Source organism: Bacillus cereus group sp. MYBK15-3, assembly GCF_051916765.1.
GTDB classification, from domain to species: domain Bacteria; phylum Bacillota; class Bacilli; order Bacillales; family Bacillaceae_G; genus Bacillus_A; species Bacillus_A cereus.
On record NZ_JBQAHG010000014.1, the window covers coordinates 1 to 48,414 of the forward strand.

Consider the following 48,414-nt stretch of genomic DNA (forward strand, 5'->3'; position numbering starts at 1 on the left):
GTTCATCCTGAGCCAGGATCAAACTCTCCAATAAAGTTAGTTTGTCTAGCATCTAAAATAAAAATTGACGTTTCACGTTGTTTGTTTCGTTCAGTTTTCAAAGAACTACTTTGTCGCTCAGAAGCGACTTTATCAATATAACATTTCGTTATATTTTCGTCAACAACTTTTTTAAATAAGTTGTTTTTCGTTTGTTTTGTTTGTTACCTTTCGTGGCAACGAATATAAATATACCAGTTTGATTATTAAAATGCAATAGTTTTTCTAATAAAATTTTTAACTTAGTAAAAAAGTATAAAAACAGCACATTTCTTCTATATAAATATAATTTCTCGCACTATCAAGATTTACTATACCCACGCAACTCATGCTCAAATAAAAAAAGCTTTGGAGAAATCTCCAAAGCTTAGTCTTGTTTATGGCGCATAGCAGGGAATAATAATACATCACGAATAGATGGTGCATTTGTTAATAACATAACTAGACGATCAATACCGATTCCTAATCCACCCGTAGGAGGCATACCGTACTCAAGAGCTTCAATATAATCGTCATCCATCATGTGAGCTTCGTCATTACCTTGTTCGCGCTCTTTTAATTGCGCTTCAAAACGTTCTTTTTGATCGATTGGATCATTTAACTCAGTGAATGCATTTGCATGTTCACGCGCAACGATAAATAATTCGAAACGATCTGTAAATCTTGGATCTTCATCATTCTTTTTCGCAAGCGGCGAGATTTCTACCGGATGACCGTAAATAAATGTTGGTTGGATTAATTTATCTTCTACCTTTTGTTCGAAGAATTCATTTATAATATGACCAACTTCCATTGTATCTTTAATTTCTACATTATGTTCTTTTGCAAGTTCACGCGCTTCTTCTATACTCATCGGATTCCAGAAATCAGCTCCAGAGTATTGCTTAATCGCATCTACCATATGAAGACGTGTCCATTCTGGTTCTAGATTAATTTCATAATCACCATACTGGATTGTTGTTGTACCCAGTACTTTTTTCGCGATATGAGCAACCATATCTTCTGTTAACTTCATAATATCTTTATAATCAGCGTATGCTTCATATAATTCAATCATCGTAAACTCAGGGTTATGACGAGTTGATACACCCTCATTACGGAATACACGGCCGATCTCATATACTTTTTCTAAACCACCCACAATAAGACGCTTTAAATGTAGCTCAATTGCGATACGCATATATAATTCCATATCTAACGCATTATGGTGTGTAGTGAAAGGACGCGCAGAAGCTCCACCTGCAATTGCATGCATCATAGGTGTTTCCACTTCAAGATAACCGTTGTCATCTAGGTATCTTCTCATCTCACGAATAATTTTACTACGAGTAACGAACGTTTCACGACTTTCCATACTTGTAATTAAGTCTAAGTAACGTTGACGGTAGCGTTGTTCAACATCTTTTAATCCATGGTATTTATCTGGTAATGGACGAAGAGATTTCGTTAATAGCGTAAAGCCTGTTGCTTTTACTGAAAGTTCTCCAACGTTTGTTTTGAACACTTTACCTTCAATACCTACTAAATCACCTAAATCTGCTGTTTTAAATAATTCGTACTCGTCATCTCCAACAGCATCTTTACGAACATAAATTTGAACTTGTCCATGTAAATCTTGAACATGTGCAAATCCAGCTTTCCCTTTTCCGCGTTTTGTCATAATACGACCAGCGATAGAAACAGCGATTTCCTTCTCCTCTAATTCCTCTTTAGAGAACTCTCCATATAGACTCACTAAGTCAGTTGTTGAATTTGTACGTTCAAATCTTTTACCGAACGGGTCAATTCCTTGTTCACGTAAATTATGTAGCTTTTCACGACGAACAATCAATTGGTCGTTTAATTCTTCGTGGTTCATGTTATCCATGATATTGATATCACTCCAGCTCTATTTAATTTTACAATATATACAGTATAGCATTTTCTACTCAACTAGAAAAACTGCCAGCAACTAACTGGCAGCTCTTCTTTCTTTCACGTAATTATAGGAAGTGTATAGAAGAATGTCAATCTCCTATGTCCATTATTAACCAACGTAAATTGTTTGTTGTTTCGCTTCCACTTCTTCTACAAATGTACCTAACACATTCGCAAGGTCTTCCCGTGTGTTACAAGCATTAATACCATTACGTACACTCGCATTACCACGAACACCTTTTAAATACCAAGCTGCATGTTTTCTCATCTCTCTTACAGCGACACTTTCATTCTTTAAGTCGATAAGACGATCTAGATGCAACATACATACATCAATTTTCTCGCGCACTGTTGGTTCCGGCATTAATTCACCTGTCTCCAAATACTTTACCGTACGATAAATCATCCACGGATCTCCAAGAGCAGCACGCCCAATCATAACACCATCTACACCGATTTCATCAAGCATACGCTTTGCATCTTGCGGCGTTGCGACATCACCATTTCCGATAACCGGGATATTTACAGATTGTTTTACTTGTTTAATAATATCCCAATCCGCTTTTCCTTCATACATTTGCACTCGTGTACGTCCGTGAACCGCCACAGCTTGGCCACCAGCACGCTCAACAGCCCTAGCATTTTCTATTGCGAAAATATGTTCTTCATCCCAACCGATACGCATTTTAACTGTAACCGGCTTTTCAACAGCATCTACAACCGCTGCTACTATTTCATATATTTTATTCGGGTCTAAAAGCCACCTTGCTCCAGCATCACATTTAACGATTTTCGGCACTGGACAACCCATATTAATATCAATTATGTCTGCTGTCGTATATTTATCTACATATTTCGCAGCATCTACAAGAGTTTCTTTCTCTCCACCAAAAATTTGTAAACTTAATGGCTTTTCTCTCTCGTCGATATATAACATATCTAATGTTCTTTTATTATTAAGTAATATTGCCTTATCACTTACCATTTCAGCACAAACCAATCCGGCACCAAATTCTTTTACTGTTAAACGGAATGCAGAGTTACACACTCCCGCCATCGGTGCTAGTACAACCGGATTTTTCATCTCGATATTTGCAATCTTTAACAATCAATCTACTCCTTCCTGTACAATCACTTTGGCATTAATTCCTCTATCGAAACATTTAATGCCTTAGCAACTTCTACTACAAAATCTTGAGAAGGCGATCTATTCCCTCTCTCAACCTCACCTAAAACAGATACAGATACCCCTAGTGCTTTAGCAAAACCTTCTTGTGTGTAACCTTTTAGCTTTCGAAAAGCACGAATGCGTCTTCCCCATTTTTCTGCTTCCATACCGTTACTCCCTCTCGCCTTTTCATTTCTTCTACTTGTGAACATGAAATGTTTTGTTTTATGTCTTGATTAATTTCTAACAACGGAACGATAACAAAAGCTCTTTCAAACATCCGCGGATGCGGAACAATAAGATTCTCTGCTTCAATATTCTCTTGATTATAAAGTAAAATGTCAAGGTCGATAGTCCTCGGCCCCCACCTAATTTCCCTTTTTCTTCCTAGGTCATTTTCTACTTTTTGTGTTACTTTCAATAATTCTTGTGGTGATAAATTGGTAGAAATTTTTATAACTAAATTTAAAAAGCAACTTTGGTCAGTATAGCCAACTGGCTCAGTTTCATATACAGATGAAATATCATCAACCTGAATATAAGGATTTTTATTTAAAAACTGAATCGCTTCGGTTAGATACGTATAACGCTCTCCAATATTTGACCCTAATGCAATGTAAGCTATATTGTTCATGGACGTTCTCTCGTAATTTCTACTGCTACAGCACGATAATGACCCGGTATCGGTGGATCCGGCTTAATTACCTTAATTGTACAGCGCGAAATACTTTCATATTGTTTTAATATATCTGCAGCAATATTTTCAGCGATACTCTCCACAAGCTTATACTTTCTATCCTCAACAACTTTTCTACATAATTCGAAAAGCTCGCCATAATTGACCGAATGCTCTAAGTCATCACTTTCCCCTGCACGCTTTAAATCCAACTCCACCGTTAAGTCAACTTTAAATCTCTGACCTAATTTATTCTCCTCTGGGAACACGCCATGATAACCATAAAACTCCATATCATGGATATAAATTTTATCCAATTACCTTACCCCCTTACCAATCATCGCATCCATCATTTTAGCCATACGCGCCATTTCTTTCACATCATGGACACGAACAAACTCACAGCCCTTTTCAATACCAAGACAAACAGTAGCTCCCGTTCCCTCAAGGCGTTCCTCTACTGGCAAATCTAATACGTGCCCAATAAAGGACTTTCTCGAAGTACCTAAGAGAACCGGATAACCTAGCACATTTAACTGTTCTAAATTACGCATCGCCTCTAAGTTCTGCTCAGGTGTTTTAGCAAAACCGATACCTGGATCTAAAATAATATTCTCATCTCGCACACCAGCATTTTTAGCAATTTTAATACTGTCATACAAATCAGCAATCATATCCGCCATTAAATTACGATAATTCATGTTATCGCGGTTATGCATTAAAATGATGGGTACATCGTAATGAGCTCCGACTTCAGCAATTTTCGGCTCCGCCTTCGCTCCCCAAATATCATTAATAATATGAGCACCAGCCTCAATTGCTTGCTTTGCAACTTCAGCTTTATATGTATCGATAGATATAGGCAATTTTACTTCTTTTGAAACTGCTTGAATCATCGGGACAACTCGCTTTATTTCTTCTTCTACTGATACTTTAGCAAAACCCGGGCGAGTAGATTCGCCACCAATATCAATAATATGAGCACCTTCACCTTGCATTTCTTTTGCGTGACGTACCGCAGCATCTACCTCGTTGTAACTCCCACCATCAGAAAACGAATCTGGTGTTACATTTAAAATCCCCATAATTAATGTCTTTTCATTTAAATTCAATGTATATTCGCCGCAGCGTAAATCATAATCCCACTTCAAACTACACATCTCCTCTTCGTAATTCATTTCTGCTCCATAATTTCTCTCTTTGCATTCCATAAAGGTACATTAAACTTTTTGTAACCACTCCTACTTTACCCGGGAAATCCTGCGCTTCTATACGATAAAGCGGAACAATTTCTTGAATGGAGTTTGTTACGAAGACTTCATCCGCTGAAAGTAGCTCATCTTTTGTAAAGAAACCTTCCTTTACTTCTATATTTAATTCTTCAGCACTCTTTATAATAAACGCACGAGTGATACCATTTAAAATCCCTGTCTCTAACGAAGGTGTATATAAAACATCACCTTTCACAAAAAATAGATTGGAAACAATACCCTCTGCAACATAACCTGCTTCAGTAAGAAAAATACCTTCCTTACTCACAACATTTCCAATTTCACGCTTCCCTAAAATATTATTTAAATAATGATGAGACTTCAGACGAAATGTTCCTTCCGGTGTATTTCGCACTTGTTTTAGAATAACACCTTCTTTTTCCACTACATCTCCTGGAGCTGTTAAAGGTTTTATAAAAACAATAACCGAAGGCTCTTCATACATTTCCGTTTGTAATCCTATTTCATCTATACCCGCTGATACATTAAAACGTACATATGCATGCTTCAATTCATTCTTAACGAGTAAATCTTTCAAAATAAGCATCACGTCATTTTTTGTCATTGTCCATTTAATTTGCAATGTATCCAGCGCTTCTATTAAACGGTCATAATGATCATCCAATAAGAAAGGATGACCATTATAAATACGAAACGTTTCAAAAACTCCAAGACCATATAAATAACCATGATCATAAGGAGAAATTTTCGCTTCACTTGCTTCTACATACTGACCATTTACGTAAATTAACATAACGTTGCACTTGGACTGTATTTACAAATGAAATTCTGTAACAACTCTTTCCCATGAGAAGTCATAATAGATTCCGGATGGAATTGCACACCCTCTATCGGCAATGTCTTATGACGAAGTGCCATAATTTCTCCTTCCTCTGTCCAAGATGTTACCTCTAAGCAATCGGGTAACGTCTCTTTCTTAACAATAAGGGAATGATAGCGCGTCGCAGTAAACGGATTAGGAATATCCGAAAAAATCGTCTTTCCATCATGATGCATAAGCGACGTTTTCCCATGCATTAATCGTTCTGCACGGACAACCTCTCCACCAAACACTTGTGCAATGGATTGATGCCCTAGACAAACTCCAAAAATCGGAATCTTTCCAGCAAAGTATTTAATAACTTCCATACTAATCCCCGCTTCATTAGGACTACATGGACCTGGAGAAATCATTAGAAAATCTGGTTTCATATTCTCAATATCTGAAATGGTCACTTCATCGTTACGTTTAACAACGAGCTCTTGTCCAAGTTCTCCAAGAAACTGCACTAAATTAAATGTAAAAGAATCATAATTATCAATCATTAATATCATTTCTCTCACCTAACCGTTTCTTCGCTACGTTCTTTTGCACGCCATAAAGCAATCGCCTTTTTTAACGACTCTTTATATTCATTTTCTGGATTTGAATCAATTACAATTCCCGCCCCTGCTTGTACATGAGCTTTTCCATCTTTAGCAAGAAGCGTTCTAATTACAATATTCAATTCTGTATCTCCAGAATAACCAATCCAACCGATTGAACCTGTATAAATCCCTCTTCGAACAGGTTCTAATTCCTCAATAATTTCCATCGTACGTATTTTCGGGGCACCAGTAATTGTTCCCCCAGGGAATACAGCCTTCACTAAATCAAAAGCATCTTTATCTTCTTCCACCTCACCACGCACATTAGAAACAATATGCATAACATGTGAGTATTTCTCAATTACCATAAATTCATCTACTTCTACAGTGCCATATTTACAAACACGTCCTAAATCATTTCTTTCTAAATCCACAAGCATTACATGCTCTGCTCTTTCTTTTTCGTTCTCAATTAATTCTCTTGCTAATTCTTCATCCTCTTGCTCATCCGCGCCTCTAGATCTCGTTCCAGCAATTGGTCTTGTACTTACTTCAGTTCCTTGTTTCTTAATTAACAACTCTGGCGATCCACTAACAATTTGAAAATCCCCAAGCTCCAGGTAACCCATATATGGAGATGGATTAATTTCACGAAGACTTGTATAAATTTCTAGTGGGTGTGTCTGTAACGTTCTTTCTTGTCTCGTCGACAAGTTTACTTGGAACACATCACCCGCCCCAATATATTCTTGAATACATTCAACTGCCTTCATAAAGCCGGCTTCAGTAAAAGCAACTGCTTCACTTTTCTTTTCAGGACTTTCAAAGGGCACAGTCACTTCAGGCGCTTCTGTCATCCAAAGACTCTTCCACTCATTTAGCCGTTCTTTTGCCTCTTCATATTTATCTACATAATGCGTAATAACCCATAACACTTGTTCTTTTTGATCATAGACAAATACGTCATCAAATAATAAAAAGAAGATGTCAGGTATATTAATATCATCTTCCGCAAGAGAAGGCAGCTTTTCAATATAACGGATACAGTCATAACTGAAATAGCCAATTGCACCACCTTGAAAAGGCGGATACTCTGGGTTATAGTCCGTCTTCCATTGTTCCATATATTCTTGCATTAAATCTAACGGATTCCCTCGTTTTATTGTTTCCTTACCACTTTCACTTATATGTAACGTTTCATCCTTCCCTCGGATTACCGCTACTGGGTTCAGCCCTACAATGTTATAACGACCGCCACGGCCGCTTTCTAACAAAATATGTTGCGATTTACCCTGAGAAAGAAATTTATATTGCTTAAAGAAATCTAACTGATATGGAATAGAAAGCGCTAAAGATTTTCTTCGTTGCATATCAACACCCCGTCTTCTTTTATCCCACCCTCTTAGATTAACCAGCTCAAACTACATAAGTTATTTATATAGAGATTGATTATACTCGAAGGCTAGTGAAAATAATTTAATTATACTACCTCTTATTTTACATGAAGTTTTCTAGTCATTCACTCTTTTCCTATTTCCAATCCCAAAAGAAAAAGCACCCTTTTTCAAGGATGCTTTTTCAATCGCGTTTAATTATGATTCAAATTGATAAAGTGGTGTACTTAAATAACGTTCACCGTTACTCGGGATAATAACAAGTACCTTTTTCCCTTTACCTAACTTTTTCGCAACTTCTGTTGCTGCATAAATAACTGCGCCTGAAGAGATACCAACTAAAATACCTTCCTCTTTAGCCACTCTTCTCGCATATTCAAATGCTTGCTCTGTTTTCACTTGAATAATTTCATCATATACTTCTACATCCAACGTCTCCGGAACAAATCCCGCCCCAATTCCTTGGATTTTATGTGGACCTGGTTTCCCACCAGATAATACTGGTGAATCTGCAGGTTCTACTGCATAAATTTTAATATCTTTATACGCTTCCTTCAGTACTTCACCAGCACCAGTAATCGTTCCACCTGTACCAATACCTGCAATAAACGCATCTAATTGGTCACCCATTTGTTCAATAATTTCTGGACCTGTTGTTAAACGGTGAATTTCTGGATTCGATTGGTTTTTGAACTGTTGTGGTATAAAGTAGCCATGCTCTTTTGCTAATTCAGTCGCTTTACGAATTGCTCCACCCATTCCTTCAGGCCCTGGAGTCAATACTAATTCCGCACCGTAAGCACGTAATAAATTACGACGCTCAATACTCATTGTTTCTGGCATTACTAAGATTGCATTATATCCTTTAGCAGCCGCTACCATCGCTAAACCAATTCCTGTGTTACCACTTGTCGGCTCAATGATTGTATCGCCCTCTTTTAATAATCCATTTTTTTCAGCATCTTCAATCATAGCTAATGCGATACGATCTTTAACGCTACTCCCCGGATTCATAAATTCTAATTTTAAGTATATATCTGCGCTGTCTGATTCTACGATGCGGTTCAACTTAACGATCGGCGTTTTCCCGATTAATTCTGAAACTGATTGTGCCACTCGCATTCCTGTCACTCCTAACACCGAGTATTTTTATTGGTTTTATCTATATTTAGATTTTGTCAGAAAATTCCCTGTTTGTCAATTCATTTGGAGGATTGCTCCTCTTAATTCCCTTATTACAAATTCTCGATTAAATTTGTAATATCTTCTTTAGAGAACTTGTATCGTTCATTACAGAAATGACAGTGAACTTCTGTCTCTTCCTCTTCTTCACGAACTTGCTCTAACTCTGTTTTACCTAAACTAATTAATACACTCTCAATACGCTCGCGTGAGCATGTGCAATTAAATTGAACATCCATTGTTTCTAATACTTTTACTTTATCTTCTCCAAGAACTGCATATAGTAGCTCTTCCGGAGAAAGTCCTTGTTCAATCAACGTTGATACAGGTGGAATCTTTTGTAAACGGTCTTCAATAAATGAAATCGTTTCATCTTGCGCACCCGGCATAATTTGAAGGATGAATCCACCTGCCGCTAATATGCTATCATCTCCATTTACAAGAACACCAACACCTACAGAAGAAGGCGTTTGTTCAGAAACTGCAAAATAATACGTAAAGTCTTCTCCTAATTCTCCTGAAACGATTGGAGATTGACCAATAAACGGCTCACGCATTCCAATATCTTTAATTACAGTTACAAACCCCTCTGTACCTACCGCTTGATATACACGTAACTTCCCTTGTTCTGTTCCTTCAAAATCAACATGCGGATTCGTTACATAACCACGTACATCTCCATTTGCATGAGCATCTACTAAGATAGGACCAATCGGACCGTTACCTTCTACCTTAATCGTTAACTTTTGCTCACCTTTTAACATTGCGCCCATCATTGTACCCGCAGTTAAAGAACGCCCTAGTGCCGCTGAAGCTGTTCTCCATGTATCATGACGTCTTTGCGCCTCACTTACTGTATTTGTTGTACGTACACTATACGCACGCACTTCTCCATCAAACGCTAACGCTTTTACTAAATAATCTTTCATACGTATTTATTCACCTTTCTCATGCTGTAAATTTGCATTACGTTCATATAACATGTATAAACCTTTTAACGTTAAAAATGGATCTACAATATCAATTACATTCGATTCTTCGGAAATTAATTTTGCTAATCCACCTGTTGCAATAACTTTAGGTTCTTGTCTAGCTTCTTCTTTCATACGCTTAACAATACCTTCCACTTGTCCAACATAACCATAAAGAATACCCGATTGCATCGCACTTACTGTATTTTTCCCAACTACACTGCTTGGTTTTGTAATTTCGATACGAGGAAGTTTTGCTGCTCTGCTATATAAAGCCTCTGCTGAAATCATAATTCCTGGCGTAATAACTCCACCCATATAATGCTTTTCTTCGTTAATATAACAATATGTAGTAGCCGTACCAAAATCAACAATAATAAGCGGACTTCCATATAAGTGGATTCCTGCTACTGCATTTACAATTCGGTCTGCGCCTACTTCACGCGGATTTTCATATTTAATATTTAGCCCTGTTTTTATCCCAGGCCCTACTACAAGCGGTTTAATTTTAAAATATTTTTCACACATGCGCTCTAAAGCAAACATAATTGGTGGTACGACTGAAGACACAATAATACCTTTCACATCTTCAAACGAAAGACCTTCATGCTCAAGCAATTGCTTTACAAGCATTCCATATTCATCTTCTGTCTTATGACGATCTGTTTCCATGCGCCAATGCTGACGAAGTTCCCCCTCTTCAAACACACCTAGTACAGCATTTGTGTTCCCTACATCCAATACAAAAATCATATTCTCACCACTTATCTTATTTAATCTATATTTGTGCAGTATGTATAAAACTTATAAAAACATCATATCACACATACTTATATAATCAGCTTTCCTATCCTCATCATTTTACAAAAAGATTGCTCTCTATTTCAATTTTTAATACTAGTTTTACTTAAATTACTTTATCCACTAAGTTCTCAATAGTAATTAACAAAGGTTTTAACAAACAAAAAAGGAGTGACGATAGTCACTCCTTCGTTTCTTACTTATCTTCTTTATCTTCATCGTCTTTCTTCATGTTGATGTTTACTTTCACATCATCTGAAGATGTTGGACGTTCTGGCAATCTGCCGTAATCACATAAATGATTGATTTGCTCAGCATCTAACGTTTCTACTTCAAGTAACGTTTTTGCAATAAGATCTAGCTTATCACGATTTTCAGTAAGAATGTCTTTTGCACGAGCATAACATTCTTTCATAATCGTTTGCATTTCTACATCGATATCGTGTGCAATTGCATCACTGTAGTTTTGCTCTGAATGGAAGTCTCTTCCTAAGAACACTTGACCACCTTGCGAACTACCAAATTGCATTGGTCCAAGCTTATCACTCATACCGAATTCTGTAACCATACGTCTTGCAATGCCCGTCGCACGTTGGAAGTCGTTGTGAGCACCTGTACTCACTTCACCAAATACAATCTCCTCAGCTACTCGACCACCAAGTAAACCAGTGATTTTATCAAGTAACTCTGGCTTTGTCATGAAGTAACGATCTTCTTTCGGAAGCATTACTGCATATCCACCAGCTTGACCACGAGGGACAATTGTTACTTTATGAACGACATCAGCTTCATCAAGAACAACACCAATTACAGTATGACCCGCTTCATGGAAAGCAACGATATTACGTTCTTTTTCAGAGATAACACGACTTTTCTTAGCCGGACCTGCAATAACGCGATCCGTTGCTTCATCAATGTCACTCATATCAATTTTCTTCTTATCTTGACGCGCAGCTACTAAAGCAGCTTCGTTTAATAAGTTTTCAAGATCAGCACCAGAGAATCCTGGCGTACGAGTTGCAATTGCTCTTAAGTTGATATTTTCATCAAGCGGTTTATTACGAGCATGCACCTTCAGTACAGCTTCACGGCCATTTACATCTGGACGATCTACTGTAATTTGACGGTCAAAACGACCTGGACGTAATAATGCTGGATCAAGAATATCAGGACGGTTTGTCGCAGCGATGATAATAATACCTTCGTTTGCACCGAATCCATCCATTTCAACAAGTAATTGGTTCAACGTTTGCTCACGCTCATCATGGCCACCACCAAGACCTGCGCCACGTTGACGCCCTACTGCATCAATTTCATCAATGAAAATGATACAAGGAGCATTTTTCTTTGCATTTTCAAATAAATCACGTACACGTGATGCACCGACACCCACAAACATCTCTACGAAGTCAGAACCACTGATAGAGAAGAATGGAACGCCAGCCTCACCTGCAACAGCACGTGCTAATAAAGTTTTACCTGTACCTGGAGGTCCAACTAATAGGACACCCTTTGGAATACGAGCACCAACTTCAGAGAACTTACGAGGGTCTTTCAAGAATTCAACTACCTCAACAAGTTCTTGTTTCTCTTCATCCGCACCAGCAACATCTCTGAAACGAACTTTTTTCTTTTCATCATTATATAACTTCGCCTTACTTTTCCCGAAGTTCATAACACGGCTACCGCCGCCTTGAGCTTGGTTTAATAAGAAGAAGAATAAAATGAAGATGATGACAAATGGAATGATTGAAGTAAAGAATGTTACCCAGGCACTTGTTTCTTCTGCTGGTTGATACTTAACTTCGGCACCTTTCGCTTTATCATTAATTTTCTTTTGTAATTCCTCAGTATTTGGTGCATAAGTAACAAATTGTTCTCCTTGGCTAGAGTTATTAAATTGTCCTTTTACCTCAAATACACCATTTTTCGGTTGAAGTTGCACATTACGCACTTCACCGCTTTCTAGTTTAGTAATGAATTTGTCGTAGCTAACTGATGTCGTTTTTTGTGTCGAACCATTAAAATAGCTCACGATTCCAATTACTACTAAGAATATCAGTAAATAAAAGATGGTATTACGGAAGATACGATTCATTCCTAACCTCCTCTCACGGCATAAACACTATAGTAAATCGTAACATAGAAAAACTTTCCTATACAATTGTGAAGCCTATATTTAATTAATTTGAGTAAACGCTTGGTTTTAATACGCCTACATAAGGAAGATTACGGTACTGCTCTTTATAATCTAATCCATATCCTACTACAAATTCATGTGGAACAGTAAATCCAACATAATCCGCTTTCAGATCAACCTTACGGCCTGTTGGCTTATCTAATAATGTAACAATTTTTACAGACTTCGCTTTACGATATTTGAATAAGTCTACTAAGTAGCTTAGTGTAAGACCACTATCAATAATATCTTCGACGATTAAAATATCGCGACCTTCTACAGAAGTATCAAGATCTTTTAAAATTTTCACTTCGCCTGTTGAAACTGTAGAGTGACCGTAACTAGATACAGCCATAAAATCCATTTCAAGATATGTATCTGTTCTCTTTAATAAATCTGCCATGAATGGCATTGCGCCTTTTAATACACCAATTGCAAGAGGTACTGTGTTTTTATAATCCTCTGCAACAATTGCACCTAGTTCGCGCACCTTTTCTTGTATTTGCTCTTCAGAAATTAATACTTTTTCGATATCTTGATTCATCATTTCATTATCCTCCCGGAAGACTCCTTGCTTTTGTAGTGAATAATCATATATTTATCCTTCTTTGCCATCTCTTTCGAAATTGCAAATGCAGATCGCTTCAACAAGGGTACCCAAATAATGGTCCCACTTGCATCACAAACGACCGGCCATTCTTCTCTTTTTTCTTTCGGTACTTTTGCTTCGATAAAAATAGCTTTTATCTTTTTCGTGCCATTCATACCTTGTATTGACATGCGATCTCCATTTTCCCTAGAACGAATACGAAGTGGATATGATATATCATTATACTTAGCAACAAATACTGTTTCATTCATGTTACTTGGTATATCTTCGCTCACCTCTGTTACAAATTCATCCCCGTTCAATAGCGTAATGGTCCCGGGTACTGATAAATCTTGTAAAAAAGGAGAAACAATTTCTTGTTTAAATCTAAAGCTACACTCCTCGTATGTACGAACAATTTTCAAATCACCTGGAAAATCAAGTGAACCTGAAGGTTGTGTCCGCTTAAAAAACTCAATCACCTTGTCAATATGTATGGAAGAAAGAGAAGATGGAATCTTATATTCATAAAGATAGTTTAATATTAGTTGAATCCCTCTTCTTTGTAAAGGCATAGACATGGATTCAAAGGCAGGAATTGATAAGCTAATTTGTTTATCACTTTTTTTTGTAATTACTTTATTCATTTTCTCAAAAGCTAATTCCTGCAAATAAGCCTCATCCTCTTGCATCTGCACGCTAAATTTTTGGAATTTCTCATGCACTTGTGGATTTTCTTCTTTCAAATGAGGAAGGACATATTTACGTAATCGATTCCTTGTATATACTTCCTTTTTATTACTCGGATCTATACGTGGCATTAAATTTAGCTTATTACAGTAATCAACAATTTCTTCCTTCGTTACCCCAAGTAACGGCCTAATTAAATACCCATTATGAAAAGGACGCTTCACTGCAATTCCTGCATATCCTTTCGGAGTACTCCCTCTTACAAGACGCATTAAAATTGTCTCGACTTGATCATCTCCATGATGTCCAAGAGCAACATATCTTGCATCATATTTCTTCATTATTCTTTCCAAAAATGCATATCTGCATTCTCTAGCAGCAACCTGTGCATTCATTCCGTATTGCTGTTGATATTGTGATACATTAATCCTTATCGTTTCACAAATAATTCCCAGTTCTTCACAGAGGCCCTGCACAAACCGTAAATCCTCATGAGATTCATCACCTCTAAACATATGATCCACATGAGCTACTACAATTTCCAACTGTTTTTCCGCTCTTTTTTCTAATAAATAATATAAAAGCGCTAACGAGTCAGGACCACCAGAAACTCCCACAACAATTGTTGAATCATTTTTTAATACATCATGCTGCTTTACAAAGTCATCTACTTTTTCAACAAATGTATCTTTCAACTTCGTAATCACCTTTCATTAAACAAGAACAGCAACGTTAGTTGCCTTGTCTACAATGGTACAACTTTTACAAACATTGTGCAAAAAAAAGATATACAAAAATTACATTTTTATCTTACATCCTCCGTGTATATTCACAAAATTAATAACATTACCTTTTTCCACAAAAAAACCTAGGTATTCACCTAGGTTTTTAAAATCAAATTATAGATAAACATTCCACTTACATTTTACTGCGCCTGCATTCCTACAATCGGAATCGTAGCCCACTTCGGCATATTTTTCTTCACTTTTGCCACTACAATAGTCATATCATCATTTATATAACCATCACAAGAGCGAATCACTTCTTCCATAATGATATCAGCAATTTCTTGCGGGTCTTCGGTTTGCAATTCTTTAATTTTTCGTTTCATCCACAATTCATGATTCTCCACATGCTGTGCTCCCTCAAAAATCCCATCGCTCATCATAATAAGAATATCGCCCGTTTTTAATTGTTCACCCACCACATCAACTTCAACATCTTCAATGATTCCCATCGGCAAATTACTTGCTTCAATTTTCAAAATATTATTTGCGCGTTTAACAAAACTCGGCGTCGATCCAATCTTTAAAAACCTTGCACTCGCATCCCGCAAATCTACCATAGCTAAATCTAACGTCGTAAACATCTCTTCTGTCGTTCTCAAAGAAAGAATTGAATTGATAGACTTAATTGCTATTTCTTCATCAATGCCCGATTGGAGTATTTTTTGTAATAATTTCACCGTTTCCTTACTTTCCATATGAGCCCTTTGCCCATTCCCCATACCATCACTAATTGCAAGTGCATATTTACCAACACTTAAATCCATCATCGCATAAGAGTCACCCGAAACAAATCCACCGCCTTTTGCAGCTGTAGCCAATCCTGTATCAAGAGAATACGTCTTCGCCGAACCAAATGATATTAAACTATGGCCATTTGGATAAGAAGACTTTTCTTCATGTTTAACGACAATATTTTCTTTAAGGATATCCGAAAGCATCGGTGCAACTAACTTTTCACATTCACCATGTTCATTAGATGCAACTGGAATTAACATTTCAATATCAATACTTCCTCTATCTAAACAATAAATATCAACATGCTCTACTTCGACACCAAAATCACGGAATGCTTGCATAATCTGTTCTTCCTGCACTTGATGATTTTCACGCTCTCGTTGTATCTCCTTAGCAAAATCCTCCATAACCTTTGATACACCTAATAGTTGCTCCGCTACTATTCTACGATTTTCCTTCATTTGTTTTCGTAATTTTTGTCCCTCATAGAAGTGATCTAATTCACCCGCTACTAAATCCGTCACTTTTTTCCCTCTCACACAATGCTTGTCCCACTCACGAACTAATTTACGATTATGTTGCAGGGTTCCTTCTTCCGTTTCATTCATTATTTGTTTCATATAATCGTACGTTTTATCAAAATTCACTACCCAGCATTGATCCTTTTTAAAGCATGTTTGACATGTTTTCGCAGTAATTGTACTCAAAAACAAATCTGCTTCTGTCTCTTTATCTTCTTCCTCTACATACCCATATACAGAAAAGCTATTAGATAAAGCAGCAAATACATTTGCAAATTGGTTGATTTTATTTGCTGTAACATCACGCATCCTTCTTAAATATTGTTGTTGATCTTGCGAATGCTCTTGTGTACCTGGCATAAATTTAGCAATACGATCCAAAACAAGCTTCGGTGTTAATAAGAAGATAACAATCGCTACACCTGACTCAATTAAAGTTGTTACAATATTTGTCTGTTTGTCCACATATAATGTAATTAAGCTTGTCCCAATTAACAAACCTAAACTAACACCTAAACGCTTCCCTTCTTTTAACAATCCACCAAGCAATCCAGAGAAAGCAAGAAGGCTAAGCTGAGACAAGCTAGACACATTTGCTAAACTTAATATTAGTCCTGTTACAACCCCTACTGTGGATCCTGTGGCAGCACCTGCAATAAATGCAAATACTAGCACTAAATACCTTGTAAAAATATGTTGAATAGAAGCATCATATACAAACCAATCTGTTGTACCCGTTAAAACAGATGCTAGTAATATAATCAAACAAACAATTTCTTCCGTCTCTAATGCCTGTTGTTTTCCTTTCCTTTCCACTAAAAGCGGGACGCTTTGTAAAAATATCATAGTTAATACGAAACTAAGCCCAGCCTCAATGGTACTAACGAGTAAATCGTACATGGTGACAGTTTGTTGCGCAAAATATACAACAACTAAGTGTGCGGTTAATGCGGAGATAAATACTTGAAATGGAACAAGTCCAACAGTTTTACGTGTAAATCGACTAAAGAAGATATTATAAATGAAGAAGGTAAAGATAGATGCAAAGGTAAAAAACAAATTATCTATCGATACCGAAAGAGCTCCTCCCATTAGAGCTAAAAATGCTAGCGGCATCTTATCCCGCTTCATAACATAAACAGCAGCAAAAAATGGCAGTGCAAACGGTAAAATATTTGTTAATATATATGCTCGTCCCAAAAGAAAACCAATAACAACAATAATAAATCCCCATCTAAAGAAAACTTGCTCAAATTTCATTCGCAACTTACTCGTCCACTTTATTCCTCCAAGCTGACTCTCATTCATTGCCAATGCACTTGTATTCATAGTATTCCTTCCTGCTTTAGGCATATTTTTAACACCACCTGCATAGTTTAATTACTGTCATTATAAAAGATGATTGTTGGTTTTTTTGTCAAAACAACAGTTTTCACTTTTATAATCGTTCGACTTTTTATTCGAAATAACTCTACAGATATACACGGTATGTAAGTTATTTTTGAGATTTTAATTAAATATTCAGAAAATATAGGGTGATTTTGTAGAAGTGTTGTATATCTTAATTTATTTAACAAAAAAAGATCATGCAAATTTGCATGATCTTTTTAGATGACCCGTACGGGATTCGAACCCGTGTTACCGCCGTGAAAGGGCGGTGTCTTAACCACTTGACCAACGGGCCGTTAAATTAAATATAGCGGCGGAGGGGATCGAACCCCCGACCTCACGGGTATGAACCGTACGCTCTAGCCAGCTGAGCTACACCGCCATGTCGTCTTATTTAACGGACAATTAGTATCTTACATCAGATACTAATTAAAGTCAACACATCTCAAAAACTTTTTTAAAAATATTTTTAACATATAAAAAAGCACCCTGAGCCATCACTCTGGGTACCTCTCTATATGTTAAAAACTAAACGTCCTTATTATCCGCGACGCGCGCCACGGCCACCACGTTTAGACTCTGTGTTACGCTTTAAAGAAGTTAAACGATCTTCGCTATCTTTTAAGAAGCGTGCCATCTTTTGCTCAAATGTTTCTTTCGGAGCTCGGTCGTTACCGCCACCGCGATTATCTCTGTTGAAAGAGCGATTATTACGTTGTGGACGTCCAGAACGTTGTTGATCACCACCGCGTTGGTATTCACCGCGTGGACGATCTCCTTCTGTTTTTTCACGTTCTTTCGCTTTTTTGATAGATAAACCAATCTTTCCATCTTTTTCAACATTAATAACTTTTACTTCTACTTGGTCGCCCACTTTTAAGTGATCGTTAATATCTTTTACATAGTTATCAGCAACTTCACTAATATGAACAAGACCCGTTAAGCCCTCTGGCAGCTCCACAAAAGCCCCAAAATTTGTAATACCTGTTACTTTACCCTGTAACTTGCTGCCTACCTCGATTGACATAAAAAAAATGCTCCTCCTTAGTGGTTAAAAAGTCAAATTTTACTTTATTATATATAATCCTAAAATATAGTGTCAATAAGACATACTCTACTTAGAAACAGGAAAAATTATCTCCCCTTTACCAGAGAAGAAATAATCCCTTCTAGCAATCTTTAATACGTACTCTTCATCATTTAACTTTTGAACTTCGTCTTTTAGACTTTTTTCTTTATTCGTTAATGAATCCAGTTCTTTTTTCATGTCCTTAACTTTTGCTTCTTTTGCTTTAATGGAACTGTTTTGTTGATAAAACGTTACACCAATACTCGCAATAATTGTAAAAGTAAAGACAAGAAAAACCGCTAAACGGCGATAAAGTCGCTTCCTGTTCTCATCCGTTTGTATTATATGCTCTTTAACAGGATTTGGACTCTGTTTTTCGATTGTTCTTTGTCTCAGTTCCCTCATTTCCGAGGTCCCCCTAACTTCTTTTTTATATGCTCCCATAGTTGGAAGATATGTCCCTTCAATTTTGCTATATATTGCAGGAACCCTATATGTTTCACTATAAAAAGTTTAACACGATTAGGGAGAAGTTTCCATATGAGCGAAGCAATAAATCGAACAGGCCAGAAAAAAACTTTCCATATGAAAAGTAATATCCAAATCACCATTTTCCATAACACATGTCCAATTGAAAGCAGTATACGAAATAAGAATAATATAAATGCAATAAATAGCTGCGCTATAATAATAACAGGTTTTATCATGAGTAGCTGTATAATTCGAACAAAAAAATATGTTGTTTGCATAAAAATATAGATGAGAAAATTTAACAGCTTCATGTATAGTGCCTTCAGTAAGCTTTGATATGCCGCAAAACCACATAATAATGCCAAAAACACATATATACGTAGCTCAGCTTCATTTACGAGAAGCAATACATAAAAGACGGATAATGCTTGGACAATCCAAAATAATATATCATGTATAAATACAAGCCAACGTTTACGTTCTTGGCGCTTTAAAAAACGTTGATATGTATCTAAAGACGCTCCAATCCAAGCACCCATTCCAATCATTGAAAGCATTGTATACAACTGAATTGTTAAGCTCATTTAAACAACTTACTAAAGAAACCTTTAGTTTTTTCCCCTTGATTTTCATCAATATACAGCATCTCATTAACTTTCCCTTTAATCGACACAATACCTTTTTCCACATCTAAATTTTTCATTTGTAAATTTTGACCACGAATTGTTAAAAAACCCATTACGGTCTCTAGTAAAAACTCTTCGCTATCAAAACTCTCTACCTGCTTCACACCGGTAATATCAATTATACGCCTGCCACGCATAATAATGTCATGCTCTACAGAAACATTTTGTTGATTAGAAGACGTAGGTGAGTAACCATTATTCACGTAAATCCCCCCATAGGTTTTTACTAGCTAATAGTAATGTATGAGGGGATAAATGATTTTAGAACAAGCCTTCTTCCGCTTTTACTTTTTCTTCACGAACTAAGCTATACATATTTGCTGCATCTTCTTTTTTAGTTGTTTCTTTTAATTCATTTATTTTCACAGTCACTATTTTTTGACCAAAACGAATTGTTAATTCGTCAGCTACTTTCACATCAGAACTTGCTTTTGCCACTTGACCATTAATAGATATTCTTCCTTGATCAGCTACTTCTTTCGCTAATGTTCTTCTTTTAATTAAACGTGATACTTTTAAAAACTTATCTAGACGCATATCAAATCCCCCTATTAACGCTCTGTCTGTTTCGCTTCTTCCCATAAAACATCTAACTGTTCTAATGATAAATCTTTCATCTCTTTATTCATTTCAGCTACTTTTGCCTCCATGTATAAAAAACGACCAGTAAATTTCTCATTAGTTGAACGTAACGCCTCTTCTGGATCTATTTTGTAATGACGAGCTATATTAACAAATGCAAATAGTAAATCACCAAACTCACCCAGCATCTTTTTCTCATCCATATTTGTAACCTCTTGTTGGAACTCTTGCCATTCTTCCAAAGCTTTCTCTATCATCGGTTGCACATCAACCCAATCAAATCCAACCTTACCAGCTTTCTTCTGAATTTCATAGGCGCGTAGTAACTGCGGCAAACTTTTGGGAACACCATTTAAAACAGATTCTTTCACGAATCCTTTTTCTTGTTTTTTAATTTCTTCCCAATTTGCAATCACTTCATCAGCGCTGTTTACATCCGTATTTCCAAACACATGCGGATGGCGACGAACCATTTTCTCAGATAGAGTTCGAATGATATCATCTATAGAGAACCAACCTTCATCTTCTCCGATTTGAGCATGAAGCATAACTTGTAATAATATATCACCTAATTCTTCTACTAAGTGATCATCATCCTCTTCATCGATTGCTTCCAACACTTCATAAGCTTCCTCAATTAAATATTTCTTTAATGATTGATGTGTTTGCTTTTTATCCCACGGACAACCATTTGGACCACGAAGTTCCGCAATAATTTCTCTAAGAACATCAAACTGTTGATACAAGGACGCACGCTCCTGAACTGGCGGCACGTACACACTCGTTAAATTATTCAATTCCGTTTCATGATCTAACATGTACAACGGTACCTTCTTTACTTGTTCAAATGAAGTTCCTGCAGCTGTTACGATATACACTTCATAATCATCTGGTAACATCTCCATTAATGTTAATTTCACATCAGATGCAACGAATGCATCATATACTTGGCAAAAGATTAAATGTTGACGCAGTTCTAATTGCCCTCTTTCAAATGATGTAGCATCAAGTAATTGGAATCCTTCAATCGGATCAATCTTTAGACTTGCAAACATAGGATCAAGGAAACTTTGTCCACCCTCAATTCGCACTTCAACATTTGAAACTTCTCCTTTTTCCAACAGTAGCTGAACTGTTCTTTCTGCTACAAGTGGATGCCCGGGAACAGCATAGATAATTTCTGTACCTTCAGCTTGTTCTAGCAATTTATTCGCAATTGTTTCATATACAATTTCAAACGTATCATGTGCTTCATATACAGCATCAAAAGACGTATATTGTACGCCTTCTTTCTCCAATTCTTCTATAACTGGATGTTCTTTCGTTCTAACAAACAGATGGTCTGCTTCTTTTATTTTTCGATATACACCCATCGTTAGCTGATCTAATTCACCAGCTCCTAAACCTAAAATAGTAATGATTCCACTCACAACCAGTCACCTCTATCCACTCTTCTTCAATGAACCTTCTTTTTTCTCTTGTTTCATAACGGTTCCTAATTCTTTTTTTGTAAATACACGTAATTTCAAAATAAAAAACATATATGTCAATCCGCCAATGGCTACACCTAACAACGCTTCAAGTGTCGCGCTTCCTCTATGTTCCGTATCAATTACTAATCCAGACATCTGTAACACACGTGTGAATATCATTAATACAAATCCCATACAGATACCACTAATTACTATCCCTAACATATTTCGCTTATTGATAAGTGACCCTGATACAGCTCTCGTAAGCAACAAAGTATTTAGTCCAGAGATTATAATTAACGCACATAAAGTCGCAAAGGCTGCACCTTTCACACCCAAATAAGGCATGAATATATAATTTAACGCTAACTTTAAGCAACCTCCAAATACAACAAATAATGCTGGCTTAAACGTTTGCCCCAATCCTTGTAAAATAGAAGCTGTCGTAATTGACAATGAACTAAATAAAATAGATAACGATAAAATAGATAAAACATCTGATCCATCACTGTTTTCAAACAACATAATATTCGTAGGTTGAATAATACAAGTTAGTCCAATAGCTGCTGCAAGTCCAATAACACATGTTATTTTCACTGCTAACTTTACCTTTTCTTGAATAAAGGAAAGATCTCCTCTTTCCTTCGCCGCTGTAATAATCGGAATAAGTGACAACGAGAAAGAAGTCGTCACAACAGTACCTAATTGCATTAGCGGAATACTTCTATCATAAACACCCTTTAATACCTTTGCATTTTCAGCCTGTTCTCCCACACCAATAAGTAAGCTGTAAAAGGACACTGAATCAGCCATCTGTATAAAAATAAGCACTAAATTACTAACACAAATCGCTAACCCCTGCCAAAAAAGGATTTTAACTATCTTCCTTTTACCCTTAATTCTCGCTGCACTTTTGAAGAATATAGAACGAAAATCTTGACGCATATACAATATAAGTACAATAATCCCAATAAGACCACCCGCAATTGAGCCTAACATAGCCCCTGCACCAACTGTATATAAATCAAATCCGTGAGCAATTAGGAATAGCGATAAAAATACAATAATAGAAACTCGAATTGTTTGTTCTATTACTTGCGAAACAGCCGTTGGCATCATATTATTAAATCCTTGAAAATACCCTCTTGCTACAGACAAAAATGGCATCAATAAGAATGAAAATGAAATAACACGTAGTAACTTATCTAAGTGTATATCGCCCATAGCTACCGCAATTGTTTCGGCCCCAAAAAACAATGTAAAGAAACCTATAAAACCAATTCCTAATAAGAACCAAAAAGATACACAAATAATTTCTTCTGCTTCTTTTTGTTTTCCCCGCTCTAATCGTTCTGCAACCATTTTCGAAATGATAACAGGAAATCCATAAGTAGCTAAAATTAAACAAAATCCATAAAACGGGTAAATTTGTTGGTAAATATAAAACCCAATATCCCCCGCTATATTTTGATATGGAATACGGTAAAAAGCGCTTAATACTTTTGTAACGAAACTTGCAATCGTTAATATAATAGCCCCACGCCAAAAGGCTTGATACTTCTTCGCTTCCATACAAGAAAACTCCTTTTTCTATTCTCACCTCTCGTATTATATCATAAAGAAAAGAACAAACTCCCTTCCCAACACGGGTAATAATGAGTTCCTACACGTTAAAAATATTCAACGAAAAAAGGTAGCAAAGTGCTACCTTCATTCAATATACATATATCTCCAAATAATTGATTTCTCAAAAAGAAAGATCATAATTAGGAAAGATTGCTACTTCTAAAATCAATATACCCTTACTGTTCCATTTGTTTCGCTAAGAAACTGGCAGCAGTATTAACCGCTTTATGCTCGATCTCGCTTATAATAGCTTCTTTTGAAAAAATAATGACGGCTCCAATCGGATCTCCGTTTGCAACAATTGGTCCAACTGTATAAGAATGAACCTTTTCTGTTACACCATCAATAATGGAAATATCACTTTCATCCGTCATAATAACAGACTTTCGTTCTTCCATCGTTTTTTCAATTAAATCGCCAACACTTTTATTTAAGTATTCTTTTTTCGATACACCTGATACTGCGATGATAGAATCTCGATCACACACAAGCACATTATGTCCTAAGCTGTCATATAAAGCATCAGCATATTCTTTTGCAAAATCACCTAGCTCACTAATTGGAGAATACTTCTTTAAAATTACCTCTCCATCGCGATCAACAAATATTTCTAGTGGGTCTCCTTCTCGAATACGTAAAGTTCTACGAATTTCCTTCGGGATTACGACCCTGCCTAAATCATCAATTCGACGTACGATTCCAGTTGCTTTCATTCTAATGCTGCCTCACTTTCTACTGATGATCAAAGTGGTGAATTTACCTGTTCATGTAAAAATCACCAACTGTTAGATATAGTATTTTACACATTAGTTCTTCTATGCACGTCGAATTGTATTTTTTTATCTTATTTTAGGCATTTATTACTTCTTTTTTTACATCTGGTAAGCCTTTTAATAAATTTTCAGCAATCGTTAACCACTTCGATGTCTCTAAGCCATTTGTTTTCATAACAATTTTCAATTGTGATCCTTCCATTCCTAAACCGATCATACGTCCAAAACTATTTCCGAGCATGAATAATTTTCCACCATCAATATTTTGACTTGCTTGTTCAGAAAACAGGAATGTTACTTCAAATTTATTCTGCTTAATTAATTCAATTTGTTCTTTCATTGCCAACACTTTAATATTTGCAATTTGTAATAAATAACCAACTTCTTGTGGATAATCGCCAAATCTATCGATCATTTCTTCCTGCAATTCTTCAATATCCTCAATTGCAGAAACACCTCTAAATTGTTTATACATCATAATTTTTTGCTTACTATCTGAAATATAAGCATCTGGTAAGTATGCATCTACCTCTAAGTCAATTTCAACATTAACTATATTTTCAGCACCATCTGTTCCTCTACGCTGTTCAATTGCATCTTTTAACATTTGAGAATATAGATCAAATCCGACAGAATCAATAAATCCATGCTGTTCTGCCCCTAACAAATTACCTGCTCCACGAATAGATAAATCTCTCATCGCAATTTTGAAACCAGATCCAAGTTCCGTGAACTCTTTAATTGCTTGTAGACGCTTCTCTGCAACCTCTGACAGCACTTTGTCACGTTTATATGCAAAGTATGCATATGCAACACGATTAGAACGTCCAACACGCCCACGAAGCTGATACAACTGTGATAATCCCATACGATCTGCATCAAATACAATTAACGTATTTACATTCGGAATATCTACACCCGTCTCAATAATTGTTGTACTTACAAGAACATCATGCTGTCCTTCTAAAAATGATAGCATAACAGACTCTAATTCGCTTTCGTTCATTTTCCCATGTGCGTACGTTACGCGGGCATCTGGAACTAACATCGAAATTTCATCTGCTTTTCTTTCAATATCCTCTACACGGTTATATAGGAAGTAAACTTGACCACCTCTTGCAAGCTCTCGCTCTATCGCCTCTCGCATTAACGCTGGATTATACTCGACTACATACGTTTGGACTGGGAAACGATTTTCTGGTGGTGTCTCAATAACAGATAAGTCGCGCACACCAAGCATAGACATATGAAGCGTCCGCGGAATCGGAGTTGCCGTTAATGTTAATACGTCAACATTCGCCTTCAATTGTTTAATTTTTTCTTTATGTGTCACACCAAATCTTTGTTCTTCATCAATAATAAGAAGCCCTAAATCTTTATAAGTAACATCTTTAGATAAAATACGATGTGTTCCGATTACAATATCTACTGTTCCATCCTTTAAGCCCTTAATTGTTTCATTTTGTTGTTTCCTCGTACGGAATCTACTTAATAAGCCTATATTGATTGGATAATCTTGAAAACGCTCTCGAATTGTTTCATAGTGTTGCTGCGCAAGAATCGTTGTCGGTACTAAAATTGCAACTTGTTTTTCATCCATAATCGCTTTAAATGCCGCACGAATAGCCACTTCAGTCTTTCCATACCCTACATCACCACAAAGGAGCCTATCCATCGGGCGTCCGCGTTCCATATCTTTTTTAATCTCGTCAATAGAACGTAACTGATCCTCTGTCTCTTGGTATGGGAAAGATGATTCGAACTCTTGTTGTTCTGCCGTATCTGGCGTATATGCATAGCCTTTTGAAGCTTCGCGCTCAGCATATAGTTTAATTAGGTCATCCGCAATGTCTTGTACAGATTTTTCAACTTTCGTTTTAACCTTTTTCCAATCATTCCCACCTAATTTGTAAACTTTCGGATCCTTACCTTCAGATCCTACATATTTTTGAACTTGATCAATTTGTTCAATTGGAACGTATAGCTTATCATTACCTTGATATTTAATATTTAAATAATCTTTATGAACACCATTAATCTCTAATGTCTCAATACCTAAAAATTTACCTATACCATGATTTACATGAACTACATAATCTCCAACTTTTAATTCCGAATAACTTTTAATACGTTCAGCATTCGATAGCTTTTGTTTACGTTGTGATTTTTTAACTTTCTTATGAAAAAGCTCCTTTTCAGTAATGACAACAAGCTTTTGCATCGGCATTTCAAATCCTGCATGTAAATCACCTACAGCAATTTGTAACCTTCCAGGCAATAAAATATCTGTACCTTCTACAATATCTGCCTCAATATCATAATCACTTAAAATATGTTGTAATTTTTTCACACGTTCATCATCTGTTCCGAGTACAACAGTCGTAAAATGCCCTTCATTCCATCTATCAATTTCTGTTTTTAACAAATTCATCTGTCCATGGAAATCTTGCATTGTTTTACATGTTACATTAACAATATTTTGCGGATGTGTGTGTGCGATATGACGCAAGAATAACGTTAAATATACAAAACTTCTTTTTTTATGATGAAGAAACCCCTCGAATGGGTGAGAGAAAGATAAATCTTGAATAATTGTTCCTTCACCAAGAAGTGATATATACCATTCCGCCTCTTCTGTTTCAAGATGTGATGCTGTTTCTTGAATACGGGAAATCTCATCTAAAATTACAACACCATCTTCTGGTAAATAATCTATCAGACTAGCAGGTTCTTTATAGAAAATAGATAAGTATTTAAACATCTGTTCTATACTTTGCCCGTTTTTCAACATCTCAATTTCATGACTTACCGTCTCAAGCACTTTAGTCTTTAGTTTATCATCAGAAAGTTTTTGCATCGTCTTAGTCAAGCCTTCTTCAAGATGCTGAATTCCTGATTTTAATTCTTCCTGTGAAAATAAAAACTCTGTTGCCGGACCAAACCTAACGTTTTCTTTTTTACCTTGAGAACGCTGTTCATCCACATCAAATAATCGAATAGAATCGACTTCTGTATCAAAGAATTCAATACGAAATGGTAGTTCTTCAGTTAAAGGATAAATATCTAATATTCCCCCACGCAAACTGAACTCCCCTGGAGCTTCTACCATCGACTTACGTTCATAGCCAATATGATGTAAAGTATGCAAGAGCGCATCTAAATCAATCTCTTGCCCTAGATTGATTTCAACTTGCTTTTGCTTCCACAATTCTTTTATTGGTAAAAATCTACGCAATCCTGCCACTGGCGCTACAATGATTCCATTCTCTCCCGCAGCCAAGCGATTTAACACTTCTATACGTTGCGCCTTCAATTCTGGACTTGCAACTCCAATTTCCGATGCTATCAGTTCATTCACTGGATATAACCACACATCTTTTTCACCAAGTAACGCCACTAAATCTTCATGTACTTTTTGTGCTTGGTATAAGTTATGTGTCACGATTAATTGTGATTTTTTTGTTTTTTTATATAAAGCCGCCATTAATAATGAACGAGAAGACGTTGCCATCCCTGATATAAGTTGTTCTTTTAACCCATCTTCTAACCCATTAATAACCGATTGTATCTCTTCATTTTTATAAAATTGCTCTAATAAACCTATCATTTTTAAAACTCCTCTCAACATAAAGAGCAAGTCATTCTATTTTATGCAAATATTTTGGAAAAGGAAAACAGAAAAATGCTTTGGACATGCCAAAGCGACAACATTTTATTGCAGAAATTTTTCATACTCATAATACTCAGGATAAGATGCGAGCGTTTCTTGACACGATTCACAAATCGTTTTTATATATATATTTCCATTCTCATGAAAATGAATCATTTCTACTACTTCTTGCTCCGTTAGTTGAAATAAAACGTCGCTATATACTTTTTCTGCGTTAATGGAGCCTACATTACCTCCGCAGTGTCTGCAATAATAATACCCTTCCATACTAGCCTCCTAAAAATTCAATTACTACTAGTATGGGTAAAACAAAAGAGAAATATTCCCAATCTCATTTTTAACTATTGAAAGTATTCATGATTTGAAGAAAAGGCTTATTTAGCCACTCTTCACATGCATCCGCTGCTTTTTCAATAGAATGGTTAACATCCGGAATCTCTTCAGATGTAAAGCGTCCTAATACATAATCGACTACCTTCATTCCATTTTTCGGGCGATCAATTCCCATACGGATACGTTGAAATTCTTGTGTTCCTAAGTGCGAAATCGTTGACTTTACACCATTATGTCCACCAGCACTACCTTTCATGCGAAGACGCAATTTACCTACAGGAATGTCTAAATCGTCGTACATAACAACGAAGTCCTCAACATCAATTTTATAATAATCCATAAGTGGACGAATACTTTCCCCAGATAAATTCATGTATGTTAGCGGCTTTAATAAGATTACCTTTTCTCCATTAACAAACCCTGCACCAAATACACCTTTAAATTTTTGTTCATTCAAAGAAATGTTCCAACGCTTCGCAAGTTCATCAATGGCCATAAATCCAATATTATGCCTTGTTAATTCATATTCTCTACCTGGGTTCCCAAGTCCTACTATCAATTTCATTCTTGTACCACTACTTTCTTTTTTCGATACGAAAAGACGTAACCAATTTTGGTTACGTCTCATTCTATCCAATTAATTGAATAATACACTCACAGATTCTTCTTCGTATACACGAATGATTGCTTCTCCGATTAATGGAGCAACTGAAAGTTCATGTACTTTGTCGATTTTCTTCTCTTCTGGTAATACGATAGAGTTCGTTACAACTAACTCTTTAATGTTTGAATTTTGAATACGCTCAATTGCTGGACCAGATAATACTGGGTGTGTACAGCAAGCATATACTTCAGAAGCACCGTTCTCAACAAGAGCGTTTGCTGCTAATGTAATTGTACCAGCTGTATCAATGATGTCATCAATTAAAATCGCTGTTTTGCCTTCAATATTACCGATAATGTTCATTACCTCTGAAACGTTCGGGCGAGGACGACGCTTATCAATAATAGCGATTGGCGCTTTTAGACGATCTGCCATTTTTCTCGCACGAGTTACACCACCATGATCAGGAGACACGATTACGATATCTTTAAGACCTTTTGTTTCAAAGTAATCAGAAAGAATCGGTACACCCATTAAGTGGTCGATTGGGATATCAAAGAACCCTTGAATTTGTGGAGCATGTAAATCTAGAGTGATTACACGAGTTGCACCTGCTGTTTCAAGCAAGTTTGCTACAAGTTTCGATGTAATTGGTTCACGAGAACGCGCTTTACGGTCTTGACGCGCATAACCATAGTAAGGAATAACAATATTAATTGTTTTCGCAGATGCACGTTTTAATGCATCGATCATAATAAGTAATTCCATGATATGTTCGTTTACTGGGAAGCTTGTAGATTGAATAATGAATACATCGCAACCACGGATACTTTCTTCAATGTTAATTTGAACTTCTCCATCACTAAAACGATCAACAGAACATTTTCCTAGTCCTACTCCAATATGCTTTGCAATCTGCTCAGCAAGTTCCTTATTAGAGTTTAAAGAGAATACTTTCAAATTAGAATTTAGATATTGAGTCGACATCTAGATTAACCCTCCACATTATTATGATTTTTTCTTATTCAGCAATTGATCAACATAGTCTTCTTTGTTAACTTGACGTGCACGTGCTACCGATAATGCTTTTGATGGAACATTCTCTGTAATTGTAGAGCCTGCCGCCACATAAGCACCATCTTCAACTGTTACTGGAGCAACAAGGTTTGAATTACATCCAATAAATACCCCATTACCAATCACAGTTTTGAATTTATTCTTACCGTCATAGTTCACCGTAATTGAACCACAACCAAGATTCACGTCTTCTCCAACTTGTGCATCCCCGATATAACTCAAGTGTGAAGCTTTACTTCTATTACCAAAGACAGTTTTTTTGATTTCCACGAAGTTTCCAACGCGTACTTCGTCTCCAATAACTGAATCTGGGCGAATATGTGCAAATGGACCAACCGATACTTCTGTACCAAGCTTACTATCATGTACAGTAGATTGTCGAATTGTCGTACGATCTCCAATTTCACTATCGCGAATTACTGTATGCGGTCCAATTTCACAATCAGAACCAATTACAGTGTTCCCCTCAATAATTGTTCCTGGATGAAGAACTGTATCGCTACCGATAATTGCATCAGCAGAAATATAAGTGTTACTTGGATCAATAATTGTAACACCATTTACCATGTTCTTTCGGTTGATACGGTTTTTCATAATAATTTCCGCTTGCGATAGAGCGACTCTGTCGTTAACACCTAACGTTTCATCGAACTGCTCTGTTTGATAAGCTGATACGATATGACCTTCATTTTTTAAAATCTCAATAACATCTGGAAGGTAATATTCACCTTGCACGTTATCATTTGAAACTTTAGAAAGTGAAGCAAATAAAGCCTTATTATCAAAACAATACGTACCTGTATTGATTTCTTTAATAGCTAATTCTTTCTCATTTGCATCTTTATGCTCAACAATCTTTTCAACATGACCATTCTCATTACGAACAATACGGCCATATCCAGCAGGCTCTTCTATGTATGCTGTTAGCACCGTCGCCATTGCTCCTGCTTCTTTATGTTGCTGAAGTAATGCTTCCATTGTTTCAGCAGTTATTAGAGGCGTATCACCACAAATAACTAAAGTTGTTCCTTCTTCATTTGCAAGTACACTTGCAGCTTGATCTACAGCATGTGCTGTACCAAGTTGTTCTGCTTGTAATGCAAATTCACTTACGTTCCCTAGCTGTTCTTGTACCATTTCAGCACCATGTCCAACAACCGTTACAAGTTTCTGCAATCCTAATTGAGATACTTGATCGACTACGTGTTGTACCATAGGTTTTCCACATACAGGATGCAGCACTTTGTATAGCTTAGACTTCATACGTGTGCCTTTACCTGCAGCTAGAATCACTGCAAATCTGTTTGACATATAGACCCTCCATCGCAACCTATTTATCCATTAAAGATATTATCCTAAATCATCATATATTTCAAGAAACACATTTTAACTATTAAATTTTACCATAATTCTTATAAGATGTTTTACTCTTTAGTATCTTTTTTAAGAAATAAGCTATACTATTTAAAATGATTTTGAAAAAATTAGTAGTTTCTTCTTTTTATGTTAATAAATTATACAGTTTCCAAATATAAAGCAAAAAAAACAAACCCCTGTAAATGCTTACAGGAGTTTGCTACAAAATTATAAGGCTTTTTGTCAAAAGCCCTTTTCATTCGAATTTTACGAAGCACCTGCTTCTTCAAACTCAACCTCTTCTAACTCGCCTAAACGATGATACTCTGTTAAAACCGCATCTTGAATTTTAGAGCGTGTACCAGAATTAATTGGATGTGCAATGTCACGGAACTCTCCATCTGGAGTACGTTTACTTGGCATTGCTACAAATAATCCATTATTACCATCAATTACACGAATATCATGAACAACAAATTCATGGTCTAGAGTAATAGAGGCAATTGCTCTCATGCGGCCTTCTGTGTTTACGCGGCGTAATCTTACGTCAGTCACTTCCATCTTGTGTTCACCACCCTTTTCTAAATAAGCGATATATTTGTATAAATTCCACAAATTTTCTATTTTCCCTTTAATTTTTTAAAAATTTTTAAGATAAAAATTTTTAAAGTAGTTGAATATAGAGATTAGTGGAGGTTATCGCTTACAAAAGGTTACTTAACTAGGGCGATTACTTCAATTTCAACGGAAACATCTTTCGGTAATTTTGCTACTTGCACACAAGATCGAGCTGGTTTATGAGTAGAGAAATAAGAGCTATACACTTCATTCACAGCATTAAAATCATCCATGTCCTTTAAAAATACTGTTGTTTTTACGACTGTATCAAATGAAGCACCTGCTTCCTCTAATACCGCTTGTAAATTTTGAAATACTTGTTCTGTTTGTACTGTTACATCTCCTGTTACAAGCTCCCCATTTGCCATCAATGGAATTTGTCCTGAGCTATAGAACATGTTATTTACAATAATCCCCTGTGAATAAGGTCCAATTGCTTGTGGTGCCTTGCTTGTTTGAACAACTTTCATACTTTTCACCCTTTTATTATTTATTTTACTCTTTAAAAATAGTGTACGAAAGGCAGTTTGTCCATCTATTTTATAATCTATAAATAAAATAAAAAAGATAGAGCTATCTGCTCTATCTTTTATTCCGCCTCTACAAGCCCTTCATCAAATGGTGCAAGAGAATAATTCCCTTTTTCCACTTGAATCGTTTTTTCTTTCACATCAACTTCCGATAGACGAATTAATGATACAAAATTATTAATTAGTCGTTCTTCAATATCTGTGGATTCTACTAATACACCAATACCAACAACATTAGCCTTGAATTCTTCTAGCATACTCATCATACCTTGAATTGTTCCGCCAGCTTTCATGAAGTCATCAATAATTAAAACATTCGACCCTTCTGGAAGACTGCGTTTTGCTAACGTCATTGTTTGAATTCGTTTAGAAGAACCCGACACATAGTTAATACTAACAGTCGGACCTTCTGTTACCTTATTATCTTTCCTTGCAATTACAACTGGTACATCTAAGTAATTTGCCACTGCATAAGCAAGTGGAATCCCCTTCGTTGCCACCGTCATAACTGCATCAATTGGTTGCCTAGCAAAAACAGAAGCAAACAAACGACCTGCGCCATTAATATGGCGAGGATTACTCAATAAATCTGTCATGTATAAGTAACCGCCAGGCAAAATACGATCTGGGTTTTCAAATAAGCCACAAAGCTCATCAATAATTAGATCTGCCTCTTCTTCACTTATATACGGTATATATTTCACTCCTCCTGCTGCTCCTGGTATCGTTTGCAATGTGCCGACCCCTTGTTGTTCAAACGTTTGCTTAATAATAACTAAATCTTCACTAATGGAAGACTTAGCCGATTGATACCTTTCAGCAAAAAAAGTGAGAGATACTAGCTGACGAGGGTTTTGTAGCAAGTAATAAGTCATATCGACTAATCTTGTACTTCTTCTAATTTTCATACTCTCACCTCAAATCACGAATATTCTAAACAAATCATAACGTATTATACGTCTTTATTCAAGCGTTTCTCGCTCTCCTAATAAACGTACCGCATAGACTTGTTCACAAAATCCTTTTAATCCGTTATAAATGCGATGCATTCGTGAATCATGGTGTACAAGTCCAAATACAGTTGGACCACTTCCACTCATTAATACAGCATCCGCTCCAAATCGCTTCATCTGTGATTTAATACGGGCAACTTCAGGATGCATTCCAAATGTTACATCTTCTAAAACGTTACCAACAGTATCACAAATTCCTTTATAATCACCAGAATTTATGACATCAACCATTTTATCTACATTTGGATGTGTAACTCGATTTAACTTTAAATTTCCATACACATCAGCAGTAGATACACCTATATGTGGTTTCGCTAAAATAACCCAACAAGAAGGCGGAGTCTTTATATGCTCAATTTTCTCTCCTCTTCCAGTGGCAATTGCTGTGCCTCCGTATACACAGAACGATACATCTGATCCAATTTCTGCACCAAGCTCTGCTAACTCATCAATTGTAAGCCCTAAATTCCATAATTTATTAAGACCACGTAATGTCGCTGCTGCATCACTACTTCCACCTGCTAATCCAGCTGCTACTGGAATCGTTTTTTCAATAGTAATAGATACACCTTTTTTTACATTAAACTTCTCTTTTAATAATTTCGCTGCCTGATAAGCTAAATTTCGTTGGTCGTCTGGGACATACCGATTATGGGATAAAATTTCAATACGGTCTTCTGCTAATTCCGTTAGTTCTAGACGATCTGCTAAATCAATGGTTGTCATAATCATTTTCACTTCATGATATCCGTCTTGTCTTTTTCCCAGTACATCTAACGACAGATTAATCTTTGCTGGTGCTTTCACTAGTAGCTTCAATCTATTCACCCACTCTATGTACTCAATCTTTTATCGTTTATTTTACCATAAATTTATAGTAAGACGATGACACTTCCCTAATTATAACGAAAAGCATTCAGAATGAAACTACTTATGTAAAATGATGGCACCTTTTAGAGTACAAAAAGCCGAGGAATGTCTCCTCGGCTACCGTAGCACAGAAAGTATCTTACAACTACTGGTTTCGTTTCATTAATTGCTGTTCTGCAATTTCTATAGCACGTTTCACCATGTTACCAGCATCTTTCGCACGAATTCCGCCCCATCCTTCTTTCTGAACAACATCATAAAAGCCAAGCTCTTTTGCTAGCTCTTCTTTAAATTGGTTTGACATGACACCTCTTCGTCTACTCAATGCAGAGTCCCTCCTTATTTTGCTACGGTATAGTTAGTATGCAAAATAATATAGCTTTTCATTTATGGGAATATATGTAATGATATATGGATTATAAAATGACCTCATTATGAGGGTCTCCATAAAATGTTAACTCTACTGTCTCTGTTAAAACATCTGCATAACTATAAGATACACGTTGCAACGCATCTTCTTGTTGATCCAATTGTACAACAAAAACGGAACGGTATGTTTCTGCTAGTACACCTGATTGCTCCACAGTTTTTCTTCTTCCACTATTTGCTTTTAACATAAGTCGCTGTCCAAGATGGTGATCTAATTCGCTTTTAATTTCATCTAAACGTTTTGACATATACTTCGCTACACCTCGCTGTAATTTAGATTGAACACTTAAAGCACGATATATCTATCCTAATTATTAACCGCGATTCACAGCTAATATCATCCTGCGTTTGAATAGATAGAAGAAATACTATATTGTAAAAGTATCATTACGTAGTCTTTACGTTCTTACCTCTTTTTATCCAAATTCATTTAAATCCTTCCATACAAAAAAGCAAGATACATATGTACCCTGCTTACTCTTCGTAATGTTGAAAAGGTAATCCCGTTCGTAAAATCCCTCTCGTTTCAATTCCACCTAGTCCCTTTTCACCAGTAATTGTATTACGTACGACATCCCATACATTGACTCTCTCCATAAATGAAGTAAAACTAATTTTACCAACTACATATACAGGATCTAGTGCATGAATATTAATTCTAGATGGTGAACTAGCGAAATTGGCCCCTGCACGAATTAGTGCCTCAAAATGTGATTGACATGCCCCAGCAAAAATAACAAGTTGATCCAATGATGGATATTTTTTTCGCACTTCACGAACAGCCTGTACAAAATGCCTTGAATGCCTATATGCCGCTAAATCTCCCTTCACTCCTTTTGATTTTGTATATGCATCATGTCCTGTAATAACGAGAATGTCTGGGCGAAAGTGATCTATTAAGTCTACTACTTTTTCATGCATCTCCGTTTCTTTACAATGAATACCTTGAACAGGAACGCCAATTTTATTATATAAATCTAAGCACTTGCGCAAATATAAAGGGTCTCCATCTATATGCAATACACGTCCCGGCATTTGAAAATAATTTACCTCACTTGTGTATCCACCAGTTGAAGTATGTTCATGCCTTTGTTTCATCAGTACATAATCTTGTTGAAACAAACGATACGTGCGCTCCATTGTTTCTTTCTCACGCTTCACCCTTTTTTTATGTTCTCTTTGATCTATACTAATTAAATCTTCAAGTGGCGCATCCGCCACCAGTCTAATTTCTTCTCCAAACAATATAGCTATCTCGCCTTTTATTTCTATAATACGAAAAAGAATATCCCTCTTATGAGAATATCGTTCCACTAATTCTCCAACATGTAAAACCATTCTCCTACCTCCAAACTCATTAGGCCATCTTACCTGTTTTTAAAGTATGAATTTAGAGAGAGAAAGGTGACAAAAGGGACAGTTCAACTTGAACTGTCCCTTTCATATTCTTATGATAATTTATGAAGAACTAATGCATTACTTAATGTTGCAAACTCTTCAATAGATAGCGTTTCGCCTCTTCGCTTTGGATCAATTCCTACTTCTGTTAAAATTCGATTCAATAACTCCTTATCTTTCGGGAAACCATTTAAATTATTTGATAAATTATTCATTAAAGTTTTACGGCGCTGTGCGAAACTTGCTCGTACTACTTCAAAGAAGAACGTTTCATCTGTCACCTCTACAACCGGTTTAGGACGCTTTAGAAGGCGGATAATTGCAGAATCAACGTTTGGCTGTGGTACAAACACTGTACGCGGTACAGTCATAACTGTTTCAACCTCTGTATAGTACTGAATGGCAATCGATAAAGAACCATACTCTTTCGTTCCAGGTTTAGCAGCTAAACGATCTCCAACTTCTTTTTGCATCATAACAACAAATCCACGAACTGGTAACTTTTCTTCAAGCAATTTAAATAAAATTGGCGTTGTAATATAGTACGGTAAGTTAGCTACTACCATTACATCTTGCCCTTCTTCAAATTGCTCATTAAATACTTCATGTACATCTGCTTTTAGTACGTCTTTATTAATAACTGTAACATTACCATATGGCGCTAACGTCTCATCTAAAATTGGTAATAGTCTTTGATCAATTTCAAAAGCCACTACTTTTTTAGCACGCTTCGCTAATTGCTCTGTTAATGCACCAATACCTGGTCCAATTTCAATTGCACCACTTTCTGAACCAATTTCTGCATGATCGACAATACGATTTAATACATTTGTATCAATTAAAAAGTTTTGTCCTAAACTTTTTTTGAATGAAAATCCATACTTTTCAACAATGTCTTTTGTACGATTTGGCGTTGCGATATCCTTCATTTTTTTTCCTCCTGTATTACTTGCTTATAAGCTTCTGCAAATGATTCCTTTGAAACTTGAAACATCTGTAATCGTTTATGTAACTGTTTTGCATTTGTATAACCAATCTTTAATAGCTTACCCATTCTTTCTCTGCGGCTCTTTGCCATTTCTCCGCCCACTAAGCCTGCATCGACTAAATCACTCCAACTAATTTCACTTGTGTAAGCTTCCATTTCTTCATGTATATTCTCTAGAGCACGGCGAATCGACTCATTAGAAGCATGTTCAATCCCAACACCCTTTTTCCTTTTAGCAAGCGCTTCTTCCTTCGGTAAAAAAGCATGCTTACAGCCAGGAACCTTGTCAGAAATAATTTTTCGAATACGCTCTCCAGGATAATCCGGATCTGTGAAAATAATAACGCCCCTTTTTTGCTGCGCTAATTTAACTTGCTCAATAACATGATCACCGATTGCTGAACCGTTCGTTTCAATTGTATCCGCATCAACAGCACGCTTAATCGCAACTGTATCATCTTTACCTTCTACAACGATAATCTCTTTTATTTTCATGCTTGCCTCCACACTCATTTCGTCTCTACTTAGTAAAACAAAAAAATGACGACTTTTCCATTATTATTTTCCCCATTCTTATATTTTAAAAAATAGAATAGAAAAATCTTTGTTCCCTGTCCTTATTGTAACACTTCATCATTCACATTTATTTTCTTCATTACTTCTACTAGTTTTTCTCAAAATAAAAAAGAACAGGTTTCCCCCGTTCTTTTTATTCAACACCAAATAAAACTTTTGCATTTTTAGTTGTCATTTCTGCTACTTCCTCATAAGAAATTCCTTTTAAATTCGCAATTTCTTCTGCTACGAGTTTTACATAACTCGGTTCATTTCGTTTCCCGCGAAATGGATGCGGCGTTAAATAGGGACAATCCGTCTCTATTAACAATTTCTCTAATGGAATCTCCGTAGCAACTTCTTTCGGTTTCTTAGCGTTTTTAAATGTAACTGGTCCACCTAACGAAATTAAAAAGTTCATATCAACACATCGCTCTGCTACTTCTACGCTACCGCTAAAGCAATGCATAATGCCTCCTACTTCAGCTGCATTCTCTTCTTCTAGAATATCGACAATATCTTGAGTTGCATCGCGGTTATGTATAATAATCGGCAAATTTACTTTTTTCGCTAATGCAATTTGTTTACGAAATACTTCTTTCTGTATTTCTTTTGGAGACTTATCCCAGTGATAATCTAAGCCCATTTCTCCAAGTGCAACGACTTTAGGATGAGAAGCAAGTTCTTCTAACCAAGCTAAATGTTCTTCTGTCATGTCGATTGCATCAACTGGATGCCAGCCAACCGCAGCGTAAATAAAATCATAGGCTTCAGCTAATTCCATCGCCTTTTTTATCGTTACTTCATCAAAACCAACAACAACTGTATAAGTAACTCCCGCTTCTTTCATTCGGGCAATAACCTCTTGCAAATCTTCTTCGAATTGCTCTGCATTCAAATGTGAATGTGTATCAAACAACATAATACATAACTCCTTTTATATTGAAATCAAGTTTATTCTACAAAAATAAGTTCTTTAATAACTTAACGATAACAATACTACAATCTTAATGCAAAAATAGAGAGTGTAAAAAGAAAAAAGACGCTTCACACATGTTACACGTGAAACATCTCTTTTCTTGTCTTAATTACTTGATTTTTGTACCATTTGGTAGATTTTGGTCAATTGATGCTAATGACAATACGCCATTCTCTTCACCCGCTAAAATCATACCTTGCGATAATTCACCGCGTAATTTTACAGGTTTTAAGTTTGTTACACAAATAACCTTTTTACCTTTTAAGTCTTCCGGCGAATAGAATTTTGCAATTCCAGAAACAACTTGACGCTTTTCTGTGCCTAAGTCTAGTTGAATTTTTAACAACTTGTCTGCTTTTTTCACAGGTTCAGCAGATAGTACTTCAGCTACGCGTAATTCTACTTTAAAGAAATCATCAATTGTAATTTCTTCTGCCTTCGGTTCTTCTTCTTTTTTCTCTTCTACTTTAGGAGCAGAGCTTTTCATTTGTTCTTTAATGTACTCTACTTCCACTTCCATTTCTAAACGAGGGAAAATTGGGTTTCCTTTTTCTACTTTTGTTCCAGCTGGAATGCAGCCAATTGTAGATAGACTTTCCCAAGATTTATGAGCTTCATCAATAAGGCCAAGCTGAGCAAACATCTTGCTTGGTGCTACTGTTAAGAATGGCATAAGCATAATACCTGTTTGACGAAGTACTTCTGCTAAATGAGCCATTACAGAAGCTAACTTTTCACGATCATTCTCATCTTTTGCTAATACCCATGGTTGTGTTTCATCAATATATTTATTCGTACGACTAACTAGTTGCCAAATAGATCCTAACGCTACAGAGAACTCCATATTCTCCATTGCTTCTTCTACTTTTTTCAAAGTATCTTGTGCAAACGCTACTAACGTTTCATCAAATTCCGTCACATTTTCTTTAAATGCAGGGATTTCTCCGTTAAAATACTTATCAATCATAGCTACTGTACGATTTAATAAATTACCTAAGTCATTTGCTAAGTCGAAATTAATACGCTCCACAAATCCTTCTGGTGTGAATACACCATCAGATCCAAATGGAACTTCACGAAGTAGGTAATAACGTAATGCATCTAATCCGTAACGATCGATTAATGTAACTGGATCTACTACGTTTCCTTTTGACTTACTCATCTTTCCATCCTTCATTAAAATCCAGCCATGAGCAAAGACTTTCTTCGGAAGAGGTAAATCTAATGCCATTAAAATTATCGGCCAATAAATTGTATGGAAACGAACAATTTCTTTCCCAACTAAATGCACATCTGCAGGCCAGAATTTTTTATATTTCTCTTCATTTGCTGTTCCATAACCTAACGCCGTAATATAATTAGATAATGCGTCAACCCATACGTAAATAACATGTTTTGGGTTACCAGGAACACGAACTCCCCAGTCAAATGAAGTACGAGAAACCGCTAAATCTTCTAATCCTGGTTTAATAAAATTATTAATCATTTCATTTTTACGAGACTCCGGCTGAATGAAATGTGGATTATCTTCATAGAACTTTAATAGTCTGTCGACATATTTACCCATTCTAAAGAAATAAGATTCTTCACGAACAAGTTCTACATCATGACCACTATCTGGGCTTTTTCCTCCAACTACTTTGTCGCCTTCCATAATTGGATCTACTAATTGATGCTCTGTATAGAACGTCTCATCTTGTACAGAATACCAACCTTCATATTCATCAAGATAAATGTCACCTTGATCTACTAATTGCTTAAAGATTTTTTCGACAACATCTTTATGACGATCTTCAGTTGTACGAATAAAATCATCATAAGAAATATCCATCTTCTCCCAAAGCTCTTTAATTCCCGCAACAATGTTATCAACATATGCCTGTGGCGTAATATTTAACTCTTCTGCTTTCTTTTGGATCTTCTGTCCATGCTCATCAGTTCCTGTTAAATAATGCACATTATAACCTTGCATACGCTTATATCGTGCCATCGCATCTCCTGCTACTGTCGTATAAGCATGTCCAATGTGTAATTTTCCACTTGGATAATAAATTGGGGTAGTAATATAAAAGGACTTATTTTCCTCTGTCATTGTTTTGGACCTCCCGAATAACCTCATATGTATTTATAAACAGTATATCAAAAACTCATATATAAAGTGAAACTTTAATCAGTAGGGTTTTTGTTCCTCCCCACTAATTATTAGCCCACATTAATTGGGCTTTTACGAGCAACCCAAATCTAACTTATCTTCTTTACGCCAACCTAATTTTAAATTTAGGTCTTAATACTCGATATCTTTATCATCTATTGCTCATATTTCACAAAAATATACAATCTCCACTTTAAATTTATTATTTTTTCAGAAAATAATGTAAATAATTGTGGAATTTCCTCTCAATCTATTATATATAAGAAATAAGAAATCTATAAATCTTTTTAAAAAATATAGAATTTAAGAATTGACGGAAATGTAAATGATTGGTATCATATGTCCATAGGGTATTTTGTCGAAAAATGACGAATCTAAAAATAGACTCGAAACTTATAAACTATTTATTTAGGAGGAAAAAAATTATGAAATCTACTGGTATTGTTCGTAAAGTTGATGAATTAGGTCGTGTAGTAATTCCAATCGAATTACGCCGTACTTTAGGTATTGCAGAAAAGGACGCTCTTGAAATCTATGTTGATGACGAAAAAATCATCTTAAAGAAATATAAACCAAACATGACTTGCCAAGTAACTGGTGAAGTATCTGACGGTAACCTTTCTTTAGCTGAAGGTAAAATCATCTTAAGCAAAGAAGGCGCTGAGCAAATCTTAAACGAACTTCAAGATTATATCGAAACAGCAAAATAAGCTTCTCAATTATGAGAAGCTTATTTTTTATCGACATGATAGATTTGATATACATCTCTTTTCGACAAATCTCGATCTTTAGCGACTGTTTTAATCGCTTCTTTTGAATTCATACTTTTTTCATTTATATAATATTCAATATGATCATATACCGAAAGAGATTCCCACCATTGTTCTTCTGGAGCAGGTTCTTCTGTTGAACCAGCTACTAAAATACAAAACTCACCACGTACTTCATTTTGCTTCGTCCACTCAATTGCTTCTTCGATTGTCCCTCGAATAAATTCCTCAAATTTTTTAGTTAACTCTCGACATAATACAATCTCTCTATTTCCCAACACTTCCTGCATCGAAATTAAAGTATCGTCTAAACGATGAGGCGCTTCATAAAACATCATTGTAGTTTGTACATAACGAAGCTTTTCTAACTCCATCTTTCGTTCCTTTTTGTTTCTCTGCAAGAAACCATAGAAATAAAACTGCTTTGTTTCAAGACCGGATGCAATTAATGCTGTAAGGGCTGCATTTGCTCCAGGAAGCGGAATTACATGATATTGCTCAGCTACTGCCTCAACGACAATATCGTAACCTGGATCAGAAATACACGGCATACCAGCGTCGCTAACAAGTGCTACATTCTTTCCATCCTCTAATTTCTCTAATAGTTTCTTCCCACTTACTTCTTTATTGTGCTCATGATAACTCGTAACAGGTGTTTCAATTTCAAAATAATTACAAAGTTTTTTCGTTTGTCTCGTATCTTCAGCAGCAATTAAATCAACTTCTTTTAAAATTCGGATTGCACGAAATGTCATATCTTCTAGATTTCCAATAGGAGTTGGTACTAAATATAAAACTCCCTTTTCATTTTGTTGAAAGCTTTTTTGTTGCCACATAGCGTTCTCCTTTTTGCATATATGCCTCTTTTTGTTTTCTCGTTAATTGCTTAAAGTAATACTCCGCTTGCATAGCTGTACGCTTATCATCGTGGGTCTCTACATATTTTAAAACAACAGGAAGCCTGACGCGTGTATACTTAGCCCCTTTGCCGCTATTATGAGTCTGAATTCTCTTTTCTATATGGTTTGTATATCCAGCATAATAACTTCCATCAGAGCACTCTACCACATAAAAAAAGTGCTTATTCTTCTCCATATAAAATTGAACGTAGCTCCTTTGTATATTCGTTATTGTTCTCATATACAACGAGAGGCGGTAAAATTTTCAAATCTGCATTTCCATCCTTAATTCCTTCAATTAACAATGTATTTGCTTCTTTTCCAACCTTAGGATAAACAAATTGCACACGCTTTGGTTCAATTTTATATTTACGCATTAATGTGACAATGTCTAGTAATCGCCCTGGACGATGTACAAACGCTACTTTCCCACCTTGTTTTACTAACTGACTACTTACAGATACAACATCTTCTAATGTACACATAATTTCATGACGAGCTATCGCTAAATGTTCATTCATATTTTTCTCTGAAGTTTGAGGTGTTTGAAAATATGGTGGATTACATGTAACAACATCATATTGATGACGCCCAAGTTTCTCTGGCATACCTTTCAAATCTCCATGTATGAGGTGAATTCTTTCCTCCAACCCATTGTATTGAACACTTCTTACTCCCATATCATATAAGCGTTCTTGAATTTCCACCCCAGTAATATTTCCTTTTGTTCTTGTACTTAATAGAAGGGGAACAACCGCGTTACCTGTACACAAATCAAGTAAATTCCCCTTTTGAATTGGTACCCATGCAAAATCTGCAAGTAAAACGGCATCTAAAGAAAAATTAAATACTGATGGGCTTTGTATAATCTTCATGTCTTGTGCTAATAAGTAATCTAAACGTTCATCTTCATATAAATTCATATACTGCTCCTTTTCTTACCCTTAACCTACCCTATTTCATGTATAAAAAATTACCTTTCCAATTATAATTGGAAAGGTAATTTCACTTTTTATTTAAGAATGACAGACAGAATAAACAATCTCCCTCTTTACGTACACTTCCATAATGTAGATTGCAAATATGAAAACCTTCTTGATACAGTCTCGCTAAATTGTCATAGCCTTCACCAATATCTGTTTTCGGCTTCACTTCTTTACGTTTTTGAGTTTTTTGTTTTTCTTTATTCTGCACTTCTTCAAAACGGTGTCGCAAATTGTTATTTTCCATTTTTATATGCTGGTTTTCTTCCAACAACTCTGCAAGATGCTGTTTTAACTCTCCCAACTGTTTATATAAATGTCCAATTTGCTCTTCCATACTAGAAACCGATTCAAAAATATCTTTTTTCTCCACAAGCACCCACCTCATTAATCTGTGGTTTGACTCGAAACGACCCCTTTATTCACTAACTCATCTAACGTATATTCTACTATCCGTTCCTTGTCTACTAGTTCCACTTGAATTAATCTTTCTAAAATATTTAATCCGATAACACGGCCAGTACCATGCGGGGTTTGTATACGTTGATCTAAATCAGGAAGTTGTTCCTTTGCTGCCTCATATTCATCATTCTCATATTTTAAGCAACACATTAAGCGACCACATAAACCAGAGATTTTTGCAGGATTTAATGATAAATTTTGATCCTTTGCCATTTTAATGGATACAGGTTCAAAATCCCCTAAAAAAGTAGAACAACAAAGCATACGACCACATGGACCAATACCACCTAGCATCTTCGCTTCATCACGAACACCAATTTGTCTTAGTTCAATTCTTGTTCTAAAAATTGCGGCTAAGTCCTTCACTAGTTCGCGGAAATCGATCCGACCATCCGCAGTAAAATAGAAAATAATCTTATTACGATCGAATGTATACTCTACATCTACAAGTTTCATATCAAGATTATGCTCTACTACCTTTTGTTGACAGACTTGATATGCTTCTTTGGCAGCATGTTTGTTCTCTTCAACAATGGTACGATCATTTTCATTTGCAATACGAATAACCTTTTTTAGCGGTAATACAACGTCGTTTTCATCAACTTGTTTTTTGGTAATAACTACTTTTCCGTATTCAATACCTCTTACCGTTTCTACAATGACAAACTCATTTTCAGAGATATCGAACTGGTTTGGATCAAAGTAATATACCTTTCCGGCCTTCTTAAAGCGAACACCTACTACATCATACAAAACGGTCATCCCTCCTGCAACCGCAACACTAACTGTTCGAACACAAGCTGCGCATTTACATTAGCGTTGATTCTATTTTTTGCCTCTAATATATTAAAGAGAGCTGATACAATGCGCTTCTGAGCATAGGAAAACGATTCAAACATCTCTTTCTGATCATGAAAAACAAGACGATCTTCTTCTCCAAGTTGAACATATAATAAATCCTTATAAATAAGGAGTAACATATCTAAACCTTGCTGTAATTGTTCTTTCTCTCCAAAGTGTTTTCCCCATTTTTCTTGTACAAAAAAAATAGAGGTTTTATCTTTTTCGAGCGCTTCACATAATTTTATCACTAAAGCTCGTGCTTGTGCAAACCATTCATCACTACATAAAGCTAAAGCTTCATCAAAACTATTTGTAAGTTGAGCAGCAAGTGTCGATAAAGATGCTGTAATCCCTTCATCCTGTAATCTTCTAATTAAAGATTCCGTAGGTAACGGTCTAAACGTAACAACTTGGCAACGAGATAAAATCGTATTTAAAATTTGATGACTTTGTTCAGTAAGTAAAATAGCAGTTGTATCACTACTTGGTTCTTCTAAAAATTTCAAAAGTGTATTTGCCGCATTTGCTGTCATACGATCTGCGTGCTCAATAATATATAATTTTTTATTTGCCTCTAATCCTGTTTTTGAAAACTCTTCTTGTAAATCATGAATTTGCTGCTTTTTAATAGATAATCCGTCTGGTTTTACAATATGTAAGTTAGGGTGGTTACCTGAATCAATTCGCTTACAGTTTGTACATACATGGCAGGGCTCTACCCCATTCCGCTCAGAACAGAGGAAACTCTTTGCCATTTGAATTGCTGTCGCAAACTTTCCTGTCCCTTTCCCTCCCTCTAACAAGTAAGCGTGGGATATACGCTCTTTTGCAATGCTATTCATCAACATTTTTACACCGATGGGTTGTATAGCAGAAAGCTGCTCCCACGTCTTCGTCATAATGCATACCTCACTTATTTCATTCTTTCCTTCTATTATAACAATTTATCTTCTATAATCTGAACAACTTCTTCTATAAGTTTTTCCATCGGCTGATCAGCATTTACCAATACAATACGATCCGAGAAACGTTCTACAACTTGTAAATACCCTTCGCGCACACGTTTATGGAAAGAGATATCTTCCATATCTAGTCGATTTACTTCACGTCCTGCATCTTTTTCAATCCGAGCCAAACCAACCTCAGGCTCAATGTCTAGATAAATTGTTAAACTAGGCATACAGTCCTCTGTTGCGAAACGATTTATTTCAAATACCTTATCCATACCCAATCCTCTTGCATAGCCTTGGTATGCTAAAGAGCTATCTATAAAACGATCACATAACACGAGGTAGTTCTCATTAAGTGCTGGCATAACTTTTTCTACTAAATGTTGTCTGCGCGCAGCAGCATAAAGAAGCGCTTCTGTACGTGCTTCCATCATCGTATATTCTTGTTTATGTAAAATCGTCCTAATGTCCTCAGAAATTGCAATACCGCCTGGTTCCCTTGTCGCCATTACCTTTTGTGCTTTTTTTTCAAAATATGGCAATAAGCTTTTAATTAACGTTGTTTTACCTGAACCTTCTGGGCCCTCAATTGTTACAAATAATCCCTTCATCCTAAAACCTACTTTCTATATCATACACTTTCATATATTTCGTATTACATTGAAAACGAGCCCCTGCTCTCTCTAAATACATAATTTGCTCTTTATGCTCTGAAGTAATTCTCTCTCCATACATAATCAATGGAATTCCAGGTGGATACGGAATTACCATTTCCGCCGCTATCATTCCAACAGCATCTTCTATAGATACTATCTTTGTTTCATATCCATCTAGTTGTTTATACGTATACGGTAAAAGAGAGAATTCACCTTTATAAGTATAACGAATAGATTCCCTCTTGTCTTTCACCTCATAATGTTGCAATGCTACTCGGATCATCTCTATAACCTTCATATATCCCCCATTTACTTGTAAGGGTAAAATAAATAGGACATTGTACGGATCAGCCATCTCTGTATATATACCGACCTTTTCAAATACAGACTGTAATTCGTACCCTGATAACTGACAACGAGTTTGTACGGTGACCTTTAACTCATCTTGCAACGGATATTCTAAAATGGCGATTTGAGGAATAGAACGTAATTGTTCCTTAAATTTTCGTAAGAACTCAACAATTTCACTGTGACCTTCTTCTTTTATACGCGCCATTGTAAAGCGTGCTATATCCAAGGAAGCCATAATTGGATACGATGGACTACTAGATTGTAGCATACTTAAATAAGTAGTAACCTTCTCTTCGTCTACTAAGTGACTATTTATATGTAAATAGGAACCCATTGTCATTGCGGGTAATGTTTTATGTGCAGAATGAACTACAATATCTGCACCATATGTTAATGCTGACTTCGGGAATGGTTCTCCCAAGCACAGATGTGCCCCATGTGCCTCATCTACCAAAACAGGTATTTTATGTGCATGTGCAAAAGCGATGCTTGCCTCTAGATCCATCCCCATACCATAATAATTAGGATGCGTTAAAATGAGCGCTTTCGCATTTGGATACTTTTCAATTGCTTTCTTAATAATTTCGTTACGAACTCCCACCGGTACGTTATAAGCTTCATCAATCCATGGATCTAAAAAAATGGGATTTGCTCCCGCAAGTTTTAAAGCATTAATAATTGATTTATGGCAATTTCTTTGTACAAGAACAATATCATGTTCCCCGCAACAAGACAAAATCATTGCTAAGTTCCCGACTGTTGAACCATTAATTAAAAAATAGCTCCTCTTTGTATTATAAACTTCAGCCAATAATTGTTGTGCCTCATCTATACATTCAAACGGACTATGCAAATCATCTAGTCCTGCTAACTCAGTTACATCAATAGATAGAATATCTTTAAACTCTCTTATTGCCTCCTGAGGGAAGTTTAAACCATTCTTATGACCTGGAACATGAAAAGATAACGGCCCTCTTTCTTTAAACTCTATTAACGCCTCATATAAAGGCATACGATTTTGATTCATCTACATCTCTTCCTTATTATTCATTCTCTATCTATTATACAGAACAAAAAAAATAATAGGCATATGCCTATTTAAAAATATGATACTTCTAATTTTCGAAGCTGCTTTAAATAATGTATATATTTCGGATCATCTGTCTCTGTATTCACCATATCCTTTTCACATTCATAGCATATTAAATTATTATAAACATATATACCTTCTTTTCTTTTCGTCTCACAAACAATACAAACTTCACTTTGTAATTTCATAACCTTCCCTCCCTATTTAAGTGAACCTATTTTATACTTCTAATCCTTAACAATTTACAGAAAAATATACACCCATCTTTTATATAATATGATTAACTCTTGGGCAACGTGTTTGTATTACCATTACTTCTTTCCCATTCTTTTTAACAATACAAAAAAACACAAGTCAAATGACTTGTGTTTTTAGTTGCTTGGCGACGTCCTACTCTCACAGGGACAAGGTCCCAACTACCATCGGCGCTAGAGAGCTTAACTTCCGTGTTCGGTATGGGAACGGGTGTGACCTCTCTGCC

Annotated in this window: 50 protein-coding genes, 2 tRNA genes and 1 rRNA gene; 1 reads left to right on the top strand and 52 read right to left on the bottom strand. The window is 36.0% G+C overall.

Annotation, left to right across the window (positions count from 1 at the left end):
• Window positions 1-406: 406 nt before the first annotated feature.
• The 42 genes from lysS to metG form a co-directional block, all read right to left on the bottom strand.
• Window positions 407-1,906: a lysine--tRNA ligase gene (lysS, locus tag ACTFR8_RS29500; RefSeq protein ID WP_000369667.1), complete on the bottom strand. Its 1,500-nt coding sequence runs from the start codon at window positions 1,904-1,906 to the stop codon at window positions 407-409.
• Window positions 1,907-2,065: 159 nt separating this feature from the next.
• Window positions 2,066-3,064, bottom strand: coding sequence for a tRNA dihydrouridine synthase DusB (dusB, locus tag ACTFR8_RS29505; RefSeq protein ID WP_100619396.1), 999 nt, complete (start codon window positions 3,062-3,064; stop codon window positions 2,066-2,068).
• Window positions 3,065-3,087: 23 nt separating this feature from the next.
• Window positions 3,088-3,291, bottom strand: a complete 204-nt coding sequence (locus ACTFR8_RS29510; protein WP_000387024.1) for a helix-turn-helix domain-containing protein — start codon at window positions 3,289-3,291, stop codon at window positions 3,088-3,090.
• The gene (folK, locus tag ACTFR8_RS29515) at window positions 3,243-3,758 is read right to left on the bottom strand and encodes a 2-amino-4-hydroxy-6-hydroxymethyldihydropteridine diphosphokinase (RefSeq protein ID WP_001059447.1); all 516 of its coding nucleotides are present in this window, start codon (window positions 3,756-3,758) and stop codon (window positions 3,243-3,245) included. Before folK ends, ACTFR8_RS29510 begins: the two co-directional genes overlap by 49 nt.
• Entirely contained in the window at window positions 3,755-4,117 is a 363-nt protein-coding gene (folB, locus tag ACTFR8_RS29520) for a dihydroneopterin aldolase (RefSeq protein WP_000358062.1), read from the bottom strand. The genes folK and folB overlap by 4 nt, the downstream gene beginning before the upstream one ends.
• Window positions 4,118-4,978, bottom strand: coding sequence for a dihydropteroate synthase (folP, locus tag ACTFR8_RS29525; protein WP_144608499.1), 861 nt, complete (start codon window positions 4,976-4,978; stop codon window positions 4,118-4,120).
• Window positions 4,953-5,825, bottom strand: coding sequence for an aminodeoxychorismate lyase (gene pabC / locus ACTFR8_RS29530; RefSeq protein ID WP_044585061.1), 873 nt, complete (start codon window positions 5,823-5,825; stop codon window positions 4,953-4,955). Before pabC ends, folP begins: the two co-directional genes overlap by 26 nt.
• Window positions 5,819-6,406 (bottom strand): aminodeoxychorismate/anthranilate synthase component II, encoded by a 588-nt coding sequence (pabA, locus tag ACTFR8_RS29535; RefSeq protein ID WP_000602296.1) that lies wholly within the window; start codon window positions 6,404-6,406, stop codon window positions 5,819-5,821. Before pabA ends, pabC begins: the two co-directional genes overlap by 7 nt.
• A gap of 5 nt (window positions 6,407-6,411) precedes the next feature.
• Window positions 6,412-7,809, bottom strand: a complete 1,398-nt coding sequence (pabB, locus tag ACTFR8_RS29540) for an aminodeoxychorismate synthase component I (RefSeq protein WP_001189719.1) — start codon at window positions 7,807-7,809, stop codon at window positions 6,412-6,414.
• Between the two features lie 222 nt (window positions 7,810-8,031).
• A complete protein-coding gene (gene cysK / locus ACTFR8_RS29545; protein WP_001261719.1) occupies window positions 8,032-8,955 on the bottom strand; it encodes a cysteine synthase A in 924 nt (307 codons plus the stop codon).
• Between the two features lie 113 nt (window positions 8,956-9,068).
• The gene (gene hslO, locus ACTFR8_RS29550) at window positions 9,069-9,944 is read right to left on the bottom strand and encodes a redox-regulated molecular chaperone HslO (RefSeq protein WP_000656372.1); all 876 of its coding nucleotides are present in this window, start codon (window positions 9,942-9,944) and stop codon (window positions 9,069-9,071) included.
• 6 nt (window positions 9,945-9,950) lie between these two features.
• Window positions 9,951-10,739, bottom strand: coding sequence for a type III pantothenate kinase (locus tag ACTFR8_RS29555; RefSeq protein WP_000578368.1), 789 nt, complete (start codon window positions 10,737-10,739; stop codon window positions 9,951-9,953).
• 244 nt (window positions 10,740-10,983) lie between these two features.
• Complete coding sequence (gene ftsH / locus ACTFR8_RS29560; RefSeq protein WP_001079672.1) at window positions 10,984-12,885, bottom strand: ATP-dependent zinc metalloprotease FtsH; 1,902 nt, start codon at window positions 12,883-12,885, stop codon at window positions 10,984-10,986.
• Window positions 12,886-12,970: 85 nt separating this feature from the next.
• Window positions 12,971-13,513: a hypoxanthine phosphoribosyltransferase gene (gene hpt, locus ACTFR8_RS29565; protein WP_000981844.1), complete on the bottom strand. Its 543-nt coding sequence runs from the start codon at window positions 13,511-13,513 to the stop codon at window positions 12,971-12,973.
• Complete coding sequence (gene tilS / locus ACTFR8_RS29570; RefSeq protein ID WP_000655458.1) at window positions 13,510-14,940, bottom strand: tRNA lysidine(34) synthetase TilS; 1,431 nt, start codon at window positions 14,938-14,940, stop codon at window positions 13,510-13,512. The genes hpt and tilS overlap by 4 nt, the downstream gene beginning before the upstream one ends.
• A 230-nt stretch (window positions 14,941-15,170) precedes the next feature.
• A complete protein-coding gene (gene spoIIE, locus ACTFR8_RS29575) occupies window positions 15,171-17,642 on the bottom strand; it encodes a stage II sporulation protein E (protein WP_001123552.1) in 2,472 nt (823 codons plus the stop codon).
• Between the two features lie 259 nt (window positions 17,643-17,901).
• Window positions 17,902-17,973: transfer RNA gene (locus ACTFR8_RS29580), tRNA-Glu, on the bottom strand.
• A gap of 13 nt (window positions 17,974-17,986) precedes the next feature.
• Window positions 17,987-18,060, bottom strand: a tRNA-Met gene (locus ACTFR8_RS29585).
• A gap of 159 nt (window positions 18,061-18,219) precedes the next feature.
• The gene (locus ACTFR8_RS29590) at window positions 18,220-18,705 is read right to left on the bottom strand and encodes a S1 domain-containing RNA-binding protein (protein WP_000021451.1); all 486 of its coding nucleotides are present in this window, start codon (window positions 18,703-18,705) and stop codon (window positions 18,220-18,222) included.
• Window positions 18,706-18,792: 87 nt separating this feature from the next.
• A complete protein-coding gene (divIC, locus tag ACTFR8_RS29595) occupies window positions 18,793-19,152 on the bottom strand; it encodes a cell division protein DivIC (RefSeq protein WP_001208738.1) in 360 nt (119 codons plus the stop codon).
• Complete coding sequence (yabQ, locus tag ACTFR8_RS29600) at window positions 19,149-19,802, bottom strand: spore cortex biosynthesis protein YabQ (RefSeq protein WP_000059777.1); 654 nt, start codon at window positions 19,800-19,802, stop codon at window positions 19,149-19,151. The genes divIC and yabQ overlap by 4 nt, the downstream gene beginning before the upstream one ends.
• Window positions 19,799-20,107 carry a sporulation protein YabP gene (yabP, locus tag ACTFR8_RS29605; protein WP_001059104.1) on the bottom strand — a complete coding sequence of 103 codons (309 nt, stop codon included), beginning with the start codon at window positions 20,105-20,107 and terminating at the stop codon, window positions 19,799-19,801. The genes yabQ and yabP overlap by 4 nt, the downstream gene beginning before the upstream one ends.
• A 58-nt stretch (window positions 20,108-20,165) precedes the next feature.
• On the bottom strand, window positions 20,166-20,441 hold the full coding sequence (locus ACTFR8_RS29610; protein ID WP_001234876.1) for an RNA-binding S4 domain-containing protein: 276 nt from the start codon (window positions 20,439-20,441) through the stop codon (window positions 20,166-20,168).
• A 14-nt stretch (window positions 20,442-20,455) separates the two neighbouring features.
• Complete coding sequence (mazG, locus tag ACTFR8_RS29615; RefSeq protein ID WP_000014241.1) at window positions 20,456-21,916, bottom strand: nucleoside triphosphate pyrophosphohydrolase; 1,461 nt, start codon at window positions 21,914-21,916, stop codon at window positions 20,456-20,458.
• Between the two features lie 12 nt (window positions 21,917-21,928).
• Window positions 21,929-23,530 (bottom strand): putative polysaccharide biosynthesis protein, encoded by a 1,602-nt coding sequence (locus ACTFR8_RS29620; protein WP_000387592.1) that lies wholly within the window; start codon window positions 23,528-23,530, stop codon window positions 21,929-21,931.
• A 230-nt stretch (window positions 23,531-23,760) separates the two neighbouring features.
• Window positions 23,761-24,297: a stage V sporulation protein T gene (gene spoVT / locus ACTFR8_RS29625; RefSeq protein WP_000648302.1), complete on the bottom strand. Its 537-nt coding sequence runs from the start codon at window positions 24,295-24,297 to the stop codon at window positions 23,761-23,763.
• 136 nt (window positions 24,298-24,433) lie between these two features.
• A complete protein-coding gene (gene mfd / locus ACTFR8_RS29630; RefSeq protein ID WP_000579678.1) occupies window positions 24,434-27,964 on the bottom strand; it encodes a transcription-repair coupling factor in 3,531 nt (1,176 codons plus the stop codon).
• A 105-nt stretch (window positions 27,965-28,069) separates the two neighbouring features.
• Window positions 28,070-28,294, bottom strand: coding sequence for an anti-sigma-F factor Fin family protein (locus ACTFR8_RS29635; RefSeq protein ID WP_000399438.1), 225 nt, complete (start codon window positions 28,292-28,294; stop codon window positions 28,070-28,072).
• Window positions 28,295-28,364: 70 nt separating this feature from the next.
• Window positions 28,365-28,925: an aminoacyl-tRNA hydrolase gene (gene pth / locus ACTFR8_RS29640; protein WP_000767702.1), complete on the bottom strand. Its 561-nt coding sequence runs from the start codon at window positions 28,923-28,925 to the stop codon at window positions 28,365-28,367.
• 72 nt (window positions 28,926-28,997) lie between these two features.
• On the bottom strand, window positions 28,998-29,951 hold the full coding sequence (locus tag ACTFR8_RS29645) for a ribose-phosphate diphosphokinase (protein WP_000107420.1): 954 nt from the start codon (window positions 29,949-29,951) through the stop codon (window positions 28,998-29,000).
• Window positions 29,952-29,972: 21 nt separating this feature from the next.
• On the bottom strand, window positions 29,973-31,352 hold the full coding sequence (glmU, locus tag ACTFR8_RS29650; RefSeq protein ID WP_000071039.1) for a bifunctional UDP-N-acetylglucosamine diphosphorylase/glucosamine-1-phosphate N-acetyltransferase GlmU: 1,380 nt from the start codon (window positions 31,350-31,352) through the stop codon (window positions 29,973-29,975).
• 312 nt (window positions 31,353-31,664) lie between these two features.
• Window positions 31,665-31,958, bottom strand: a complete 294-nt coding sequence (spoVG, locus tag ACTFR8_RS29655) for a septation regulator SpoVG (RefSeq protein ID WP_000454041.1) — start codon at window positions 31,956-31,958, stop codon at window positions 31,665-31,667.
• 152 nt (window positions 31,959-32,110) lie between these two features.
• Window positions 32,111-32,485: a RidA family protein gene (locus ACTFR8_RS29660; RefSeq protein WP_000869811.1), complete on the bottom strand. Its 375-nt coding sequence runs from the start codon at window positions 32,483-32,485 to the stop codon at window positions 32,111-32,113.
• 119 nt (window positions 32,486-32,604) lie between these two features.
• Window positions 32,605-33,453: a pur operon repressor gene (purR, locus tag ACTFR8_RS29665; RefSeq protein WP_000702466.1), complete on the bottom strand. Its 849-nt coding sequence runs from the start codon at window positions 33,451-33,453 to the stop codon at window positions 32,605-32,607.
• A gap of 54 nt (window positions 33,454-33,507) precedes the next feature.
• Window positions 33,508-34,377: a 4-(cytidine 5'-diphospho)-2-C-methyl-D-erythritol kinase gene (gene ispE / locus ACTFR8_RS29670; RefSeq protein WP_000772104.1), complete on the bottom strand. Its 870-nt coding sequence runs from the start codon at window positions 34,375-34,377 to the stop codon at window positions 33,508-33,510.
• A 196-nt stretch (window positions 34,378-34,573) separates the two neighbouring features.
• Complete coding sequence (gene sspF / locus ACTFR8_RS29675; RefSeq protein ID WP_002094215.1) at window positions 34,574-34,753, bottom strand: acid-soluble spore protein SspF; 180 nt, start codon at window positions 34,751-34,753, stop codon at window positions 34,574-34,576.
• A gap of 91 nt (window positions 34,754-34,844) precedes the next feature.
• Window positions 34,845-35,105: a biofilm formation stimulator Veg gene (gene veg / locus ACTFR8_RS29680; RefSeq protein ID WP_000044347.1), complete on the bottom strand. Its 261-nt coding sequence runs from the start codon at window positions 35,103-35,105 to the stop codon at window positions 34,845-34,847.
• A 226-nt stretch (window positions 35,106-35,331) separates the two neighbouring features.
• The gene (gene yabG, locus ACTFR8_RS29685; protein ID WP_000242868.1) at window positions 35,332-36,195 is read right to left on the bottom strand and encodes a sporulation peptidase YabG; all 864 of its coding nucleotides are present in this window, start codon (window positions 36,193-36,195) and stop codon (window positions 35,332-35,334) included.
• 110 nt (window positions 36,196-36,305) lie between these two features.
• Window positions 36,306-37,184 carry a 16S rRNA (adenine(1518)-N(6)/adenine(1519)-N(6))-dimethyltransferase RsmA gene (rsmA, locus tag ACTFR8_RS29690; RefSeq protein ID WP_252209749.1) on the bottom strand — a complete coding sequence of 293 codons (879 nt, stop codon included), beginning with the start codon at window positions 37,182-37,184 and terminating at the stop codon, window positions 36,306-36,308.
• A complete protein-coding gene (gene rnmV / locus ACTFR8_RS29695; RefSeq protein WP_000692835.1) occupies window positions 37,181-37,738 on the bottom strand; it encodes a ribonuclease M5 in 558 nt (185 codons plus the stop codon). Before rnmV ends, rsmA begins: the two co-directional genes overlap by 4 nt.
• 214 nt (window positions 37,739-37,952) lie before the next feature.
• Window positions 37,953-38,720 carry a TatD family hydrolase gene (locus ACTFR8_RS29700; protein ID WP_000895843.1) on the bottom strand — a complete coding sequence of 256 codons (768 nt, stop codon included), beginning with the start codon at window positions 38,718-38,720 and terminating at the stop codon, window positions 37,953-37,955.
• 166 nt (window positions 38,721-38,886) lie between these two features.
• The gene (gene metG, locus ACTFR8_RS29705) at window positions 38,887-40,869 is read right to left on the bottom strand and encodes a methionine--tRNA ligase (protein WP_000134134.1); all 1,983 of its coding nucleotides are present in this window, start codon (window positions 40,867-40,869) and stop codon (window positions 38,887-38,889) included.
• 485 nt (window positions 40,870-41,354) lie between these two features.
• Between metG and ACTFR8_RS29710 the strand changes: the two genes are divergently transcribed.
• Entirely contained in the window at window positions 41,355-41,639 is a 285-nt protein-coding gene (locus ACTFR8_RS29710; protein ID WP_000843036.1) for an AbrB/MazE/SpoVT family DNA-binding domain-containing protein, read from the top strand.
• 20 nt (window positions 41,640-41,659) lie between these two features.
• Here ACTFR8_RS29710 and rsmI read toward each other — a convergent pair whose 3' ends face one another.
• From rsmI to rrf, 10 genes are all read right to left on the bottom strand, one after another.
• Complete coding sequence (rsmI, locus tag ACTFR8_RS29715; protein ID WP_000267821.1) at window positions 41,660-42,535, bottom strand: 16S rRNA (cytidine(1402)-2'-O)-methyltransferase; 876 nt, start codon at window positions 42,533-42,535, stop codon at window positions 41,660-41,662.
• Window positions 42,504-42,794: a GIY-YIG nuclease family protein gene (locus tag ACTFR8_RS29720; RefSeq protein WP_000414350.1), complete on the bottom strand. Its 291-nt coding sequence runs from the start codon at window positions 42,792-42,794 to the stop codon at window positions 42,504-42,506. Before ACTFR8_RS29720 ends, rsmI begins: the two co-directional genes overlap by 32 nt.
• Window positions 42,781-43,521, bottom strand: coding sequence for a tRNA1(Val) (adenine(37)-N6)-methyltransferase (locus ACTFR8_RS29725; protein ID WP_100619403.1), 741 nt, complete (start codon window positions 43,519-43,521; stop codon window positions 42,781-42,783). Before ACTFR8_RS29725 ends, ACTFR8_RS29720 begins: the two co-directional genes overlap by 14 nt.
• Window positions 43,522-43,603: 82 nt before the next feature.
• The gene (gene yabA, locus ACTFR8_RS29730) at window positions 43,604-43,954 is read right to left on the bottom strand and encodes a DNA replication initiation control protein YabA (protein WP_000412063.1); all 351 of its coding nucleotides are present in this window, start codon (window positions 43,952-43,954) and stop codon (window positions 43,604-43,606) included.
• Window positions 43,955-43,968: 14 nt separating this feature from the next.
• Window positions 43,969-44,796 (bottom strand): PSP1 domain-containing protein, encoded by an 828-nt coding sequence (locus ACTFR8_RS29735; protein ID WP_000272429.1) that lies wholly within the window; start codon window positions 44,794-44,796, stop codon window positions 43,969-43,971.
• A 5-nt stretch (window positions 44,797-44,801) separates the two neighbouring features.
• The gene (gene holB, locus ACTFR8_RS29740; RefSeq protein ID WP_000169563.1) at window positions 44,802-45,785 is read right to left on the bottom strand and encodes a DNA polymerase III subunit delta'; all 984 of its coding nucleotides are present in this window, start codon (window positions 45,783-45,785) and stop codon (window positions 44,802-44,804) included.
• 35 nt (window positions 45,786-45,820) lie between these two features.
• Window positions 45,821-46,447 (bottom strand): dTMP kinase, encoded by a 627-nt coding sequence (tmk, locus tag ACTFR8_RS29745; protein WP_000677214.1) that lies wholly within the window; start codon window positions 46,445-46,447, stop codon window positions 45,821-45,823.
• 1 nt (window position 46,448) lies between these two features.
• A complete protein-coding gene (locus ACTFR8_RS29750; protein ID WP_001075294.1) occupies window positions 46,449-47,870 on the bottom strand; it encodes an aminotransferase class I/II-fold pyridoxal phosphate-dependent enzyme in 1,422 nt (473 codons plus the stop codon).
• A gap of 71 nt (window positions 47,871-47,941) precedes the next feature.
• Window positions 47,942-48,121 carry a sigma factor G inhibitor Gin gene (locus tag ACTFR8_RS29755; protein WP_000776279.1) on the bottom strand — a complete coding sequence of 60 codons (180 nt, stop codon included), beginning with the start codon at window positions 48,119-48,121 and terminating at the stop codon, window positions 47,942-47,944.
• Between the two features lie 189 nt (window positions 48,122-48,310).
• A 5S ribosomal RNA gene (rrf, locus tag ACTFR8_RS29760) occupies window positions 48,311-48,414 on the bottom strand; the annotation flags it as partial.

Excerpts from the sequence above, each read along its gene's own strand:
- ACTFR8_RS29590 (WP_000021451.1), bottom strand. The coding sequence starts at position 18,705 with ATGTCAATCGAGGTAGGCAGCAAGTTACAGGGTAAAGTAACAGGTATT.
- ACTFR8_RS29700 (WP_000895843.1), bottom strand. The coding sequence starts at position 38,720 with ATGTTGTTTGATACACATTCACATTTGAATGCAGAGCAATTCGAAGAA.
- ACTFR8_RS29610 (WP_001234876.1), bottom strand. The coding sequence starts at position 20,441 with ATGCGTCTAGATAAGTTTTTAAAAGTATCACGTTTAATTAAAAGAAGA.
- ACTFR8_RS29510 (WP_000387024.1), bottom strand. The coding sequence starts at position 3,291 with ATGGAAGCAGAAAAATGGGGAAGACGCATTCGTGCTTTTCGAAAGCTA.
- cysK (WP_001261719.1), bottom strand. The coding sequence starts at position 8,955 with ATGCGAGTGGCACAATCAGTTTCAGAATTAATCGGGAAAACGCCGATC.
- spoIIE (WP_001123552.1), bottom strand. The coding sequence starts at position 17,642 with ATGCCTAAAGCAGGAAGGAATACTATGAATACAAGTGCATTGGCAATG.
- hslO (WP_000656372.1), bottom strand. The coding sequence starts at position 9,944 with ATGAAAGATTATTTAGTAAAAGCGTTAGCGTTTGATGGAGAAGTGCGT.
- metG (WP_000134134.1), bottom strand. The coding sequence starts at position 40,869 with ATGACAGAGGAAAATAAGTCCTTTTATATTACTACCCCAATTTATTAT.
- ACTFR8_RS29620 (WP_000387592.1), bottom strand. The coding sequence starts at position 23,530 with ATGGAAGCGAAGAAGTATCAAGCCTTTTGGCGTGGGGCTATTATATTA.
- pabC (WP_044585061.1), bottom strand. The coding sequence starts at position 5,825 with ATGTTAATTTACGTAAATGGTCAGTATGTAGAAGCAAGTGAAGCGAAA.
- pabA (WP_000602296.1), bottom strand. The coding sequence starts at position 6,406 with ATGATATTAATGATTGATAATTATGATTCTTTTACATTTAATTTAGTG.
- folP (WP_144608499.1), bottom strand. The coding sequence starts at position 4,978 with ATGAATTACGAAGAGGAGATGTGTAGTTTGAAGTGGGATTATGATTTA.
- ACTFR8_RS29660 (WP_000869811.1), bottom strand. The coding sequence starts at position 32,485 with ATGAAAGTTGTTCAAACAAGCAAGGCACCACAAGCAATTGGACCTTAT.
- holB (WP_000169563.1), bottom strand. The coding sequence starts at position 45,785 with ATGACGAAGACGTGGGAGCAGCTTTCTGCTATACAACCCATCGGTGTA.
- ACTFR8_RS29555 (WP_000578368.1), bottom strand. The coding sequence starts at position 10,739 with ATGATTTTTGTATTGGATGTAGGGAACACAAATGCTGTACTAGGTGTG.
- folK (WP_001059447.1), bottom strand. The coding sequence starts at position 3,758 with ATGAACAATATAGCTTACATTGCATTAGGGTCAAATATTGGAGAGCGT.
- ftsH (WP_001079672.1), bottom strand. The coding sequence starts at position 12,885 with ATGAATCGTATCTTCCGTAATACCATCTTTTATTTACTGATATTCTTA.
- ACTFR8_RS29750 (WP_001075294.1), bottom strand. The coding sequence starts at position 47,870 with ATGAATCAAAATCGTATGCCTTTATATGAGGCGTTAATAGAGTTTAAA.
- purR (WP_000702466.1), bottom strand. The coding sequence starts at position 33,453 with ATGAAAATTAGAAGAAGTACAAGATTAGTCGATATGACTTATTACTTG.
- ACTFR8_RS29720 (WP_000414350.1), bottom strand. The coding sequence starts at position 42,794 with ATGGAGAAGAATAAGCACTTTTTTTATGTGGTAGAGTGCTCTGATGGA.
- rsmI (WP_000267821.1), bottom strand. The coding sequence starts at position 42,535 with ATGTGGCAACAAAAAAGCTTTCAACAAAATGAAAAGGGAGTTTTATAT.
- ACTFR8_RS29635 (WP_000399438.1), bottom strand. The coding sequence starts at position 28,294 with ATGGAAGGGTATTATTATTGCAGACACTGCGGAGGTAATGTAGGCTCC.
- ACTFR8_RS29725 (WP_100619403.1), bottom strand. The coding sequence starts at position 43,521 with ATGAATTTATATGAAGATGAACGTTTAGATTACTTATTAGCACAAGAC.
- tmk (WP_000677214.1), bottom strand. The coding sequence starts at position 46,447 with ATGAAGGGATTATTTGTAACAATTGAGGGCCCAGAAGGTTCAGGTAAA.
- yabQ (WP_000059777.1), bottom strand. The coding sequence starts at position 19,802 with ATGAGCTTAACAATTCAGTTGTATACAATGCTTTCAATGATTGGAATG.
- ACTFR8_RS29710 (WP_000843036.1), top strand. The coding sequence starts at position 41,355 with ATGAAATCTACTGGTATTGTTCGTAAAGTTGATGAATTAGGTCGTGTA.
- ACTFR8_RS29755 (WP_000776279.1), bottom strand. The coding sequence starts at position 48,121 with ATGAAATTACAAAGTGAAGTTTGTATTGTTTGTGAGACGAAAAGAAAA.
- spoVT (WP_000648302.1), bottom strand. The coding sequence starts at position 24,297 with ATGAAAGCAACTGGAATCGTACGTCGAATTGATGATTTAGGCAGGGTC.
- hpt (WP_000981844.1), bottom strand. The coding sequence starts at position 13,513 with ATGATGAATCAAGATATCGAAAAAGTATTAATTTCTGAAGAGCAAATA.
- glmU (WP_000071039.1), bottom strand. The coding sequence starts at position 31,352 with ATGTCAAACAGATTTGCAGTGATTCTAGCTGCAGGTAAAGGCACACGT.
- spoVG (WP_000454041.1), bottom strand. The coding sequence starts at position 31,958 with ATGGAAGTGACTGACGTAAGATTACGCCGCGTAAACACAGAAGGCCGC.
- ACTFR8_RS29645 (WP_000107420.1), bottom strand. The coding sequence starts at position 29,951 with ATGTCGACTCAATATCTAAATTCTAATTTGAAAGTATTCTCTTTAAAC.
- pth (WP_000767702.1), bottom strand. The coding sequence starts at position 28,925 with ATGAAATTGATAGTAGGACTTGGGAACCCAGGTAGAGAATATGAATTA.
- mfd (WP_000579678.1), bottom strand. The coding sequence starts at position 27,964 with ATGATAGGTTTATTAGAGCAATTTTATAAAAATGAAGAGATACAATCG.
- lysS (WP_000369667.1), bottom strand. The coding sequence starts at position 1,906 with ATGGATAACATGAACCACGAAGAATTAAACGACCAATTGATTGTTCGT.
- yabG (WP_000242868.1), bottom strand. The coding sequence starts at position 36,195 with ATGGTTTTACATGTTGGAGAATTAGTGGAACGATATTCTCATAAGAGG.
- divIC (WP_001208738.1), bottom strand. The coding sequence starts at position 19,152 with ATGAGGGAACTGAGACAAAGAACAATCGAAAAACAGAGTCCAAATCCT.
- rnmV (WP_000692835.1), bottom strand. The coding sequence starts at position 37,738 with ATGAAAATAAAAGAGATTATCGTTGTAGAAGGTAAAGATGATACAGTT.
- rsmA (WP_252209749.1), bottom strand. The coding sequence starts at position 37,184 with ATGAAGGATATCGCAACGCCAAATCGTACAAAAGACATTGTTGAAAAG.
- pabB (WP_001189719.1), bottom strand. The coding sequence starts at position 7,809 with ATGCAACGAAGAAAATCTTTAGCGCTTTCTATTCCATATCAGTTAGAT.
- veg (WP_000044347.1), bottom strand. The coding sequence starts at position 35,105 with ATGTCAAAACGTTTAGATGAAATTAAAAGCGAATTAGATCACCATCTT.